Source organism: Pseudonocardia kujensis, assembly GCF_021283305.1.
GTDB lineage: Bacteria > Actinomycetota > Actinomycetes > Mycobacteriales > Pseudonocardiaceae > Pseudonocardia > Pseudonocardia kujensis.
The window spans coordinates 112,986-169,483 of the sequence record NZ_JAJSOK010000005.1 but is presented as its reverse complement, the minus strand read 5'-3'; the positions used below and the strand labels follow the sequence as shown (position 1 = coordinate 169,483).

54 protein-coding genes and 1 pseudogene (1 of these 55 only partly in view) are annotated in these 56,498 nt (G+C 71.5%); 29 read left to right on the top strand and 26 right to left on the bottom strand.

The genetic code is table 11. The features are described from left to right. Positions 1-283: 283 nt before the first annotated feature. Positions 284-580, top strand: coding sequence for a hypothetical protein (locus LWC35_RS06085; RefSeq protein ID WP_232868897.1), 297 nt, complete (start codon positions 284-286; stop codon positions 578-580). A 368-nt stretch (positions 581-948) separates the two neighbouring features. On the opposite strand, the gene LWC35_RS06080 is transcribed toward LWC35_RS06085, so the two are convergent. Further along, positions 949-1,458 carry a GreA/GreB family elongation factor gene (locus LWC35_RS06080; RefSeq protein WP_232868896.1) on the bottom strand — a complete coding sequence of 170 codons (510 nt, stop codon included), beginning with the start codon at positions 1,456-1,458 and terminating at the stop codon, positions 949-951. A gap of 495 nt (positions 1,459-1,953) precedes the next feature. Between LWC35_RS06080 and LWC35_RS06075 the strand changes: the two genes are divergently transcribed. From LWC35_RS06075 to LWC35_RS06060, 4 genes are all read left to right on the top strand, one after another. After that, complete coding sequence (locus tag LWC35_RS06075) at positions 1,954-2,301, top strand: universal stress protein (RefSeq protein WP_232868895.1); 348 nt, start codon at positions 1,954-1,956, stop codon at positions 2,299-2,301. Between the two features lie 373 nt (positions 2,302-2,674). After that, positions 2,675-2,992 (top strand): DUF3040 domain-containing protein, encoded by a 318-nt coding sequence (locus LWC35_RS06070; protein WP_232868894.1) that lies wholly within the window; start codon positions 2,675-2,677, stop codon positions 2,990-2,992. Next, complete coding sequence (locus LWC35_RS06065; RefSeq protein WP_308194471.1) at positions 2,989-4,356, top strand: NAD(P)/FAD-dependent oxidoreductase; 1,368 nt, start codon at positions 2,989-2,991, stop codon at positions 4,354-4,356. The genes LWC35_RS06070 and LWC35_RS06065 overlap by 4 nt, the downstream gene beginning before the upstream one ends. A gap of 139 nt (positions 4,357-4,495) precedes the next feature. Beyond that, positions 4,496-4,666, top strand: coding sequence for a hypothetical protein (locus LWC35_RS06060; RefSeq protein ID WP_232868893.1), 171 nt, complete (start codon positions 4,496-4,498; stop codon positions 4,664-4,666). A gap of 16 nt (positions 4,667-4,682) precedes the next feature. Here the strand turns inward: LWC35_RS06060 and gdhA are convergent, their stop codons facing one another. Both gdhA and LWC35_RS06050 read right to left on the bottom strand, forming a co-directional pair. After that, positions 4,683-6,020, bottom strand: a complete 1,338-nt coding sequence (gdhA, locus tag LWC35_RS06055; protein WP_232868892.1) for an NADP-specific glutamate dehydrogenase — start codon at positions 6,018-6,020, stop codon at positions 4,683-4,685. Positions 6,021-6,139: 119 nt separating this feature from the next. After that, on the bottom strand, positions 6,140-6,751 hold the full coding sequence (locus LWC35_RS06050; RefSeq protein WP_232868891.1) for a MarR family winged helix-turn-helix transcriptional regulator: 612 nt from the start codon (positions 6,749-6,751) through the stop codon (positions 6,140-6,142). A 403-nt stretch (positions 6,752-7,154) separates the two neighbouring features. Here LWC35_RS06050 and LWC35_RS06045 point away from each other — a divergent pair, with 403 nt between their 5' ends. Then, on the top strand, positions 7,155-7,835 hold the full coding sequence (locus LWC35_RS06045) for a trimeric intracellular cation channel family protein (protein ID WP_232868890.1): 681 nt from the start codon (positions 7,155-7,157) through the stop codon (positions 7,833-7,835). A gap of 1 nt (position 7,836) precedes the next feature. On the opposite strand, the gene LWC35_RS06040 is transcribed toward LWC35_RS06045, so the two are convergent. The 11 genes from LWC35_RS06040 to LWC35_RS05990 all read right to left on the bottom strand — a co-directional run bounded on the left by LWC35_RS06040 (position 7,837) and on the right by LWC35_RS05990 (position 20,609). Further along, complete coding sequence (locus tag LWC35_RS06040) at positions 7,837-9,087, bottom strand: amidohydrolase (RefSeq protein WP_232868889.1); 1,251 nt, start codon at positions 9,085-9,087, stop codon at positions 7,837-7,839. A 224-nt stretch (positions 9,088-9,311) separates the two neighbouring features. Next, positions 9,312-10,136 (bottom strand): alpha/beta fold hydrolase, encoded by an 825-nt coding sequence (locus tag LWC35_RS06035; protein ID WP_232868888.1) that lies wholly within the window; start codon positions 10,134-10,136, stop codon positions 9,312-9,314. Positions 10,137-10,190: 54 nt separating this feature from the next. Continuing rightward, positions 10,191-11,201, bottom strand: a complete 1,011-nt coding sequence (fgd, locus tag LWC35_RS06030) for a glucose-6-phosphate dehydrogenase (coenzyme-F420) (RefSeq protein WP_232868887.1) — start codon at positions 11,199-11,201, stop codon at positions 10,191-10,193. A gap of 10 nt (positions 11,202-11,211) precedes the next feature. Further along, complete coding sequence (locus LWC35_RS06025) at positions 11,212-12,204, bottom strand: LLM class flavin-dependent oxidoreductase (protein ID WP_232868886.1); 993 nt, start codon at positions 12,202-12,204, stop codon at positions 11,212-11,214. An 89-nt stretch (positions 12,205-12,293) separates the two neighbouring features. Further along, a complete protein-coding gene (locus LWC35_RS06020; protein ID WP_232868885.1) occupies positions 12,294-12,857 on the bottom strand; it encodes a YybH family protein in 564 nt (187 codons plus the stop codon). A gap of 117 nt (positions 12,858-12,974) precedes the next feature. Next, complete coding sequence (locus LWC35_RS06015) at positions 12,975-13,901, bottom strand: DUF1028 domain-containing protein (RefSeq protein WP_232868884.1); 927 nt, start codon at positions 13,899-13,901, stop codon at positions 12,975-12,977. A gap of 58 nt (positions 13,902-13,959) precedes the next feature. Next, positions 13,960-14,466, bottom strand: coding sequence for a (2Fe-2S)-binding protein (locus tag LWC35_RS06010; protein ID WP_232868883.1), 507 nt, complete (start codon positions 14,464-14,466; stop codon positions 13,960-13,962). Beyond that, complete coding sequence (locus LWC35_RS40160; protein ID WP_232868882.1) at positions 14,463-15,338, bottom strand: FAD binding domain-containing protein; 876 nt, start codon at positions 15,336-15,338, stop codon at positions 14,463-14,465. Before LWC35_RS40160 ends, LWC35_RS06010 begins: the two co-directional genes overlap by 4 nt. After that, on the bottom strand, positions 15,335-17,728 hold the full coding sequence (locus LWC35_RS06000; RefSeq protein WP_232868881.1) for a xanthine dehydrogenase family protein molybdopterin-binding subunit: 2,394 nt from the start codon (positions 17,726-17,728) through the stop codon (positions 15,335-15,337). Before LWC35_RS06000 ends, LWC35_RS40160 begins: the two co-directional genes overlap by 4 nt. Positions 17,729-17,992: 264 nt before the next feature. Beyond that, positions 17,993-19,549 (bottom strand): hydantoinase/oxoprolinase N-terminal domain-containing protein, encoded by a 1,557-nt coding sequence (locus tag LWC35_RS05995; protein WP_232868880.1) that lies wholly within the window; start codon positions 19,547-19,549, stop codon positions 17,993-17,995. Next, positions 19,542-20,609: an S-methyl thiohydantoin desulfurase family protein gene (locus LWC35_RS05990; RefSeq protein WP_232868879.1), complete on the bottom strand. Its 1,068-nt coding sequence runs from the start codon at positions 20,607-20,609 to the stop codon at positions 19,542-19,544. Before LWC35_RS05990 ends, LWC35_RS05995 begins: the two co-directional genes overlap by 8 nt. A gap of 158 nt (positions 20,610-20,767) precedes the next feature. Here LWC35_RS05990 and LWC35_RS05985 point away from each other — a divergent pair, with 158 nt between their 5' ends. From LWC35_RS05985 to LWC35_RS05955, 7 genes are all read left to right on the top strand, one after another. After that, entirely contained in the window at positions 20,768-22,324 is a 1,557-nt protein-coding gene (locus LWC35_RS05985; RefSeq protein ID WP_232868878.1) for a PucR family transcriptional regulator, read from the top strand. A gap of 145 nt (positions 22,325-22,469) precedes the next feature. Beyond that, positions 22,470-24,032: a hydantoinase/oxoprolinase N-terminal domain-containing protein gene (locus LWC35_RS05980; RefSeq protein WP_232868877.1), complete on the top strand. Its 1,563-nt coding sequence runs from the start codon at positions 22,470-22,472 to the stop codon at positions 24,030-24,032. Then, entirely contained in the window at positions 24,029-25,165 is a 1,137-nt protein-coding gene (locus LWC35_RS05975; RefSeq protein WP_232868876.1) for an S-methyl thiohydantoin desulfurase family protein, read from the top strand. Before LWC35_RS05980 ends, LWC35_RS05975 begins: the two co-directional genes overlap by 4 nt. Before the next feature lie 46 nt (positions 25,166-25,211). Beyond that, positions 25,212-26,150: an FAD binding domain-containing protein gene (locus LWC35_RS05970; protein WP_232868875.1), complete on the top strand. Its 939-nt coding sequence runs from the start codon at positions 25,212-25,214 to the stop codon at positions 26,148-26,150. Beyond that, entirely contained in the window at positions 26,147-26,614 is a 468-nt protein-coding gene (locus tag LWC35_RS05965; protein ID WP_232868874.1) for a (2Fe-2S)-binding protein, read from the top strand. Before LWC35_RS05970 ends, LWC35_RS05965 begins: the two co-directional genes overlap by 4 nt. Further along, the gene (locus tag LWC35_RS05960; protein WP_232868873.1) at positions 26,611-28,917 is read left to right on the top strand and encodes a xanthine dehydrogenase family protein molybdopterin-binding subunit; all 2,307 of its coding nucleotides are present in this window, start codon (positions 26,611-26,613) and stop codon (positions 28,915-28,917) included. Before LWC35_RS05965 ends, LWC35_RS05960 begins: the two co-directional genes overlap by 4 nt. A 199-nt stretch (positions 28,918-29,116) precedes the next feature. Continuing rightward, entirely contained in the window at positions 29,117-29,503 is a 387-nt protein-coding gene (locus tag LWC35_RS05955; protein ID WP_269803685.1) for a hydroxymethylglutaryl-CoA lyase-like TIM-barrel protein, read from the top strand. 50 nt (positions 29,504-29,553) lie between these two features. On the opposite strand, the gene LWC35_RS05950 is transcribed toward LWC35_RS05955, so the two are convergent. From LWC35_RS05950 to LWC35_RS40155, 7 genes are all read right to left on the bottom strand, one after another. Continuing rightward, positions 29,554-29,811 (bottom strand): hypothetical protein, encoded by a 258-nt coding sequence (locus LWC35_RS05950; RefSeq protein ID WP_232868871.1) that lies wholly within the window; start codon positions 29,809-29,811, stop codon positions 29,554-29,556. A gap of 19 nt (positions 29,812-29,830) precedes the next feature. Then, on the bottom strand, positions 29,831-30,961 hold the full coding sequence (locus LWC35_RS05945) for an alpha/beta hydrolase (protein WP_232868870.1): 1,131 nt from the start codon (positions 30,959-30,961) through the stop codon (positions 29,831-29,833). Between the two features lie 413 nt (positions 30,962-31,374). Then, positions 31,375-32,940, bottom strand: a complete 1,566-nt coding sequence (locus tag LWC35_RS05940; RefSeq protein WP_232868869.1) for an AMP-binding protein — start codon at positions 32,938-32,940, stop codon at positions 31,375-31,377. Between the two features lie 36 nt (positions 32,941-32,976). Next, positions 32,977-33,966 carry a TIGR03617 family F420-dependent LLM class oxidoreductase gene (locus tag LWC35_RS05935; protein ID WP_232868868.1) on the bottom strand — a complete coding sequence of 330 codons (990 nt, stop codon included), beginning with the start codon at positions 33,964-33,966 and terminating at the stop codon, positions 32,977-32,979. A 22-nt stretch (positions 33,967-33,988) separates the two neighbouring features. Continuing rightward, positions 33,989-34,792: an SDR family NAD(P)-dependent oxidoreductase gene (locus LWC35_RS05930; protein ID WP_232868867.1), complete on the bottom strand. Its 804-nt coding sequence runs from the start codon at positions 34,790-34,792 to the stop codon at positions 33,989-33,991. Then, complete coding sequence (locus LWC35_RS05925) at positions 34,789-35,610, bottom strand: enoyl-CoA hydratase/isomerase family protein (protein ID WP_232868866.1); 822 nt, start codon at positions 35,608-35,610, stop codon at positions 34,789-34,791. The genes LWC35_RS05930 and LWC35_RS05925 overlap by 4 nt, the downstream gene beginning before the upstream one ends. Before the next feature lie 2 nt (positions 35,611-35,612). Continuing rightward, the gene (locus tag LWC35_RS40155; RefSeq protein ID WP_232868865.1) at positions 35,613-36,812 is read right to left on the bottom strand and encodes a thiolase family protein; all 1,200 of its coding nucleotides are present in this window, start codon (positions 36,810-36,812) and stop codon (positions 35,613-35,615) included. A 120-nt stretch (positions 36,813-36,932) separates the two neighbouring features. On the opposite strand from LWC35_RS40155, the gene LWC35_RS05915 reads away from it, so the two are divergent. Beyond that, entirely contained in the window at positions 36,933-37,571 is a 639-nt protein-coding gene (locus LWC35_RS05915; RefSeq protein ID WP_232868864.1) for a TetR/AcrR family transcriptional regulator, read from the top strand. A gap of 32 nt (positions 37,572-37,603) precedes the next feature. Here the strand turns inward: LWC35_RS05915 and LWC35_RS05910 are convergent, their stop codons facing one another. The 3 genes from LWC35_RS05910 to LWC35_RS05900 all read right to left on the bottom strand — a co-directional run bounded on the left by LWC35_RS05910 (position 37,604) and on the right by LWC35_RS05900 (position 39,115). Then, positions 37,604-37,804, bottom strand: coding sequence for a hypothetical protein (locus tag LWC35_RS05910; protein WP_232868863.1), 201 nt, complete (start codon positions 37,802-37,804; stop codon positions 37,604-37,606). A gap of 404 nt (positions 37,805-38,208) precedes the next feature. Further along, on the bottom strand, positions 38,209-38,595 hold the full coding sequence (locus LWC35_RS05905; RefSeq protein WP_232868862.1) for a DUF1304 family protein: 387 nt from the start codon (positions 38,593-38,595) through the stop codon (positions 38,209-38,211). Between the two features lie 34 nt (positions 38,596-38,629). Continuing rightward, positions 38,630-39,115, bottom strand: a complete 486-nt coding sequence (locus LWC35_RS05900) for an SRPBCC family protein (RefSeq protein WP_232868861.1) — start codon at positions 39,113-39,115, stop codon at positions 38,630-38,632. An 87-nt stretch (positions 39,116-39,202) separates the two neighbouring features. Here LWC35_RS05900 and LWC35_RS05895 point away from each other — a divergent pair, with 87 nt between their 5' ends. The 3 genes from LWC35_RS05895 (at position 39,203) to LWC35_RS05885 (ending at position 41,058) form a co-directional block, all read left to right on the top strand. Next, positions 39,203-39,853, top strand: coding sequence for a TetR family transcriptional regulator (locus LWC35_RS05895; RefSeq protein WP_232868860.1), 651 nt, complete (start codon positions 39,203-39,205; stop codon positions 39,851-39,853). 705 nt (positions 39,854-40,558) lie between these two features. After that, entirely contained in the window at positions 40,559-40,804 is a 246-nt protein-coding gene (locus tag LWC35_RS05890; protein ID WP_232868934.1) for a type II toxin-antitoxin system Phd/YefM family antitoxin, read from the top strand. Further along, on the top strand, positions 40,801-41,058 hold the full coding sequence (locus tag LWC35_RS05885) for a Txe/YoeB family addiction module toxin (protein ID WP_232868859.1): 258 nt from the start codon (positions 40,801-40,803) through the stop codon (positions 41,056-41,058). The genes LWC35_RS05890 and LWC35_RS05885 overlap by 4 nt, the downstream gene beginning before the upstream one ends. Before the next feature lie 334 nt (positions 41,059-41,392). On the opposite strand, the gene LWC35_RS40835 is transcribed toward LWC35_RS05885, so the two are convergent. Continuing rightward, positions 41,393-41,884 carry a transposase gene (locus LWC35_RS40835; RefSeq protein ID WP_443690202.1) on the bottom strand — a complete coding sequence of 164 codons (492 nt, stop codon included), beginning with the start codon at positions 41,882-41,884 and terminating at the stop codon, positions 41,393-41,395. Positions 41,885-41,937: 53 nt separating this feature from the next. Here LWC35_RS40835 and LWC35_RS05880 point away from each other — a divergent pair, with 53 nt between their 5' ends. Further along, positions 41,938-42,327: a 4-hydroxy-2-oxovalerate aldolase family protein gene (locus LWC35_RS05880; RefSeq protein WP_232868858.1), complete on the top strand. Its 390-nt coding sequence runs from the start codon at positions 41,938-41,940 to the stop codon at positions 42,325-42,327. 451 nt (positions 42,328-42,778) lie between these two features. Here LWC35_RS05880 and LWC35_RS05875 read toward each other — a convergent pair whose 3' ends face one another. Next, complete coding sequence (locus LWC35_RS05875; RefSeq protein ID WP_232868857.1) at positions 42,779-43,624, bottom strand: LysR substrate-binding domain-containing protein; 846 nt, start codon at positions 43,622-43,624, stop codon at positions 42,779-42,781. A 345-nt stretch (positions 43,625-43,969) separates the two neighbouring features. Here LWC35_RS05875 and LWC35_RS05870 point away from each other — a divergent pair, with 345 nt between their 5' ends. The 11 genes and pseudogenes from LWC35_RS05870 to LWC35_RS05815 all read left to right on the top strand — a co-directional run. Next, positions 43,970-44,728 carry an alpha/beta fold hydrolase domain-containing protein gene (locus LWC35_RS05870; protein ID WP_232868856.1) on the top strand — a complete coding sequence of 253 codons (759 nt, stop codon included), beginning with the start codon at positions 43,970-43,972 and terminating at the stop codon, positions 44,726-44,728. Then, positions 44,725-45,633: pseudogene (locus LWC35_RS05865) on the top strand (ketopantoate reductase family protein); the annotation flags it as partial. The gene LWC35_RS05870 and the pseudogene LWC35_RS05865, both read left to right, overlap by 4 nt. Positions 45,634-45,723: 90 nt before the next feature. Next, on the top strand, positions 45,724-46,554 hold the full coding sequence (locus LWC35_RS05860; RefSeq protein WP_232868933.1) for a sulfurtransferase: 831 nt from the start codon (positions 45,724-45,726) through the stop codon (positions 46,552-46,554). Positions 46,555-46,973: 419 nt separating this feature from the next. Next, positions 46,974-48,320, top strand: coding sequence for an FAD-binding oxidoreductase (locus LWC35_RS05855; RefSeq protein ID WP_232868855.1), 1,347 nt, complete (start codon positions 46,974-46,976; stop codon positions 48,318-48,320). A gap of 131 nt (positions 48,321-48,451) precedes the next feature. Beyond that, complete coding sequence (locus tag LWC35_RS05850; protein ID WP_232868854.1) at positions 48,452-49,678, top strand: LLM class flavin-dependent oxidoreductase; 1,227 nt, start codon at positions 48,452-48,454, stop codon at positions 49,676-49,678. Further along, complete coding sequence (locus LWC35_RS05840) at positions 49,675-50,856, top strand: acyl-CoA dehydrogenase family protein (protein WP_269803647.1); 1,182 nt, start codon at positions 49,675-49,677, stop codon at positions 50,854-50,856. Before LWC35_RS05850 ends, LWC35_RS05840 begins: the two co-directional genes overlap by 4 nt. A gap of 34 nt (positions 50,857-50,890) precedes the next feature. Beyond that, on the top strand, positions 50,891-52,561 hold the full coding sequence (locus LWC35_RS05835; protein WP_232868853.1) for an ABC transporter substrate-binding protein: 1,671 nt from the start codon (positions 50,891-50,893) through the stop codon (positions 52,559-52,561). After that, positions 52,558-53,523, top strand: coding sequence for an ABC transporter permease (locus LWC35_RS05830; protein ID WP_232868852.1), 966 nt, complete (start codon positions 52,558-52,560; stop codon positions 53,521-53,523). Before LWC35_RS05835 ends, LWC35_RS05830 begins: the two co-directional genes overlap by 4 nt. Continuing rightward, a complete protein-coding gene (locus LWC35_RS05825; RefSeq protein WP_232868851.1) occupies positions 53,520-54,365 on the top strand; it encodes an ABC transporter permease in 846 nt (281 codons plus the stop codon). Before LWC35_RS05830 ends, LWC35_RS05825 begins: the two co-directional genes overlap by 4 nt. Then, the gene (locus LWC35_RS05820; protein ID WP_232868850.1) at positions 54,344-55,963 is read left to right on the top strand and encodes a dipeptide ABC transporter ATP-binding protein; all 1,620 of its coding nucleotides are present in this window, start codon (positions 54,344-54,346) and stop codon (positions 55,961-55,963) included. The genes LWC35_RS05825 and LWC35_RS05820 overlap by 22 nt, the downstream gene beginning before the upstream one ends. Beyond that, positions 55,960-56,498, top strand: the 5' portion of a protein-coding gene (locus LWC35_RS05815) for an LLM class flavin-dependent oxidoreductase (protein ID WP_232868849.1). It continues 517 nt past the right edge of the window; only the first 539 of its 1,056 coding nucleotides appear in the window; its start codon is at positions 55,960-55,962; the stop codon falls past the right edge of the window. The genes LWC35_RS05820 and LWC35_RS05815 overlap by 4 nt, the downstream gene beginning before the upstream one ends.

The window sequence follows — 56,498 nt, the reverse complement described above, 5'->3', positions numbered from 1 at the left end:
CGCGGCCATGGTCAGCACGGGCTTGCCCAGCACGGTGCCGGCGAGCCATTCCCGCTCGGGCTCGAGCGGTGGCCGTGTCATACGGCAGGCCTGTCGCGGGGTGCGGACCTGCAGTCGCTGTCGGTGCCAGCGCGTCACCGCCCCAGCTGGCAGCGCGAAGCACTGCCCATCGCCGTCGACCAGGATCGCCTCGACGATCGGGCCGCTGCGCGTCCGCCGCACGCCCACGTCCCGGAGGCGACCCAGATGCTCACCGCCTGACCCACTCACCGAGGCACCCACCATGCCGCTCAACCACAACATCGGCGGTCCCGTGGCTCGCCGCCACACCAGCCCCACGCCTTTCACACCCTTTTCCGGCACTTACCGAGTCGGCCCCTCTGGCTATTCAATGACCTTCGAGCAGTCGGGCATCCTTATCTACTCGGAAGCGGTACTCGAAAATCATTTCGTCCTCGTTCGCGCAGGGCTTTCAATACGCGTCGGACCCACCCTTCGCGGCATGCGCGGAAACTTGCACACTCGTTCGCTCGGGCACGTTGCCAATCGCAAACCCGGCATGGTCGTCACCGTATCCTGAGAAGTCGTCATACAACGGAGGCATGCAGACCGGCCCAAAAGGGAGGTCCGGCCTGCATGCCTCCTGCTCGCCGAGATGGCGTCCCCGACATGGCCAGGTTGCCCCGTCGCGATGGCTCCGCACAGGTGGCTGTGTCGGCGAAGTACTGCCGGGCATCGTTGCCGGAGCCTGGCAACGAGATGCGTAGCGGCGTCGATACCCCGGCGGCGACCAGCTATCGACTGCTCGAGACGCCGCACCTGGGGAGCATCGGCCATCGCCGCGGCAGGTTCGAGGGACGGCATGCCTCCCGCCGCAACCGACGCGGACGGCCACGCACGGCCACGCACGGCCACGGGCATCGCCCAGGCCCACGCTGGGGCGCGGGCCTAACCCGCCGCGGCCAGGCCTTCGGGGCGGTAGGGGACCGCCCGCAACAAGGTGACGTCCATGAGGTGTCCGTTCGGGAGAACGTACTGCAGTTTTTCGCCCTGCTTCTTCCCGGGCAACGCCTGCCCCAACGGGGAGTCGGGTGAGCAGAGCATCAGGTCGTCCGGGTACGCGCCCTCTTCGTGATGGGCGAGCAGAAACGTCTCGGTCTCCTGGTCGTCCTCGTAGCGGACGGTGAGCATCATTCCGGGTTCGGCCACGCCGTCGTCGGGTAGGTCCTGGCCGACCAGCGGGTTCTGCAGCAGTTCCTGCAGCTTCCGGATCCGGTTCTCGCGCTCCCGCCGGTCGGTCAGCAGCTGCTGGCCGGTGTTCTGGTCGGCGCTGTCGCCGATGAACTGCTCGGCTGCTGGTCCGCTGAGTCCCTCGGTCCGCTGCCGCAACAATGTCGTCAGCTCCGTTTTGAGACGGTCATAAGCGCTTTGTGCCAGCCAGACCTGCGTTTCGGTCATCTTCCTCACTCCTCACAGGAACATTTCGGTGAAAGCCGGCCCGGCCGCCGGGTGGCGTGGGCGTGGCTGCGGCAGCAGATGCGAAGGAGCACGGCCCGAGGCGCGTCGGGCCGTGCTCAGTGGCGGTCGAGCCTAGCGACGGGAAAAACGCGGCGTCGACCGTTTTCGCTGTTGTTTCCGGGCGTCGGCACCCCGCTTCTTCCCGGCGACCGTCGGGCGGTAGCGCCACATGTACCACAATCGCCGGAACGGGGTTCAACTTTGCCGGAACCCGGAAACGAGAGCAGCTGCGAGGTTGCGGGACCTCGCCCTGTCCCCGCCGGGTTCCCCTCGGCATGGTGGATGTCGGGCCTGCCGAGCTTCTCCGTGTGGCGCCACAGTCGGCAGGCCCACCAAGTCCTGATCAACCACGGCCTCGACGATCCGTCCGGGGCTACTGGATGGGCCATCTGATGCGAAGGGGTGCGTGCTGTGGAGTCGGCTGTGCGGCCACGGGTGATCGTGGGCGTGGGCGGGCGAGGCGCTCATCCACGGGTCGTCGACACCGCGATGTCGCTGGCCCGCGGAACCGGCGCGGCCCTGTACGCGGTCGACGTCCGCGACGACCGCGACGGCGCCACGGGCCCCCGCGGCGGCCCGCCGGCGCTGCAGGACGCCTACCACGCGCTCGCGCAGGCGTCGGTGCCCGCCGACGATGTCGACGTCCGCCTCGTCGTCACGCCGGGGGAGCCGGACGAAACGCTGCTTCGTCTGGCCGACCGCTCTGCTGACCTGCTCGTTCTCGGTCGCGCCAGGCGTCGTCCCGCGTGCAGGACAAGAAGTGCCCGCACTTTCCATCCGTGATGGCCACACGGTCGCCCGTGCGCCACTACCGCCGCAACTGCGGCGATCGAACCGGCCACCCTCCGGTGGCGTTGATCCTTGGAGCTACCGTGCCCGACAAATGTCATGCCTCTGGTTCGTCGCGTGCTCGCACCAATGGGCACGCGTCGGCTCCGCCGTGGGTTCTCGGCGCCACCACGCACGGACTCGGTATATCCGTCGCAATCGCCGTCGAGGCGATCGCCGTCGAACCGCACGAGGCCGAGGACAGCGTCCGAGACATTGTCCAGGAGTGGGGCGAGCATTCCTTCCCGGCCAGCGATCCACCGGCCAACTGGTAACCGACCGAACCCATTTCGGCCCTGACGAACGAGCACTGTTGAGGAGAAGTGCAATGTTGAACAACCACGAGCGGCACGTGCTCGACGAGGTCGAACGCCGGCTTCGCACGGACGACCCCGAGTTCGTCACTCGACTCGGTGATGGCCAGCAGCGGCTGCCCGTCCGCAGCCGTACCCGCAGCTGCCCTCGCCAGTTCCACTTCAGCCGGCCGGTTGCCGGCCTGCTCGTCCTGGTCGTCGGGCTGCTCGTCCTGGGACTCGCCGGCCCGGCCCTCCTCGTCGCCGCCCTGGCCGGCTTCCTGGGCTGGCTCAGCGGCGTCCACGTCGAGGCACCCGTCGAGGCCAAGGCGAACAAGGAGACCACACGGTGAACGACACCCATCGGCCCGACGACACCGACCAGCCCCTCGCTCCTGATCAGCTGGTTGGTGCGACCGAACCCGCCGAGCCCGGCGGGCGGTGGAGTTGCTCGCTCGAGGAGCTCCCCCCGGCGCCGGGGCGCACGGGGCGGGTCGCGGTCGTCGGCGCCGGGATGGTCGGGCTGGCCACCGCCTGGTTCCTCCAACAGCGCGGGGTCGACGTCGACGTCCTCGAGCGGAACGCGGTCGCCGCGGGCTCGTCGTGGGGCAACGCCGGGTGGCTCGCGCCCGCACTGACCACCCCGCTGCCCGAACCGACCGTGCTGCGCTACGGAATCCGCGCCGCGCTCGATCCCGCCTCGCCGGTCTACGTGCCGATCAGCCTCCAGGCGAGCCTGTGGCGGTTCCTGGCCGGGTTCGCCCGCAACTGCACCACCCACCGGTGGCGGCGCGGCATGGCCGCCTACCGGGGTGTCAACCGCCAGGCCCTCGACGCCTTCGACGAACTCGCCGCCGGCGGGGTCGAGGCCCTGACCCAGCCGGCGGACCCGTTCCTGGTCTGCTTCTCCCACGCCGACGAACGCGCGCGCCTGCTCGAGGAACTCGGTGAGCTGGAACGGATCGGGCAGAAGCTCGGCTTCGACGTCCTGACCGGGGAGCAGGCACGCGAGCGCGCCCCGATCCTCACCGAGCACGTCGCGGCCGCGGTGCAGCTGCACGAGCAGCGGTTCATCGACCCGCCGCGCTATCTCGCCGCGCTCGCCGACGCGGTCCGGGGGCGCGGGGCCGTCATCAGCGAGAACACCCGGGTCTCGGACGTCTTCGACGACGGGCAGCAGGTGTGGGTGCGCTCCCGCACAGGGGTGCACCGCTATGACGCGGCCGTGATCGCCACCGGCGCGTGGTTGCCCGAACTCGGCTACCGGTTCGGAGTACGGGTGCCCGTCCAGGCCGGGCGGGGCTACAGCTTCACCGTCGCCGCCGAACAGCTGCCCGACGGGCCGGTGTACCTGCCGGTCCAGCGCGTCGCCTGCACACCGCTGGGGGAGCGGCTGCGGATCGCCGGCATGATGGAGTTCCGCGACCCCGACGAGCCCCTCGACCAGCGGCGCGTGCAGGCGATCGTGAACGCCGCGAGGCCATTCCTGCGCGGCGTGGACCTCGACGAGCGCCAGGACGAATGGGTCGGCTCCCGCCCGTGCACCCCGGACGGGCTGCCCCTGGTCGGTCCGACGAGCTCGCCGCGAGTGTTCGCCGCCGGCGGGCACGGCATGTGGGGCATCGTGCTCGGCCCGCTCACCGGCCGCCTGCTCGCCGACGCCATCGTCACCGGGAACGTGCCGTACGAGCTGCAACCCTTCCGCCCGATCCGATGACCGAGCCCCGGGCGGTGTCGGGCGTCGACGCGCCGATCGCTGCGGCCTCACGAGCTCGGCACCGCTCCTGCACGAGGCCGGCCGCAGGTCGCACCTTCGGAAGTCCGCGACACGGCCCCCCACGACGAGTCGCGCTGAGATGACCCACGACGCCCTCAACAGCCCGGCTGCTCCCGGTCCCGGTACCCCGAGCGTTGTCGGCAAGGTGACCTCCGGCGAGCTCGACAGCGTCGTGGTCCCCGCGCTCGGGGCTGCTGTCGCCCACGAGCTCCTCGAGCCCGTCCCCGCGGGTCCGGCACGGGAGCGGTGATCGGAGGAGTCGGTGCTCAGATCAGGCCCAGGGCGAGCATCGCCTCGGCCACCCGGGCATAGCCGGCGATGTTCGCCCCGGCGACGTAGTTCCCGGGGGCTCCGTACTCCTCCGCGGTCCGATGGCACCGCGCGTGAATGTCGATCATGATCTCGCGCAGCCGGGCCTCGGAGTGCTCGAAGGTCCAGGAGTCCCGGGAGGCGTTCTGCTGCATCTCCAGTGCCGAGGCGGCCACCCCGCCGGCGTTGGCGGCCTTGCCCGGGCCGAACGCGACCCCGGCCTCCTGGAGCACCCGCACCGCGTCGGGCGTGGTGGGCATGTTGGCGCCCTCGCCGACGGCCAGGCAGCCGTTGCGCACCAGCGCGGCCGCCCCGGCGGCGTCGAGCTCGTTCTGGGTGGCCGAGGGCAGCGCCACCTGGCACGGCACCTCCCAGATCGAGCCGTCCCCGACGAAGGTGGCGCTCGACGCCTTGTCGGCGTAGGCGCTGATCCGCTCCCGGCGGATCTCCTTGACGTCCTTGAGCAGCTCCAGGTCGATGCCGTTCGGGTCGTGCACGAACCCGCCCGAGTCGGAACAGGCCACGACCCGTCCGCCGAGCTCGTGGACCTTCTCGATGGTGTAGATCGCGACGTTGCCCGAGCCGGACACCACGACGTCCTTGCCCTCGAACGACTGCCCGCGGACCCGCAGCATCTCCTCGACGAAGAACGCGCTGCCGTAGCCGGTGGCCTCGCGGCGCACCTGGGCGCCACCGTAGATCAGGCCCTTGCCCGTCAGCACCCCGGACTCGTAGCGGTTGGTGATGCGCTTGTACTGGCCGAACAGGTAGCCGAGCTCGCGCCCGCCCACGCCCATGTCGCCGGCCGGTACGTCGGTGTACTCGCCGATGTGGCGGTAGAGCTCGAGCATGAAGCTCTGGCAGAACCGCATGATCTCGCGGTCCGAGCGCCCGCGCGGGTCGAAGTCCGAGCCGCCCTTGCCGCCGCCGATCGGCAGCCCGGTCAGCGCGTTCTTGAACACCTGCTCGAAGCCGAGGAACTTCACCGTGCCCAGCAGCACCGACGGGTGGAACCGCAGCCCGCCCTTGTACGGGCCCAGCGCGCTGTTGAACTCCACCCGGAACCCGCGGTTGATGTGGATGCCGCCGTCGTCGTCCTCCCACGGCACCCGGAAGATGATCTGCCGCTCCGGCTCGCAGATGCGCTCGACGATCTTGGCGTCGGCGTACTCGGGGTGCTTGTCCACCGCCGGGCCGATGCTGTCGAGCACCTCGCGGACGGCCTGGTGGAACTCCGTCTCGCCCGGATTGCGGGACAGCACCCGCTCGTAGATCGGCTGCAGTGCCTCGTGCATGTCGTACCGTCCGTGCCCTTCCACCCGCTGTGCCGCGTTTGCCGGCTCCTGCATCCTGACCGGTGCCCCGGCCTGGGCCGTGCACCGGGGTGGGAACCCGACTGCCCGGGCGATCCGCGCTACTGCTCGTTCCGCCAGTTCGGAGCCGTGAGTACCGTGCCCATCCGGTCGAGCTCGAGCCGGTGCGGCCAGCTGAGCCGACCGAGGACGTCCTCGCCGACGCCGGTCAGTTCCACCCGCACCACGCGCGCGTCCTCGGGATCCTGGCTACGGCTCACCAGCTCCTGGGCCTGAGCGCGATTGATCAACTCGACCGTGCTGTGATGGCGCAGTGGCAGCCGCTCCGCCAGCTCGCCGACCGTGGCCCCCTCCCGCCCGGGAAAGCCCTCGAGGGCGAGCAGCAGTTGGTACTGCCGGGGCGTCAGTCCACGGTCGCGCACGGTCTCCTCGCGCAAGCGCAGGTACCGGCGGATGCCGAAGCGGAAGCGGGCCAGGGCTTCGAAGTCCTGCTTCGTCAGTCCGCTCGACGGGCCCCGTCCCCGCTGCCGCGGCAGCTCGGCCGGAGCGGAACCCTCGGCGTCGGGCGTCACCCCAGCATCTGAGCTGCCGTTGCTCCGCCGACCAGCGCGCCGCCCGTCAGGAATGGCGGCGAGCGCCTGGCGCTGCCCCGCGACCGTCGCGACGGCGGCTTCGCTGTCGGCCGGCTCGGCGAGTACGGCGTCGAGCTGCACCCGCCACGTCCATGACCTGCCTCGACTCGCGTTCGACGGAGACGATCCCTGGCACGGCGCGCGGTGTCGATCGCACGATCTTCGGTGCCCGCGTCGACGAGGACGACGGCCGACGAGACAGTGCCGCCGGGGAAGCGCCGGCTCAGAGACGGAAGGCGCCAGCGGCCGGCCCGAATCGCAGCAGGGCGGTGGGCAGGAACGTCAGGGAGGCGAGAACGGCCGCGAAACGGCGGACATCAGGTTCACCATCGAGATGTTCGATGGCGAGGCAGGTCTCCTGTCCCAGGCCCACCCCACAGGACCCGCGGCCGTGCCTACTCCGCGTCGCTGGGGGAGCCGGGGCCACGCTCGCGCGGTCGCGCGCGGGTCAGCGAGGGCGCCGACGTGCTGTTAGGAAGACGGCGTGACGCCGCCGGAGCCACCGCTGTTGCTCGCGCTGGATCTGACCGGCACGTTCGTGTTCGGCCTGAACGGCGCGCTGACCGCCGTGCGGGCGGCCAGGCTCGACATCGTCGGAGTCCTCGCGCTCGCAGTGATCACGGCACTGGGCGGGGGAATCACTCGTGACGTACTGATCGGAGCGGTCCCGCCGGCCGCCTTCAGGGACTGGCGCTACCTGGCCCTGGCCCTGGGCGGCGGGCTCGTCGCCTTCGCGCTGAGTCGGCGGCTGGAACGGCTGGAGACGCCGATCGTCGTGTTGGACGCGGTCGGGTTGAGCGTGTTCGCGGTGATCGGCGCCGCCAAGGCACTCGAGTTCGGCCTCGGGATCGGGCCGGCGATCCTGCTCGGTGCGATCACCGCGGTGGGCGGCGGCACGATCCGCGACACCCTGGTCCGGCAGATCCCCTCGGTGCTGCACTCGGACCTTTACGCGATCCCGGCGCTCCTCGCGGCCGCGCTCACCGCCGCTGCGGTGCGTACCGGGACCTACGGGCTGCCCACGGCGCTCGGCGCCGCCGCGATCTGCTTCGCCGTCCGGATGATCGGAGTCCGGTTCCGGCTCAACGCGCCCGGCCCGCCCGGCGGCGACCACCCCGACGGCCACCCCGACAGCCCTCGGGACGACGAGCGAGACGACGGGTGAGTCAGCGCCCCAGCCAGGCCATTGCGGCGACGACGAGGGCTTGGGTTCCGGTGTCGAGGGTGGGCTGGATGACCGGGGCGAAGCCGGGGGAGTGGTTCACCGGGATGTCCTGGGCGACGCGGCCCGCGTCCTGCGCCTGCCGGTAGGTCTGCGGGTCCACGCCCCCGATGCCCCAATAGGTGTAGGGCACGCCCAGGGCCGCCGGAATGTCGCTGAAGTCCTCGCTGGCCGTCTGCTGCTCCAGAGGTCCGGCGCGGTCGCCGAAGAACTCGGCGAACGCGGCGGCCGCCCGGTCTGTCACGGCCGCGTCGTTCGTGGTGAGCGGGAACCGGTCGAACAGCTCGAACTCCGGGTCGCGTGGGCAGTCCGAGGCTTGGCATTCGGCGGTCACGATGCGGCGTATCGCGTCCAGAATCGTGGCTCGGGTGGCGTCGCTGTAGGTGCGGACGTTGAGCTCGATCACGGCGCGGTCCGGGATGACGTTGCTCTTGCTGCCCGCCCGCAGGGAGCCCACGGTCAGCACCGCAGTCTCCCCGGGCGGGGTCTCCCGCGAGACGATGGTCTGCAGCCGGATCACGATCATGGCCGCGAGCACGACGGGATCGACCGCAGCGTGGGGCATCGACCCGTGCGCGCCGCGTCCGTGAACGGTGATCCGCATGCTGTCCGCGGCGGAGAGCACCGGGCCGGCCAGGGTGCCCACCTGCCCGGCCGGAAAGGGCAGTACGTGCTGGGCCAGCGCCACGTCCGGGGTCGGGATTCGCCCGGCGAGCCCGTCGGCGAGCATGCCGCGGGCCCCGTCGCCGGTCTCCTCGGCCGGCTGGAACAACGTCACCAGCGTTCCGTGCCAGGACCCGCGACCGTCGGCGAGCATCTGGGCGGCGCCGAGCAGGCAGCTCACGTGCACGTCGTGACCGCACGCGTGGGCAACAGGCACCTGGTCCCCCGCAGCGTCGGTCGTCATGACGGTGCTGGCGTAGGGCAGCCCGGTGTCCTCCCGCACCGGGAGCGCGTCCATGTCTGCGCGCACCAGCACTGTCGGGCCGGGGCCGTTGACGAGAACGCCCACTACTCCGGTGCCGCCCAGATCGCCGTGCACCTCGTACCCGGCCTGCCGCAGCCGCTTGCTCACCCGCTCCGCTGTGCGCCGTTCCTGATGGGACAACTCCGGATGGGCGTGCAGGTTCTTGTAGAACTCCTCCTGCCAGACGTGCACCTGATCCAGCCCGGACAGCACCGTCGACGTCGTCATGGCGGCATCGTGGCCCTCGTCGGCCGCGAGCGCCCGACATGACGGCCCGGGACGACCTTGGGACGACCTTGCCCAACGCCTCCGGCCTGCGTCACCAGATGCTGTCGAAGAGCGCAGCCGGAGGCGGACTTCCGTTGAGCTCCCGACGTCTGCGGCCTCGGGCAGGAGAACCCGGTGACGCTCGCAGAAGGCGACAACCGGACGGGCCGCCCCGGGGTAGCGCGTCAGTCGGGAACGGTCGTCAGGAAGGTGCGGATCTTCTCTGCCGTCCCTCGGGGGTCCTCCAGCATGGGCAGGTGGCCGATGCCCGGGATCGTGTGGACCTCACCATCCAGCAGGTTGGCCAGTTCTTGCGCCGACTCGACGGGGCAGGTCGGATCGTGCGAGCCGACGAACACCCGCGTCGGCGGCAATGGACGGCGCAGCGTCCGCGCGGTCGGGCGTGAGTCCGCGGCCCCGAAGGTGGCGCGCGTCGCCGCGACCACCACCTCGATGTCGCGGACTCCGTCCCCGCCGCTGGACGCGAGCTCAGCCAGCGCGTCGCCCGCCCCCGGCACGGCCGCGGGCCCGAGAATGTCGGTCGCGTGCGCCCGGAACCACGCCTCGACCCCGCGGTGCCTGAGGTCCTGCTCCACCTCGTCGAGCTGCGCCGGCGGCCAGCCGATGTGCAGCGCCGCACCGAACGCGGTGATGCTCGCGACGCGGTCCGGGGCCCTTGCGGTCAGCTCGACGGCCACGGCGCCGCCGATCGATCCGCACACGACATGGACCCGCCGCAGCCCCACGGCGTCGAGGACGGTGAGGGCGTCCGCCGCGTAATCGGACGGGAGGTATGGACCCGCGGCAACGGACCGGCCGTGCCCGCGGTAGTCCACCGCCACGGCCGGCCGTTCGCCGTCGAGGTGGCGAGCGACGTCGCCCCACAGGGCAGCGGCCGTGTTCACGGGGTGCAGGAACAGGACGGGTGTGCGCCCCGAGGCTCCGGGCCAGGCGAGGTGGGCGATCGGCCCCGACCTCCCCTCGACGGCTGCGGACACGTTCCGCGACATCGGTCTCCGCTCGCGTCGCTGTGGTATCGGCGTGGACATCCAATGGGCCCGCGATCAGTCCGTGCCGAGGGCGCGCAGCCGAGGCAGCACGTCCTCGGCCACCTGGTCGAGGAACCGGTCCTGGTCGTGGCCGGGGCCGTGCAGGACGAGATGGGTCAGGCCCGCGTCGAGATAGGGCTTGACCTGGGCGACGACCTCCTCGGGGTCCGAGGCCACGATCCACCGGCTGGCCACCTGGTCGATCGGCAGCTCGTCGGCCAGGCGCTCCATCTCCTCCGCCGAGGCGACGGAGTGCTTCTGCTCGGCCGTCAGCGCCAACGGCGCCCAGAACCGGGTGTTGTCCAGCGCCCGCCGACGGTTCCGGTCGTAGGACAGCTTGAGCTCGAGCATCTTGTCGACGCCGATCAGGTCACGTTCCGCCGCGGCGGCCCCGTCGACCACGGCGGGCATGAGCTTCTCGGTGTAGAGGTCCATGCCCTTGCCGGACGTGCAGATCACGCCGTCGGCCAGACGTCCGGCGTAGTTCGCCACGAGCGGACCGCCGGCGGCGACGTACACCGGGACCGGCCGGTCCGGCCGGTCGTAGATCCTCGCGTCGACCAGGGTGTAGTACTCGCCGCGGTGATCGACCGAGTCGCTCGTCCACAGGCCGCGCATCACGTCGACCGCCTCGCGCAGGCGGGCGAACCGCTCCTTGAACTCCGGCCACTCTCGCCCGGACACGGCGACCTCGTTGAGCGCCTCACCGGTGCCGACGCCGAGCACGACCCGGCCCTCGGTCAGCAGCGACATCGTCGCGAACGCCTGCGCGACGACGGCGGGGTTGTAGCGGAACGTGGGGGTGAGCACGCTGGTGCCGATGGTCACCCGGCGCGTGCGCTCGCCGACGGCGGCGATCCAGGCCAGTGCCGACGGCGCGTGGCCGCCGTGGTGCCGCCACGGCAGGAAGTGATCGGACACCCACACACTGTCGAGGCCGGCGTCCTCGGCGCGCACGGCGTACTCGACCAGGGCCCGCGGCCCGAACTGTTCCGCAGACGCCTTGTATCCGATGGTGATGCCCACTGCGCGCTCCCTAGGTCAGCTGGGGGAGGACGGTGGCGGCCGCGAGTTCCAGCTCGCGCTGCGCGTTCTCGGCGTCGACGGGGGAGAGCACCACCGTCGTGGCCCCCGCCGCCCGCAGCGCCGCGATGCGGGCGGCGACTTCGTCCGGATCCCCCGCGACCGTGAGCGTCTCGACCCATTCCGCGGGCAGCGCGTCGGGCAGGTCGGTGGGATCGGTCTCCTCGAGCATGGTCGCGATCTCGTCGTTGTACCCGAACGCGCCGGTGAGCGGGTTGTGCGGGCCGAGGGCCGCGATGTACATCGCGAGGGCGGGCCGCACCGCGGCCTTCGCCGCGTCCCCGTCGCGGTCGAGGCTGAACAACGCGAAGGTCGGGACCAGGTGCTCGGAGCGGCCGGCCTCGGCCATTCCCTCCCGGATGTGGGCGACGGCTGCCTCGAGGTAGCGGGTGCCGGCGACGACGCTCATCACGGTGCCGTCGGCGATCCGGCCGGACAGCCGCAGCGACTTGGGGCCGAGGACGCCGGTGAGGAGCGGGACGGGCTTGGTGGGGCGGTGCACCGCCGTCACGTCCTTGAAGGTGAACTGCTTGCCCTGGCGGTCGACGGTGGTGCCGGCGAGGAGCTCGCGAACGCCCTCGACGCACTCGGTCAGGGCGCTGAGCGGAGACTTGGCGGTGAGGCCCATCTGGTCGGTCCACACCGGCAGCCCGTGCCCGATGCCAGGGAGGAATCGGCCCGGGTATGCCCTGGCCAGGCTCGCGATCTCCATGGCCGTCACGGCGGGGTGGCGCGCGACGGCGGCCACGATGCCCAGCCCCACCGTGATGCGCTCGGTCGCGCCCAGCGCGAGCGCGGCGCCGGTGAACCCGCCGTAGCAGAAGTAGTCCTCGGCCACCCACACCTCGCCGAAGCCGAGTCGTTCGGCCGATGCGGCCAGCGGCCCGATCTGCTCGGGCGGGGTGGACGTCGCGACGAACACCCCGACGGGGAAGGTCTCGCTCATGGGCTCTCCTTGTGGGTCGTGGCGCGTCCGGGGCGCCGCGGTGGGCGGTTGCGCGGGCGGCCTGCGGGCTGAGGCCCGGGTGTGGGCAGTTAGGACCGCACTCCCCGGCTGGTCATGCGCAGCGGCGTGATGCCGGGCCCGCACCCGAGCCCACGCTCGTCGCGTGTGCCGCCGAGTCCGGCCCTCGGCTCGTCGGCAGCCGGCATCGGCGAGCAGTGGAAGTGCCACATCTTCCACACCGGCGCCCCGGTGCCGTCGTCGCGTTGGTAGATCTCCGTGGCGCGGATGCCGAAGGGGTCGTACTCGATCCCCTCATCGGTCCGCCAGGTGGCCGACCCCGTGCCGGACTCGCCGATCACGCGGAGGGGAAAGATGCCCTCGCAGGCAATCCAGGCCATGTCCCCGGAGATCGTCAGGCGCATGATCTCGATGTCGGGGAACTCGACGATGTCGAGCTCCTTGCGGTAGTGCTCCCAGAGCGCGACCTTCTCCTTGATCCCGAAGTACGGGTGCCCGTTGAGGTTGAACATGAGGTAGGCGTCCCCGGCGGGGAACACCGTCTCCATCAGCGGGATCACCAACTGGTGGTTGGCCTCCCACCAGTTCTTGTGCAGCTCGAGAATGGCGTCGCGGTCCTCGTCGATGCTCGGCACGTCATCGTCCTCACTGTCGTGACCGGGGCCCGACCCCGGGTCGATGCGATCATCGTCGCCTCCGGTCGGGCCGCCCGGTACCTCGGCCCGACCGTGGCGTCCTTCAGGGTCATGAGCTCATCCGGCCAGCAAGTTCCGCAGCTCGGCGGGTTCCAGCGTCCACATCCCCGCCGCGGCCAACCGGTCGAGCAGTTCTTCGATGTGGGGGACGGACGGGCGGGCCCGGGCGAAGCAGGCGCGCGCCTCCTCGGTCCGGCCCACCCGGGCGAGCAACAGACCCCGCCAGACGGCGGGCTCGCCGTTGCCCGGGCCGGCGAGGATCTCGGCCCGATGCAGCTCGGCGAGCGCCTCGGCGACCGACTCCACCGAGGCGGTGGGCTCGCCGACCAACAGCCCTTCGGTCTCGAGCAGGGCGACCAGCCCGTGCAGGGCGCTCGACCTGACGAGCAGCCGTTCGAGTTCGTCGAGCGGCCGGGGGGCGTCGTCGACCCGCAGGTCGACGACGACGTCCTCGTAGGCCCGGCCGGTTGGCTCGGTGCGGACGACGACCAGCGCGGCGGCCTGCTGGCCACGCAGGTCGCCGCCGCAGTCCTCGGCCGCCCGCAGCGCCGCGACAAGCCGTTCGGCCACCGAACCGGCGGCACGCTCGAAGGCATCCGTCATGGCCGCGGGCACCGCGGGTGATGCCACCAGGTTCGCCTGCGCACGCGCGTGCTCGGAGACGGCGTCGCCGGCGAACCCGATGCAGTCGCGGCCGGTGTGGGTGGCACCCTCGCCGTCGACGCCGAGGACGGCGACCTGGCGGGTCGAGGCCCGCGGGTCCCGCGCGAGCAGTTCCGCCAGCGCCTCGCGGGGGCCCACCCCTCGGGCCAGCAGGTCCAGCCCCCGCGGCCCGTAGCTCGGCTCGACGACGGACTGGGTCGCGACGACGCCGACGCCGGCACGCGCCCGCACGGTGCGGCTGCCGACCGCGAAGAAATGCGACTGCACCGCGACGCCGATCTGCCCCGCGGCCGGGTCGAGGCCGAGGATCGAGTAGGTCACCCGCCGTTCCTCCCGTTCCCTGTGCCGTGCGGGTTCCTGGTGCCGTCCGTTCGGGCCGTCAGCGGGCCCCCTCATCGGCGGCCATCCGGTCCGCGGCGTCCAGGACGGACTTGACGATCGAGGCGTAACCGGTGCACCGGCAGAGGTTGCCCGAGATGGCCTCGCGGACCTCCTCGCCCGTCGGCTTCGGGTTCTGCTCCAGGAACTCGGTGGCGCACATGAGCATCCCCGAGGTGCAGAACCCGCACTGCAGGCCGTGGTTGTCCCAGAAGGCCTGCTGCAGCGGGTTGAGCTCGCCGTTGCGGGCCAGGCCCTCGACGGTGGTGATCGTGCATCCGTCGACCTGGACCGCGAGCATCAAGCACGCGCGCGCCGTCCGGCCGTCGAGCATGATCGTGCACGCCCCGCAGACGCCGTGCTCGCAGCCGAGATGGGTCCCGGTCAGCCCGCACTCCTTGCGGAGGAAGTCCGCGAGGGTGACCCGCGGCGCGACCTCTGCGGTGTAGACGTGCCCGTTGATCGTCACCGACACGGTGCGCTTGTCGCTCACCTGCACGTCGCTCACGTGGTCACCTCGCTGCGTTCGCTCGCCGTCGTGATGGCTCGTCGGATGAGCAGCTCGGCCATCTCCCGCCGATAGCCGGCCGGGGCGTGGACGTCGCTGCTGGGGCGGATGGTGTTCGGGGCCGTTGCCGCCGCCGCGGTGATCGCCTCGGCCGTCGGCCGGGTCCCCAGCAGGGCGGCCTCCGCCTCGTGCAGCCGGCGCGGCACGGAGTCGACTCCGCTGAGGCCGAGCCGCACGAGATCGACAGTGCCGTCGGGACCGAGGTGGACGGCGGCGAACGCCGCGACGATGGCGAAGTCGCCGTGCCGGCGGGCGAGCTCCTCGACGGCGACGCCGGTGCCGGCCGGCAGCCGGGGGAACCGGACGGCGGTCAGCAGCTCGTCGTACTCGGTCGCCGTGGTGAAGGTGCCGGTGAAGTAGTCCTCGGCGGCGATCGTCCGGCGCCCTCGTGGTCCCTCGACGACGATCTCCCCACCCAGACAGGTGACGACCGTCGGCAGCTCGGCGGCGGAGTCGGCGTGGGCGACGCTTCCCCCGACCGTGCCCCGGTTGCGGTTGGTCACGTGCCCGACGTGCCGCAGCGCCTCGGGGAGCATCGGGACGGCCTCGGCCACCACCGGGCTCAGCTCGACGTCGCGCTGCCGGGTGGTCGCGCCGATGACCAGGGCGCCGTCGTCCTCCCGGATGTAGGCGAGATCCCCGATCGGGTTGACGTCGACGAGGACCGAGGGACGTGCCAGCCGGAAGCTCAGCAACGGGACCAGGCTCTGGCCGCCGGCGAGCACCTTCGAGTCCGTGCCGTGCTCGGCCAGCAGGCCGACGGCCTCCTGCACGTCCCCTGCTCTGGCGTACCCGACCGCAGGCGGCTTCACTGCGCGCCCTCCTTCCGCTGCTCGGCGTCGCGGATCAGCTCCACCAGTCTCGGTGGCGTCACCGGGAACCGAGTGACCGCGACACCGAGGTCGCTGAGCGCGTCGTCGATCGCGCTGGCCACCAGCGAGACACCGGCGATGGTGCCCGCCTCGCCCACGCCCTTGATCCCGCCGGGGATGTCCGGAGCGGGCGTCTCCTGGTGGACGAAGTGGAACGGGGGGATGTCGAGCGCGGTGGGGAGCAGGTAGTCCATGAAGCTCGCCGTCCGCAGCTGGGCCTCCTCGTCGTAGACGAGCTCCTCGAGGAGCGCGCCGCCCAGGGCCTGAGCGAGGCCGCCGGCGAGCTGACCGTCCACGAGCATCGGGTTGATGACGGTCCCGCAGTCGTGGGCCTGCACGCAGTCGAGCAGCGTCACCCGGCCGGTTCCCCGGTCGACCTCGACCAGCAGCGCGGTGCAGCCGTACGACGTCGCCATGTTCGGGGGGTCGAACACGTCGACCTCCTCCAGGGTCGGCATCTCGTTCTCGGGAAGCCGGTCCAGCAGGCGCCGGTAGGCGGCGTCGCCGACGTCGCGGGTGCTCACGGAATGTCCGGGCGCGCCCTTCACGCTGATCTTGCCGTTCTCGATCTCCAGGTCGTCGGCCGACGCCTCCAGCAGCTCGGCGGCGACCCGCAGGATCTTCGCCCGGAGCCGCCCGCTGGCCCGGAGGATCGCCGCGCCACCCAGGGGTGCCGCTCGGCTGCCGCCCGTTCCGTATCCGGTGTACGGGCAGGAGTCGGTGTCCCCGGTGACGACGACGATGTCGTCCATCGGGACGCCCAGCGTGTCGGCGGCGAGCTGGGCATAGATCGTGTGGGTGCCCTGACCCATGTTGATCTGCCCGGAGTAGATGGTGATCTTGCCGACGGAATCCATCCGCACGACCGCCTCGTCGAACCCCGAGTGCGCGAGACCGACGAGGTTCATGATCCGGCTGGGGCCGTACGCGCTCGGCTCGATGTGGAACGAGTAGCCGATGCCGACCGAACGGCCCTCGGCCCGGGCCCGCTCCTGCTGCTGCGGCCAGCCGAGCTCCTGCACCTTCGCCAGCGCCAGGTCGAGGCAGTCGGCGTAACGGCCGCTGTCGTAGGTGAACGCGGCGCCGCTGAAGTACGGGAACTCCTCCGGCGGGACGAAGTTCTTGCGCCGGATCTCGGTGCGGTCCATGCCGAGCTCGCGGGCGGCGAACTCGATCAGCCGCTCGTGCACGATGTTGCCCTTCGGCGCACCCCAGCCGCGGTAGGAGCCGTAGGGGGCGCGGTTGGTCAGCACCGGCGTCACGGTCAGGTCGAGGTTGGGGATCTTGTACGGCCCCATCGAGGTGAGCACGGACGCCCAGGGCGGCCCGGACCCGACGGTGCCGAACGCGCCGCCGAGCACCCCGTAGGACACGCCGCGCAGGCCGACGATCGTGCCGTCGCGCCGCAGCGCCATCTCGAAGTCGAGGCGCTGGTCGCGGGAGTGCGAGGTCGCGACGAAGCTGTCGGAGCGGTCCTCGATCAGCTTGACGGGTCGTCCCGTCCGGTGGGAGAGGACCGCCGCGATGACCTCCTCGCCGTAGAAGTCGAACTTGTTGCCGAACCCGCCCCCGAGGTTGGGCGTACGCACGCGGATCTTGTGCACCGGCACGCCGAAGACCTCGGAGAGCAGGTCGCGGGCCAGGTTGGGCGACTGCGTCGACAGCCACAGGTCGAGGGTGTTCTCGAAGGCGTCCCAGTTGACGATGCACCCGCGCGGCTCCAGCGGGCACCCGAAGGCTCGTCCGTGGGTGAAGCTGCCGCTGACGACGACGTCCGCGCTGTCGAACGCCTCCTCCGGCTCGCCGGCGCGGTAGGTCTGCGAGCCCGTGACGTTGTCGGGCCAGTCGTCGTAGAGCGTCGGCGCGTCGGGAGCGAGCGCGGCATCGAGGTCGGCCACGACGGGCAGTGGCTCGTAGTCGACCTCGATGAGCTCGAGTGCGTCCTCGGCCACGTACCGGTCGACCGCTGCGACCGCGGCGACCGCCTGCCCCACCCAGCGGACACGGTCCACGGCGAGCGCCCTCGTCCGGGCGATGCGCTGGTCGGTGATGGGAGTCCAGATGACCGGCTGCGGGCCGGCGACTGCCGCCAGCTCCTCGCCGACGAGGACGTCGAAGACCCCGGGCAGCTCCCGGGCACGGCTCACGTCGATGCCCGTGATGCGGGCGTGGGCCAAGGGGCTGCGCAGGACGGCGGCCTCGATCATCTTCGGCACCGTCACGTCATCGACGTACTGGCCGCGGCCGGCCAGCAAGCGCGGATCCTCCGTCCTGCGGATCGGGGAGCCGGTGTACCTGGACGGGTTCTGCACGGGTTCAGCGATGGTCATGAGGCAAGCTCCTCGTCGCTCCTCGTGGCGTCGGTTCGAGAGTGGGGACTGCAGGGGAGCGCCGCCGAGCTGCGCCTCCGCGTCTGCGGAGCCGCCCGGTACGTGTCGCTGGCCCGTGGGACGATCACGAATCTAGGAACAGCAGGCCCCCGGATCCATGTGCGGTCAACACGAGTCCGCCCACCGCCTTGTGCGCAAGGCACGAAAAGCTTCCGTGACGTAGCTCTCGTGTTTCGGGGGAGCAACGTGCGTGACGCCCCGGCCTCAGGGCATCCGCAGCGGGCCAGCCGCCTTGACCCGCAGCCGCGCCACCGGCTGGGTCAGGTACGCCAGCGGAATCTCCTCGACCTCCACCACGTCGACCAGACCGGGGTCGGCCCCGGCCCGGATGGCCTCGTCGCGGGCCAGCCGGACCGCCTCGGCGATCGCCTCCTCGCGGCCGTTGACGTAGGAGAAGACCCGGTCCACCGCCCCGGAGACCCCGGCCACGGCAGCACCGATCGCGTTGGCGACCTCGTGGTGCTCGGGCCGGTGCACGGTCAGCACCCCGGGCAGGTCCTGCGGCACGAGCGCGCTGCCGCCGCCGACCGCGATGAGCGGAACCTCCCGGGCGGAGGCCTTGACGCGGTCGACGGCCTCGGCCAGCCGCGTGTCGCAGGCCGCGACAGCGCGGTGCAGCAGCCGCGTGTGTCCCGTCGTCCGGCCGACGTCGCCTACCGCGGCGCGGCCGGCCGCCACGGCGGCGTCGATGAGGGTGGGAACGCCGCCGCCGAAGACGAGCGCCTCGGCCGATAGCCGGTTCCCGACGCTGCCTGCGTCGAGGATTCCCGTGCCCGGTGGTCCCACCATCGTCCCGCCGCCGAGGGACAGGGAGACCAGGTCGGGCATGCGGAAGTTCGTCCGAACCCCGCCGACGTCGACCGGTGCGGTCGACTCGCGGGGAAAGCCCTGGGTCAGCATGCCCATCACGGTCGTGGTCGCGCCGACATCGACGACCAGCGCGTCGCGCTCCCCGGTCAGGTGCCCCGCGCCGCGCATGCTGTTGGTCGGCCCACTGCCGATGGTCAGGATCGGGTATCGGCGCGCGTAGTCCAGGCTCATGACGGTGCCGTCATTCTGCGCGACGAACGTCTCCACCGAGATGCCGAGCGCGCTCAGCGCGTTCTGCAGGCCAGCCGTCACCTGCTCGGCGACCTCGACGAGGGCGGCGTTGAGGACGGTCGCGTTCTCCCGTTCGAGCAGCCCCAGCGACCCCACCTCGTGGCTGAGCGAGACCGGCCGCTCGCCGAGCACCTCGGCGACGAGTTCCTCCACGCGATACTCCTGGTCGGGCAGGACCGGGGAGAACACGCCCGCAACGGCGATGCCCTCGGCCTGCTCGGACACCGAGTCCAGGAACCGTCGCACCGCGTCCTCGTCCAGCGGGACCAGCGGTTCGCCGGTCATCTCGACGCCGCCGTCGACGATCGTCTCGCCGCAGGAGATCGACGCCCGCAGGTCGGCCGGCCAGCCGCGCAGCGGCGGGACCGCGTGCGTCGCCGGGCCGCCGAGGCGCACCGTCGCGACTCGCCTGAGGTTGCGGCGGTGCAGGATCGCGTTCGTCGCGTGGGTCGTGCCCACCATGACCCGGCCGACCCGGGCCGCAGCGTCGGGCTCCTGGCGCAGCACCTGCTGCAACGCGCTGAGCAGTCCTGTCGTCACGTCGGGAGTGGTCGGATGCTTGATCTTGGCCAGCAGCCGGTTGCGACCGTCGAGCAGCACCGCATCGGTGTTCGTGCCGCCGACGTCGACGCCGACGCGCAGTTCGTCGTGCTCAGCCACCGGATACCTGCACCGGGACGAAGTCGAAGTCGTAGCCGAATGCCCGGGGCCCGACGGCCGCCAGCCCCGCCGCGGACGTCCACGCGGCCGGGGCCGGGAACACCACGATCTCCACGCGCTGGCCGTAGCGGGTCTCCTCGGTCACCAGCCCGTGGCCGGTGTGCGCGTTGAGGAGCGTGATCACGTCCGGCACCGTCGCGAGCGGCGCACCGTCCTCCAGCAGCACGAGGTTCTCGTTCTGGAACTCGAGGCGGAACAGCCTGCCCGCGTCCACGCCGTGGCCCTCGATAAGCGTCGAGCCCTGGACGAACCTGCCGGTGGCGCGCCGCTCGATGTCGATGATCTTGCCCTGGCCGAGGCGGGCCAGGGGGGTCACGCGGGCGACCGCGGCCACCCGGTCCTCCCCGTCACGACGCAGGGCCTCCCCGATCCCCAATGCGCGGGTCACAGTCCCCTCGATGACCGGCCCGGCCGCCTCGGCCGCGGTCATGGTGTACAGCCCGCCACAGGCCGACCCGCCCAGCGCGGCGACGCAGTTGCGCACGAGCTTCTCCAGCCAGACGTTGTCACGCGCGTCGAACACGATGGTCTGCCTGCGCTCGTCGGTGATGACGGCGGGCGACCCCGACATCCCGGACAGGTGCGGGGTGAGCATGTGCAGTTCCGGGAAGGCCCGTCCCATCAGGTCCCCGTCGAGCAGGGGCAGCCCCGCGTGCGCGGCCCACGCAACGGGCAGGACGCCGTTGAGCCCCCCGAGCTCGAAAGGCATCAGCGCCGCGACGGGCAGGCCGAACTGTTTCTCGTAGGTCTCGCGGATGATCCGGCCCTCGGCGCCGTGCGGGATCTTCTCCATCATGACGGTGGGGGCACCGATCATCCCGCACGGCATGATGACCTCCGCCTCCCCGAACGAGCTCAGGGGACGGACCTCGACCGGGCCGCACCGCTCGATCGCCTCGGCCGCCATGAGCTCGCCGATCCGCGGATCGCCGCCACCGCCGCCGGCCGAGACCGTGCACCCCAGCGCCAGCGCAGCGAGGTTGCCCAGGTCGATCTGCATCCGCGGCCTCCGCTCCCGCCGCGTCCACCCGGCCGACGGCTCCACCCGGCGGGACCCGGGCGCCGTCGACCGTAGTGTGTCGGATCGGCACGCGCGTGGGTCGACGTGCATAAGTCCGGACGGTTGATTGGTGCACCGGCACAGGGTGAGATAGCGCGATGGACCGGCTGACCGTCGACGACGTACTAGCCGAGCTGGAGCTGCGCCGCCAGGGGCAGGCCGAGCTGCTGGTCGGGTCGGTGGACCGGGAGGTGCGGACGGTCTGGCTGGCGGAGGACGTGCGCGACGTCGGGGAGTGCCCGGCTCACGCGCTTGTCGTGCTCACGCGCACCGCGTCGCGCGAGGCCCACGGGTACAAGCTCGACGTGGTCCTGCGGCAGCTGGGCCCGGTCGCCGGGCTCGTCCTGCAGGACACCGCGGCCCGGCCGTCGCTGAGTGCGCTGGCGCTGGCCCGCCGCGAGGATCTGGCGTTGGTGCGGATGACGGTGCCCACGGACGTGACCGATCTGCTCACCACGATCGTCCGGATGCTCGACCGGCGGCTTCCCAGCCTGCTGGAGCGGGTGGACCGGGTGTGCCGGGAGGTCGACCGGCTGGAGGCCGAGGGTGTCGGGGACGAGGACCTGCTGCGGCGCAGCGGTGCCGCAGAGCTGGCTGGGCTGCGCTTGGGGGAGCGGGACCTGCAGCTGAGCGGTGTGCCCGCGGTCTCCACCGACCCCGACGGTCCCTGGCTGCAGCGCCGGGCCACCGGCGGGGCGGAGGACTCGCTGGCCCGGTTGCTGGCGTGGCGGCTCGCCGCCGCCATCACGAGACGGGCGGTGCAGACCGAGCGCGCCGAGCAGCTGTCGATGCTCTCGGCGAGCGACGTGCTCAACCAGCTCCTGGACGGTGGCCAGGAGGACCTCGCCCCGCTGGTGCGCCGGGCTGGTGCCATGGGCTTGCGGGTCGAAACCTGGAACCAGGTCGTCGACCTGGAGTTCGGCAACCTCCTCGCGCTCGCCGGGGACGATCAGGTGACGGCGTACCACTACGCCCAGACGTTGGCCCGCGTCGCCTCGCAGGTGGCGGTCCGGGAAGGCGGCTGCTGGACCGTGGCCCCCCGGTCCGGAGGCGTGATCCTGCTGCGCAGCAACACGCACCCCCGGGGGGCCACGCAGTTGCGGGAGCTGCGGTCGAGCATGCAGACGGTGCTGGACCGCATCGTGGAGGCCATCCCGGGGGTCGAGGTGCTGTGCGGCGTCGGCGGCACCCACGAGGGGGTGGAGGGTCTGCGGGCCTCGAAGGCGGAGGCCGAGGCGGCGCTGCAGAGCGCCCGGCTGCGCGGCGTCGTGGACGAGCCGGTCTTCTTCGACGCGCCCGGCCTCAGCCGCCTGCTCGTCGAGTGGTACTCGTCGCGATCGGTGCGGGAGAGCATCGACGACCTGCTGGCCCCGCTCGCGGCACTGGGGCCGAGCAAGCAGAAGGAGTACAGCACCACACTGCGTGTCTACCTGGAGACAAACCGCTCGGTGACCCGCACGGCGCAGCAGCTCTATCTGCATCGCAACACCGTTGCCTACCGCATCAACCGGGTGCTCGAGGTGCTGGAGGTGGACCTCGAGGACCCGCACCAGTTCCTGGCCCTCTACTTGGCCTGCTATGCGCAGTCGATGCCCGGCGTCACCCGGGCCGGGCGCCAGCCGGCTGCCTCCCGGGCCGGGCGACCGGGTGCCTAGTACCGCGCGCTCCGGTTCGTCCCGTCGCCCTCTTCGTGCCGTCTGCACAAGGTCGAGCCGAAACCCCGGCGCCGCGACCAGTGACGGGCGGTGCGGCCGCTCGTAGCGTTCCCCGGAGATCAGATTCCTCGACGTGAGGGGGCCCATGCGAATCGGGATCGACGTCGGCGGCACGAACACCGACGCGGTTCTGCTGGACGGCCAGCTCGTGCTCGCCGACACGAAGGCGGCCACCACCCAGGACGTCACCAGCGGGATCGTCGACGCGCTCGACGCGCTGCAGCGGCGCCGCGCGTTCGACCCCGCGGCGGTCACCGCCGTCATGGTCGGCACGACGCACTTCATCAACGCGATCGTCGAGGCCGACCGGCTCGCCCCGACGGCGGCGCTGCGCCTGGGGCTGCCCGCAACCCGCGGCGTGCCGCCGCTCGTCGACTGGCCGGACCCGCTGCTCAAGGCCGCGCGGGCCCAGCCGTACCTGTGCCACGGCGGCCACGAGTTCGACGGCCGGCTGATCGCGCCCCTGCACCACGACGAGCTTCGGCGCGCCGCCGAGGACATGGCGGTGCGCGGGATTCGCTCGGTCGGGATCACGTCGGTGTTCAGCCCCGTCAACGCCGAGCTGGAACGCGAGGCGGCTGCCACCCTGACCGAGGTGCTGCCGCACCTGCACGTCAGCCTCTCGCACGAGATCGGGCGGATGGGACTGCTGGAGCGGGAGAACGCGACGATCGTCAACGCCTGCCTGCGGGAGCTGGCCGACCACGTGTGCAGGGGTCTGACGCAGACCCTGCGCGAATTCGGGCTGACCGCACCGCTCTACCTGAGCCAGAACGACGGCACACTCATGGACATCGACCACGCGCGGCGTTATCCCGTCGCGACGTTCGCGTCCGGCCCGACCAACTCGATGCGGGGTGCCGCGTTCCTCTCCGGCCTCGAGACCTGCGCGGTCGTCGACGTCGGGGGCACCACCAGCGACGTGGGTATCGTCGCCGGCGGCTTTCCGCGCGAGGCCACCGCCGAGGTCAGCGTCAGCGGGGTTCGCACGAACTTCCGCATGCCCGACGTGCTCTCGGTCGGGATCGGCGGTGGCAGCCGGATTCGTGAGCGTGACGGGGAGGTCACCGTCGGCCCCGACAGCGTGGGCTACCGCCTGCGCGAACAGGCGCTCGTCTTCGGCGGGGACACGGTGACCGCCACCGACCTGGCCGTGGCCGGCGGGCTCGCCGAGGTGGGCGACCCGGCGCCGGTGCGCTCGCTGGACCGGCGGGTCGTGCGGGCCGGACTGGAGTTGATGGCGACCGAGGTGGCCGGACTCGTCGAGCGGATGCGCACGTCGCCGGCACCGCTGCCGGTCGTGCTCGTCGGGGGCGGCAGCATCCTGCTGCCCGACCGGCTGCCCGGCGCCGAGTCCGTGCACCGGCCCGACCACTTCGCCGTCGCGAACGCGATCGGCGCCGCCATCGCTCAGGTGGGCGGCGAGGTCGACCGCATCTTCGCCGTGGAGCCCGGCCGTCGCGACGCGGTCCTCGACTCTGCGAAGCAGGAGGCCACCGACCGGGTCGTCGCGGCCGGTGCGGCCCCGCACAGCGTGCAGATCGTGGAGGTCGACGAGGTGCCGATCGCCTACCTACCCGGCAACGCCACCCGGATCCGGGTGCGCGCGGTCGGCGACCTGGTCCTCGACACGGCAGGTGACCGGTGAGCTTCCAGCTCGAGCTGTCCGACCTGCCCGACCTCGTGCGCGGCGCCGCGCTGCTCGGCACCGGCGGCGGCGGCGACCCGACGATCGGGCGCACGCTCGTCGCGCATGCGCTGCGCCGCAGGGGCGACGACGGTGAGCCGGCCACGATCACCGTGCTCGACCCCGACGAGCTCACCGAGGACGACTTCGTCATCCCGACTGCCATGATGGGCGCACCGAGTGTGCTGGTGGAACGCCTGCCGAGCGGGGACGAACCAGCAGCCGCGCTGGCCGCCCTCGAGGCCCGGCTGGGCCGACGGGCGACCGCGACGATGCCGATCGAGTGCGGGGGGATCAACTCCACGATCCCGCTCCTGGTCGCCGCGCAGCGCGGCCTGCCCGTGGTCGACGCCGATGGCATGGGCCGTGCCTTCCCCGAGCTGCAGATGGAGACGTTCGCCGTCTACGGGGTCAACGGCTCCCCGCTCGCCATGGCCGACGAACGCGGCAGTACCGCGGTCGTCGACGCCGGGGCGGACAACCGTCGCATGGAGTGGATGGCGCGCGGCCTGGCGGTCCGCCTCGGTGGGGTCGCCTACATCGCCGAGTATGCGATGGACGGGCCGACTGTGCAGCGGACCGCCATCCCGCGGACGCTGTCGTTGGCCCTGCGTCTCGGGGCCACGCTCCGGGAGGCGCGCGAGACCCACCGCGAGCCCACCGCGGCCCTCCGCGAGGCACTTGCCGACACCCTGTACCGGCACGGCGAGGTGCTGTTCACCGGGAAGGTCGTCGATGTGGAGCGGCACACGACGGAGGGCTTCACCCGTGGCGCGGCGCGCGTCCAGGCCTTCGACTCCGACGCGGTCTGCCGGATCACCTTCCAGAACGAGTTCCTGGTCGCCACGGTCGACGACCGCGTCGTCGCGCTCGTGCCCGACCTGATCACTGTCCTGCACCTCGAGACCGGGGAGCCGATCACGTCCGAGACGCTGCGGTACGGCCATCGGGTCACCGTGTTCGCCATCGCGACCCCGGAGTTGATGCGCACCCCCGAGGCGCTGGCCACGTTCGGGCCCGCCGCCTTCGGGCTCGACGAGGAGTTCGTGCCCGTCGAACAGATCGAGAAACCGCAGGTCACGGTGCTCTCGTGACCCCTGCGCGCCGTCCCGTCCCTCCACCACACGTCCGGGAGCAGTCATGACATCGGCCGCGCCCACCTCGACGGCCGCACCCGAGGTCCGCGCCGTCAGCAGCCTGGAGGAGGCGAGCCAGGTCCTGGCCGAGCTCGGGCCCGACGGCGCGGCGCTGGCGGGCGGCACGTGGATCATGCGCCGCCCGTTGAGGTCCGAGCCCTGGCACCGGGTGTACGTTCCGGTGGCCGGGCTGCCCGGCCTGCGCGAGCTCGACGTGCGGCCCACCTCCTCGCAGGCGCAGCTCGGGGCGGGCCTCACCCACACCGAGCTCGTCGCGGAGCTGGCCGACGGTACGAGCGTGCCCGCCGCGCTCGCCGGGCTGGCAGCGGCGGCCCGCCTGTCCGCGTTCCCACAGGTTCGCAACGTCGCCACGCTCGGCGGGAACATCGCCGCCGCGCGCGTCGGCTTCCGGCAGGCCGACCTGGTACCCGCGTTGCTCGCCGCCGGCGCCCGACTGCAGCTCGGCTACCCCGACGGGCGTGCCGACCGCCCCGTCGCCGACTTCCTGGGCGAGGCGGGCCGCCCCGCGGGGGAGATCCTCGCCGGGGTCGCGGTCCCCACCCCGCCGGACCGGTTCGCCGGCTTCGGGCGACTCACGGTCCGCGGCGCGGGCGAGTACGCCGTGGTGAACGTGGCCGTCAGCGTCGACGTCGACCCGGACGGCACCGTGCGGTCGGCACGTGTCGCGGTCGGCGCCCTCGAGCCGGTTCCGCGGCTGATCCCCGAGGCGGCGGCGGTGCTGGTCGGCCGCCCGCTCGACGGTACGAGCGCACGGGAGGCCGGTAGCGCGGCCGCTGCGGCAGTGGACGCCCGGGACGACCGGCTCGCGCCGGGCTGGTACCGCCGCGCGGTCCTGCCCGCCCTGCTGGAGCGGGCCTGCGCGCAGGCGACGTCCACGACGGGCCCGGCGTGGACCGCGACCGACGAGGGGGAGCCCCGATGACGTACTCGTTCCACATCAACGGACACCCCGTCGAGATCGGCTCGGCCGCGATGACGGGGCTGCTCGAGGTGTTGCGCGACGAGCTGGGCCTGCGGGGCGCCAAGCCCGGTTGCGGAGAGGGACGCTGCGGCGCGTGCACGGTCCTCGTCGATGACGTGCCCGTGGCTTCCTGCCTCTACCCCGTCGCGCTGGCACAATCCAGGCACGTGCGCACGGTGGAGGGGCTCGCCGCTCCCGACGGGCCGCTGACCCCCGTGCAGGACGCCCTCCTCGAGCACGGCGGCGTGCAGTGCGGGGCCTGCATCCCGGGGGTCGTGATGACGCTGACCGCGTTGCTCGAGCGGACACTGCGTCCTACCCCGGACCAGATATGCGACGCCCTCGTCGGCAACCTCTGCCGCTGCACCGGATACCACAAGATCGTCGAGGCGGCGGTGGCCGTCGGGAGGGGGGAGGAGCGATGAGTCCCCGGCAGCTGCCCCCGGTCATCGGCGCCAGCGTGCGCCGCTCCGACGGCCAGGACAAGGTGCGCGGCGCGGCCGTCTACGGGATGGACCACGTCGAGCCAGGGATGCTCCACGCGAGGTTGCTGCGGTCGCCGTTGCCCGCCGGGCGGATCGTCCGCCTGGACACGTCCCGTGCCGCCACCATGCCCGGGGTGCGGGCCGTGGTCACCGCGGCCGACGCGCCACACCTGTCCGGTTGGGTCGTCAAGGACCAACGGCTGATGGCGGCGGACGAGGTGCGCTACGTGGGCGAGCCCGTCGCGGCCGTCGCCGCCGACACCGTCGAGCAGGCCGCGGCGGCCGTGGCCGCGATCGACCTCGAGATCGATCCGCTCCCGGCGATCCTGACCTTCGACGACGCGCTCGCGTCCGACGCCAGGCCGATCCATCCGGCCCGCGACACCTACACGGGCGCCGGCCCCGGCGGCGGCAACGTCGCGTGGGAGTCCGGTCTGGAGCGCGGTGCCGTCGAGGACGCGTTCGCCGCCGCGGACCTCGTCGTCACCGACGAGTTCAGCACACCTCGCCAGCACCAGTCGCCCATCGAGCCGCACGTGGCCGTCGGACGCTTCGAGCAGGGTCGGTACGTGGTGCACTCTCCCGCTCAGTACCCGTTCCTCGTGCGCGACCGGGTCGCGGAGTTCCTCGGAGTGCGCTCGTCGGCGGTCCGGGTGATCGTCTCGACGATCGGGGGCGGCTTCGGCGGCAAGCTCGACGCGATGCTGGAGCCGTTCGCCTGCCTGCTCGCCCGCCGCACGGGCCGCCCCGTCCGGGTCGCCAACACCCGCGCTGAGGAGCTGGCCACGGCCTCGCCGCGCGAGAACGCGGTGGTGCGGCTGCGCACCGCGGTCCGGGCCGACGGCACCCTCCTCGCACAGGAGGGGGAGGTGATCGGCGACAACGGCGCCTACAGCGGCGAGACCGTGTTCTGCGCCTCCATCCCGCCGGTCCTCCTCGGCGCGACCTACCGGATCCCGAACGTCCGCTATCGGAGCCGGGTCGTGTACACCAACACGACTCCCACGGCCGCCTTCCGCGGTGTCAACGCGCCCTACTGCGTCTTCGCCCAGGAGATGCACCTGGACCACATCGCGCGCGAGCTCGGCGTTGACCGCCGCGAGCTGCGGCTGCGTAACGTCTTGCGTGCGGGCGAGGAGATGGTCAACGGCCAGCCGCTGCCCGACGCCGCACTCGTCGACGCCTTCGACGCCGTCGAGAAGGTGGCGCCGTGGGCCGAGCTGACCGCCGCCCGTCGTCCCTACCGTGGGGTCGGGATCGCCGCAGTGACCTGGCTGAGCAACCCGGGGCCCGGCGGCGCCACCGTCAAGGTGAACGAGGACGGCACCGTCACCGTGGTCAGCGGCGGGGCCGAGATCGGCACCGGCGCGATGGCCACCTCGGTCCGCCAGATCGTCGCTGCCGAGCTGGGCGTGCCCGTCGAGGACGTTCTCCTCGCCCAGACCGACACCGACTCGGCGTCGTTCGACGGCGGCGCGCAGGGTAGCCGTACGGTCTTCGGCGTCGGTAATGCCGCCGCCGACGCGGCCGGGCAGGTCCGCGAGCAGCTCCTGAAGGCGGCCGCGGACATCCTCGAGGCTGCACCCGACGACCTCGAACTCGCCGAGGGGCACGTCGCGGTGCGAGGCGCTCCGCACAAGCGGGTCCCGATCGCGACGGTCGCTTCGACCGCCCTGTGGAGCACAGGACCGATCGCGGCGACCGGACGCCACATCGCCCCGCCGCTGCCCTTTGACTCCGCGTGCATGTCAGGAGCCGTCTTCACGCACTTCGTCGCCGCCACGTACCACGTGCACCTGGCCGAGGTCGAGGTCGATCCGGATACCGGCGCCGTGCGCGTCCTGCGCTACGTCGTGGCCCAGGACGTCGGCCGGGCGATCAACCCGCAGATGATCGAGGGGCAGATCGAGGGCGGTGTCCTACAGGGGCTGGGCTATGCATTGTTGGAAGATCTGCGAGTCGACGGCGGCAGGGTCGTCGACGACGACCTCGAGAGCTACCGGCTGCCGACCGCGCTGGACGCGCCTCCGCTCGAGATCTCCCTGCTTGAGAATCCCTGTTCTTACGGACCGTTCGGCGGCAAGGGGGTGGCGGAGCCGCCGATCATCCCGGTGGCGGCGGCCCTGGGAGCGGCCGTCGCCGACGCGATCGGCCGACCGGTCCACGAGCTGCCGTTGACGCCGTTCGCCGTCCTCGCGGCCCTGCGCGGCGAGCAGGACGGTGTCGGGAAGGAGCTTGCCTGACCGGGGCCTCCCGCGCGTGGTGCCCGGACCACCGGGTAACCCGAGAGTCGCTGAATTGGCCACGCATTACCTGCCCGCCTATGCGGGGAACCTCGACGTCACGACCTCGGCCGCCCTGCCGACAGCCGAGCTCCTCGCCACACGTGCTGCTACTCAGCCTGCGGAGGGCCCCCGATGACCGCGACCACCCCGCCCTGCCCTGTACATCCAGGACGTCACCCTGCGGGACGGCATGCACGCCATCCGGAACGCCTCGACCCCCGCCGACCTGTGCCGGATCACCGCGGCGCTCGACGCCGCCGGGGTGGACGCGATCGAGGTTGCCCACGGCGACGGCCTCGCCGGCGCGAGCCTGACCTTCGGCCCGGGCAGCAACACCGACGACGTCGTGCAGAACGCGGTGTTCACCACGCTGTTGCTCCCGGGGATCGGGACGCTGTACGAGCTCCAGAAGGCCTACGACCTCGGGGTGCGTTCGGTCCGAGTGGCCATGCACTCCACCGAGGCCGACATCGCGGTCCAGCACATCGGCAAGGCCCGAGAACTGGGCATGGACGTGTCCGGCTCCCTGATGGTGTCGCACTAGGGTGCGGCCACCTCGGGCGTGATGGCCGCACCCGCTGTCCTTGTTCCGTGTCAGGGCAGGGGCAGGGTCAGCTCGACTGTGTTGATCGCGTTACCCGCGAGGCCACCTGCGTTCTTGACGATATTGTCTGCCTCGGTACCGCCGTCGACGAGACCGAGCGGGTTCTCGTTTTCGAGGATCTCGACGGGAGTCGGTGGGCCGGCGGGCGGCGCGTACTGCGGGGTGGCGGCCGAGGCCGTCCCGGTGACTGTGGCTCCTGCGGCGAGGATGCCGGCAGTGAGTCCGATGATGCGAGTCATGCTGGCCATGGGTCGTCCTTTCACTGGGTCAGGGTGCGTGCTTGAGCTGCTGGTCGATCCAGGAGTTGGCCTTGGTGAACCAGTCCTTGGCGCCGAGATGCAGGTTGTTGTTGTGCCCGCTGCGGGGCTGGATGTAGAGGTCATAGCTCTTCGCCCTGGGGTAGTACTTGGCCTCGTCGTAGGCGTTGCTGCCCGGGGCGGCGCAGTCCGGGTTGAGGATGGTCGGCTTGAAGCAGGTGAACTTGTCGTGCTGGCCGAGAGCGAGCAGCACGGGTGCGGTGACCTGATCGCTCGGGGTCGGGCGGGTGAACACCACGGGCAGCCCGGCTGCTTCGCCGCCGGTGAAGGTGTCTTTGTATTGTTCGTCGACGTCGCAGACCTTCGGGTCGACGTCGGGTGCGTAGTAGAACGTGCGGCAGCGTGCCCCGGGGACGGTGGTCAGGTAGGTGTGCAGCGGTCCGACCTGGCCGGCGAACTTGGGGTCGAGGGAGGCCGGGTAGAAGCCGGCCTGTCCGAACAGCTCGACGTAGTTGACGTTGTGGATACCGCCGGAGATCACGAGTGCGTCGACGTCCTGATACCGGCCCGCTTCGGTAAAGGCGGTGCCGGAGCCGAGGGAGTGCCCGACGAGCGCCACCTGGTCGAAGCTCGCGCCGAGCCCGCCGGCGCGCAGGTACTGGATGACCTGGTGGGCGACCCAGGCGTTCGACTCGAAGTCGATGTCGGCATCGACAAGAGGGCGGTCGCTGTACCCGTAGCCGAGACGGTCGATGTCGAAGGTGACGTAGCCGGCCTCTGTGGCGTACTTGACGTAGTTGTAGTTCTCGGGCTGGTAGGGCCAGTCCCAGTAGGTGTGGTTGTAGGTGCCGCCGTGGAGCAGCAGCTGTACGGGGCGGTCGGTGAATCCGGACTTGCTGCACAGTCGTCCGAAGATCTGGTACCGCTCGGTGCGACCTGGCTTGAGGGTGACCGGCAACGAGTAGTCGGCGCAGGTGGCCCCGCTCGCTGTGCGGTCCTGCGCGATGTCGGTCCTGCTGGCGGTGCCAGTGGTGCCCTGCACCGCGACCGGCTCGGGGGTCGTGGGCGCGTCGGGCTCCTGCGCCGCCGCGCTGGGCGCCAGTAGGCCCGCTGCGAGAAATCCGGTCGCTGCGAGCAGCAACCATCGTCTGTGTCTGGTCAATTCACCCTCCACGTCGGGGGTGGGCCGAACCCTCGCTCCGTCGTCGAGGGGCAATGGGCCCGCGGTACGGGAAAGGCAAGGTCCGCGCGGCCGGGAGATGCCCTGGGCCGCTTCTCGGCGGTTGCTCATCCGGTACAACGAGTGCGTTGCGGACAAGATGTGCTTCGATTGGGTGATACGAATGATTCTGGCGAGCTCCGGGTGCGATTCCTGAACGCACTGCTTCGGCCGGGCCAGCAGGCGTCTGAGCAGGGAGCAGGCAGTGGCCTCGACGGTTACTTCTTTGGAATCGGCGAAGGAGCTCCTGCGGCTGAGAATGCATTGACATCGATGCCGGATGCTGGCTCGGAGCGACGGCGGAACGAGCCGTTCACTGAACGCTCGCGGGCGGCTCAGTGAACCTGTCGATCTCCGTCGGTCCAGTGGTGGCTGCGCAGAACTTTCTTGTCGATCTTTCCTGCGGGTGTACGAGGGAGATCGTCGACCACGTGGATGGCCTTTGGCGTTTGGTGGGCGCCCTTGCGTTCGCGCACGAGCAGGGCCAGCTTCTCCACGTCGAGCTCGACGCCGGGTCGTGGCGAGACGTAGGCGGTCACTGCCTCGCCCCACTTCTCGTCGGGTACTCCGATCACGGCAGCGGCAGAGACCCCCTCCGCTTCGGCGAGGACGTCCTCGATCTCGCGGGGGTACACGTTGAAGGCGCCGGTGACGACGATGTCCTTCTTGCGGTCTACGACGTGGTAGAAGCCTCGGTCGTCTCGCATAGCCATGTCTCCGGTGTGTAGCCAGCCGCTGGCCAGCGCCTCCGCGGTCTGCTCGGGCTGGTTGCGGTAGCCGGTCATCACGGCTGCGGAGCGGACGCACAGCTCTCCGACGTCCCCCTCCTGTACGGGCTCGTTGTACCTGTCGAGGATGGCTACCCGGGTGGCTGAGACCGGCCGCCCGCAGGAGGACAGCAGAGCCGGGTCGTTCCGCGGGTCGTGCTCGTCCTTGCGCAGGCTGGTCGCCATGCCGAGGCACTCGGTCTGGCCGTAGCCCTGCATGAGCACCGGACCGAGGGCCTCATAGGCTTCGGCGATCCGTGCTGGAGTCATGGGAGCTGCGCCGTAGAGCACCGTCTCCAACGACGACAGGTCCGCAGCGCCCACGCCGTGGTCGAGCAGGGTGTAGAGCATCGTCGGCACGGCGAAGGCGTAGGTGATGCGTTCCTGGGCGACGGTGTGCAGCCAGTGGTCGGGATCGAACCCCTGGTGCAGGACGACGGTGCCGCCTCGGCAGAGGGTCGGCAGGACCGGGAGCACCCCGGCGTGGGTGATCGGCGCCGAGATCAGGTAGCGCGGATTCTCCGGCAGCCCCCACGAGGTGGTGAGCATCGCCGTCTGGGCGACCAGAGCGCGGTGCGGCACTTCCACGCCTTTGGGCTGTCCGGTGGTCCCGCCGGTGTACTGCAGCCATGCGGTGTCCTCCGCGGTCGCGGGCCCGCTGTTCAGCGGTCGGGCCGGGACATCAGCGCACAGGGCGAGCAGATCCAGGCCCACCTCGGACGGCCCAAGGGTGAGCAGGTGCTGCATGGTGGCCGACCCGGCCCGGATCTTCGCGGCCGTGGCCGCGAACTCGGGATGAACGACGAGCAGCGTGATGCCCGCGTCCTCGCACAGCGTCAGGTGGTCGTCCGCGGAACCGAGCGGGTGCAGGCCTGTGTAGGTGGCGCCGAGCAGATAGGTGGCCGCCTGCAGCAGCCACACCTCGGGAGTGTTCGGGCTGAGCGCGCCGACTGCGCTGCCTCTTCCGATGCCGCGTGTGGCGAGGACCTGCATGATCTGGCTGGTCGTCGCCGCGGCCTGCGCGTAGGTGATTCGCTGGTCACCGAGCACGAAGGCCTCGCGGTTCGGGTAGCGGCCGAATGCTTCGACGATCAGGTCGCTCACGGTCAGGTCGGCCGCACTGGGGACGTTCATGGCTCCTCCTCGTCGAGGTGTTTGGCTCGGGCGTGCTCAGCCGACAGCACCCGCGGTGGGGTGCACGTGCACGTCGACCGGTGGGGCTGTCTGGAAGTTGATCCGGTCGACCACTCCGGTGTAGCGCTCGCGGGCCAGCTCGTAGGCGTGCGGCCAGTCGTCGGCGACGATGCAGAAGAAGTCCAGCACGTCGTCCGGGACGGAGCCCGCCATGATCTCCAGTTCGCCGCGGCGGACCCGGGCGCGCAGCTCGTCGCCTAGTTCTCCCCAGCCGTGCAGGTCGAGTACCGGTTTGTAGGCGGGTGTGGAGGCGTAGAAGGCGAACTGCTTGCGCACCGCCTCGCGGTGCTGCGCGCCGGGAATGGCGAACACCGTTGCCGAGAGGGTCACCTCGGCACGGTCCCGGCCGGTTTCGGCGAGCCCTTCGGCCAGTGCCGGCTCGGCGACTGTGCGCAGGTACTCGTGGGTGTGGATGGGGTGGATGAAGACGCCGTCGGCGACCGCTCCTGCGGCGCGGAACATCAGCGGCCCGAGCGCGGCGAGATAGATCGGCGGCGGCCCCCACGGAAGCGGGCCGGGGTTCATCGCGCTCGGGAGGTAGTCGTGGGTGTGGAACTCGCCCTGGAAGTTCAGCGCGTATTCGCCTTGGAACGCGCCCCAGATGTGGCGCACGGCGTTGACGTAGTCCCGCAGCCGCGCGGTGGGGCGGCTGAAGGGCATCGAGAACCGGCGCTCGATGTGCTTGCGGACTTGGGTGCCCAGTCCGAGCACGAACCGTCCGTGGCTGGCCCGCTGTAGGTCCCAAGCGGCGACCGCGGTCGTCATGGGGCTGCGCGGGAAGGCGAGCGAGACCGAGGTGCCCAGGGTGACGCGTTCGGTGTGCTGTGCGGCGACGGCTAACGACTGGTAGGGGTCGCCGATCGTCTCGGCGACGAACAGCCCGTCGAATCCTCCGTCCTCGACCTGGCGGGCACGGGCGGGGATCTCCTCGGCGGACTGGGTGTAGAGGTAGAGATCGGTCTTCATCTGTGGTTCCTCGCGTACGGCGTTACTGGTTGAGGGCGAAGCCGCCGTTGACGGGGTAGGTCTGCCCGGTGATCCACGAGGAGGCCTCCGAGGCGAGGAAGAGGATCATGTTGGCGGCGTCGCTGGGCTCGCCGAGTCGACGGATGACGTACTGCTTGAGCATCGCGGCGACCAGGGCCTCGTTCTCGGTCGCGGTGGCGACACCGCGGGTGCGGATGGCCGAGAGGGCCACGCAGTTGACGGTGATGCCGTGTCGACCGACAGCGCGGGCGAGTCCGCGGGAGAAGCCAGCGGCGCCCGCCTTGGCTCCGCTGTAGACGACGAGGTTGGGATCGCCGACCCGTCCGGCGTCAGAGATCACCGTGATCACGCGGCCATATTGGCGCTCGACCATCCCTGGCAGGACCGCGCGGGCCCCGTTGAGCACGCCGTAGAAGCTGGTGCCCATCCACGGGTCCCACTCCTTCGGCCCGGTCTCCCAGAACGGCGGGGCGGCGGCCATCGGGTCCTGCGCGGGGCCCGCGTTGCCGGCGTTGTTGACCAAGATGTCGATCCCGTCGAAGGTCGCCTGCGCCCGCTCGACCATGCCGGTGACCTCGTCCAGATCGGTGACGTCGCAGCGCAGCGCGACGGCGGTCCCGCCGGCCTCGGTGATCTCGCCGGCCACGGTCTCGGCCCGGTCGAGGTGGTAGTCGTTGACCACCACCTTCGCGCCGTGCGCTGCTGCCACCAGGGCCGTCTGCTTGCCCACGCCCTGACCCGCACCGGTGATCAACATGGTGCGTCCGGCGAGGCTGAGTAGATCGGTGGGGGAGGGGGTCGTCATGAGGAGCTCCTGTTCGAGGCGGGGAACACCGGCGCACGCTTCTCGGTGAAGGCGCGGATGCCCTCCTGGAAGTCGGCATTTCCGCGGTACTCGGCCACCGCACCCAGCTCGGCGGCCAGAGCCGCCTCCTGGGGGATGTCGAGGCCGTCGGCGACGAGCCGTTTCATCACGCTCAGCCCGGTCGGGCTCTTGCGAGCGATCACGGCGACCAGTTCGTCGACGGCCTGTTGGAGGTGGTCGTCGTCGACGATCGAGGTGATCAGATCTGTGCAGGCGAGCTCTTCGGCGGTGAACCTGCCGCCGGTGAACATCAGGTGCTTGGCCCGCGCGGGACCGACGCGTCGAGGTAGTCGCACCGAGCCGCCGCCCCCCGGAATCAGGCCGTAGTTGGCGTGCGCGTCGCCGAAAGTGGCCGAACGGGCCGCGACGACCAGGTCGCAGGCCAGAACCAGCTCGAGCCCGCCCGCGACGGCGAGGCCGTGCACCGCGGCGATCACCGGCTTGGGCAGCGTCTCGATCCGGCTGAAGACCCGGCCGACCCGACGCAGGAACGTGCCCTGCCGGTCGCCGCCGTCCTCGGCGTCTTCGCCACAGCGCGTGAGGGTCTCGACGAGGTCGGCGCCTGCGCAGAACACGCGACCCTGCGCGGCCACGACCACGAGCCGGACGTCGTCGTCGGCTTCGGCGACGTCAAGCCCGGCCTCGAGTGCGTCGAGGAGCTCGTCGTTGATGCCGTTGAGCGCCTTGGGTCGATCCAGGCGCAGCCAGAGCGCGGCGCCTCGCCGCTCGACCTGTAGGGCAGCGGTGGACGTGGTCACCCTCACCGCCGACCGAGGATCGTGACCGCGCACGCCGCGGCGTCCGGGTGCACATAGCCCCCCGCGTTCTCGGCCAGCGCGTGCCGCGCGCCCGGAACCTGGCGCTCGCCGGCGCGGCCTCGCAGCTGGGTGGCCAGCTCCACCAGCTGTGCGCAACCGGTCGCGCCGACCGGGTGGCCGCGCGAGACGAGGCCACCGTCCGGATTGAAGGGCACCCGCCCGCCCAACTTCGTGGCTCCGGTGGCGAGGAACTTCGGACCCTCCCCAGGGCCGCAGAGGCCGAGCTCCTCGTACATGATCAGCTCGTTGGGAGAGGCGGCGTCGTGTACCTCGACCACGTCGAGGTCCTCCGGGCCGATTCCGGCCTGGGCGTAGGCGAGCTTCGCGGTCCGTGCCTCGAGCAGCTCACCGGTGGTTCCGGGGATGCCGGACAGCAGGGCGGAAGCCAGGACCCGGACCCGTGCATGCTCGGCGTCCGCGTCCGGCAGTGGGCGGTCGGCTGCACGAACGACCAGGGCCGCGGCGCCGTCCGCGATCGGCGAGCACATCAGCATGGTCAGCGGGTCGGCAACGACCCGGCTGTCCAGGATCTCCTGGACGCTCAACGCCTTCTGGTACTGCGCGTTGGGGTTCAGCGCCCCGTGTGCCGAGTTCTTGGCGGCCACCTCGGCCAGGTCCTCGGCCGTCGCACCGGAGCGCTGCATGTACTGCCGGGTGATGCGGGCGTAGACCTCCATGTAGAAGGACTCGGCGGGGCCGTCGCGACCGGTGAGCTCGCGGGTGATGGCCGGGATACGCTCGATGTCGGTCCCCGTGGTCATCGCGTCGAGCACCTGACGGGTCGGCGGCCCGGTCATCTTCTCGGTGCCGCACACGACCACGGTGTCGTACATCCCGCCCCGCACGGCAGCCACGGCAATGTGTAAGGCGCTCGATGACGTCGCACAGGCGTTCTCGGTGTTGAGTACCGGCACCCCGACCAGCCCGGTTGCGGTCGCGACGATCTCGCCTCGGATCATCTCCTGGCCGGTGACCAAGCCGGCCATGGCGTTGCCGTGGACCACCAGGTCGATCTCGCCCGGGTCGAGCGCCGCGTCGGTGAGTGCCGCCCCGATCGCCGCCGAGCCGAGCGACGCGAGCGTGGCGTCCTTGTGCTTGCCGAACGGCGTGATCCCCACGCCGACGATGTCGACCTCCCGCACGGGGCCTCCTCATCGAGTTACCTTCCTTACTGGTAAAGAAACTAGGAGGTTCAGCGTTCGGGTGTCAAGGGTTTGCTTCCTGTTGGGTTAAGTTACTGTTGTCGCAGGAAGGAGGTCGAGATGGGCCGACCCCGCACAACCGACGTGCAGAGCCTGGTCGAGGCTGCGGCGCGGGTGTTCGAGCGCCACGGGTACGCCGATGCGACCCTGCAGGACGTCGCCGCCGAGGCGGGCGTGAGCAAGCCGACGGTCTACCAGTACGTCAAGTCCAAGCAGCGACTGCTGGAGATCATCGTCGAGCAGGTCATCTACCCGCTGCGTGAAGGTATCGAGCAGATCGTGGAGGGCCCGGACGACGCACGCTCGCGGATCGAGGCCTACGTCGACCTGCACGTGCGCTCTGCGACTCGGTACTCCGCCTACTACCAGGTCCTGATGGCTGATCAGCATCAGCTCTCTCCAGAGGGCCTCCGCCGCTACCAGGACTGGGCGCGCCAGGTCAACCGCTCCTTGGAGGGCCTGCTCGACGAAGGTGTCGCCCAGGGGGTCGTCCGCCCGGACATCGATGTGAAAGTGGCAGCGAACTTGCTCAACAGCATGCTCACCTCGATCGCACGCTGGTACCGGCCCCTCAACCGACTCGACCCGGGCGACATTCGGGCCGAGGTGATGAAGTTGCTCGAGGGCTTCCTCGTTTCGCTCGACGCCGGCGAGAGCGCTCATCCACCGAAGGATCGCTCCTTCCGGCCGGCGGAATGACCGCCGTGCCCGCTTCCGGCCGGACAACCGGGTCAGCGGCCCAGCTCCCGGGCGACCGCGGCGACGGTGGTCTTGTCGATCGCCAAGCGGCGCAGCACGTAGTCCGCACAGCGCCGGGTGGTCGAGGCCCGGGGCGGGCCAGGCGATCCGAGCGCCGCGGCGTGCGCGCGCTCGCCCTGCCCTCGACGACCCAGCTCGCCGCCGTCGACGCCTGGAGCCAAGCGGCCCGTCATGCCCTCTACGAGGCACGCTCCTCGGCTGCCGCCCGGTACTGGGCCTGGGTGCTTCGGACCATCGCAGCTGCTGAGATGTGACGTCCAGGAAGGTTGTACCGCCGGGATCGGTGAGTCTGTCTGGCAGACGAAGGCCTCCGGTTGTGAAGTGGAGCTGTCGAGGAACCGCTTCTCCGACCGGAGGCCTTCGTGTCCCACGCCAACGCCGCGCTGACCCCGCGCGCCCGTCTCGGGCTCGCTCAGCTCGTCGTCGACGGGGTACGGCAGGCGGCACCTGACCGAGGCGGTCGGCGAGCTCACGGGCGCGATGCACACCCACCTGGTGGACGCGTGCGAGTGGGTTCGGCCTGCCCCGAGGCACGACGCCTTCTTGAAGCACGGCGCGGGCGGTGTGTTCCCGCTGTCTACTGGAGGGGGGTCGTGACCACCGCGACGAGGGCGGGAAGGGCCTGTGCGAGCATCCCGGGTAGCCGTGCGAGTCGGGGGTCGAAGACGAACAGGGCCACGCCGGCGAGGAGCATACCGGCGCAAGCTGCCATCACCAGGATTCGACCCGGGCCGTCCCTCCCGAGCAACAGTGCGACGAGACCGGCAATCGCTGTCGTGGCGAGCACCAGGTTGTAGACCCCCTGATGGAAGGCCCACGGCCGCACGGCTCGCACGTGCTCTGCGCGTACCTCAAGCATTCGGTGCACCGTGGGCCTACCGAACAAGACGCTCTCCAAGATGAACATCCACAGGTGGAGGCCCGCGGCTGCAGTGATCGAGAGAGCGGCGACGACGATTATCACGCGGCCCGATCTCCGACCTCGTCCCCCTCGGCGGTCATGCGCGCCTCTTGGTCCGCAGTGCACTGTCGGTCCGGAGCTGACCATGCTCGTCCATGTCCGCGAGGACGCTGGGGAGGCCGTCCGTCAGCATCTTCCGGCGGACGGAGCCGAGGATCCGGGACATGGCGAAGCCGCCGACGCCGGTGAATCCGGTGTGGTAGTAGGTGAAACGGGTCCCACCTGCCTGCGGCTCCAGTCGGTAGGACACCAGCGTTGTCTCGCCACCCCCGCCGTCCACCCAGCTGAAGTGCAGCAGGGTGGGTGGCTGGCTGTCGAGGACCTCGCACTCGACCACACCGCTCCAGCCCGGCATGGGCGCGGCCACGAACTGGAAGTGCGTGCCGGGGGTGGGTGCGAACCCCACCGGTCGGGCGCCGCGGCCGGTCGCGGTCCAGTACGGGACAAGGTCCGGGTCGGTGACCGCCCGCCAGACCTGCTCGATCGGGTAGGGGTAGTCACGAACGATCGTGATGTCGGACATGAAACCCGTCCTCTCGTCAACCTCAGTGCAGTTGCTGTAAAAATACAGTAGCAGAAAAATATGAGGGACAGCAGTATGGTGCCGGTCGTGGCGACGACGGCGGAGCCGGGCGAGAGCCTGCGTGAACGGAAGAAGCGGCTGATGCGGCGGCAGCTGTCCGACACGGCGGCAGAAATGTTCTTGACGCACGGCTTTGACGCCGTCCGGGTAGCCGAGGTCGCCGAGGCTTGTGGCGTCTCAGAGAAGACGGTCTTCAACTATTTCCCGAGCAAGGAAGCGCTACTGCTGGACCGGCTGGAGCCGACCTCGGAGGCCCTCTCGACCGCGCTCGCCCGACCGGAGGTCACGCCGCTGGAGGCAACCCTCGGCCTCCTCGCAGACGAGCTGGCCGCCACTGTTGCAGGCTTCGCCGGACCGGATCGGGATGGCGCCGTGGCCGCCTACCTCCGCTTCGGCGACATGATCGACCGGACCCCGGCCCTGTATGCGTACAGCAGCGCGATGACAGACCGGTTCGTCATCGCCGCTTGCCAGGCTCTCGCCCGTCGCACGGGAGGTGCGCCGGATGACCCCGAGCTGCTCATCACCGCGGCAGCGCTGGTTGGTCTCTGGCGCGTCCAGGCGAGCAGTCTGCGGCGGCATCTCGCTGGCGACGGCGATGTCGTCGGGCTGACCGAGGCTGTGACCGCCGATGTCGAGCGGGCCGCACATGTCTTGGAGCGGGGACTCAACGGCTGAATCCCACGCTCGGGCGGCGCGGGTCGGACACGCCGGCCCACGCCGACCGAGACGACGCTGACGGACAGACAGGTCCGCAGCCGCCACCACGAGGCAGAATCGACCTGGGCTTGATCAAGAGGTAACGGGGGAGGGCTCGTCCTGGCTCGGGGTTGGTGGGGAGCCTGCGTGGTGGCGCAGGACCAGGCCCTGACCCCGGCTCATGGACACGGCGGCTGCTCTCTCAGCATGGCTCCATCCTCGTTTCCAAGGCTAGGAGCCTCCGCCGGACCCAGGGCGAGTCAGTGAAGCGCCCGGGATTCAGTGGACGCCGGGTCCTCCCGAGCGTTGCTCGTCTCGGACTTCTTGGTGAGCGGAGTAGTTGTTCTCGTACTTGACCGGTGGGTGTTGCCGATCATGGAGTGCAGCCGGTCGGTATCGAACCAGTGCACCCACGACGCGGTGGCCATCTCGAGGTCCTCGACGGTGTGCAGCGGGCCGTCGAGGCGGACGCACTCGGACTTGGAGAAGAGTCCGCCGCCCGGTACTGGACCTGGGTGCTCCGGACAATCGCAGCTGCTTATCCGGGCTGACCCGCTGAGGGTGAACCGTTCACTGTGACGATCCGCAGGCCCGCGGTAGCGGGACAGGGAATCCCGCTGGCGCTTCAGATCCAGAACGCGTACAGTTTTACGTACGTCAGGCGGAGGTGGGGCTGTGAGGACCATGTCGTACTCCGAGTCCAGGGCTCGGTACGCGGAGACCCTCAACTCGGTGACCGACGACCGTGAGGAGGTCGTCATCACCCGGGCCGGACACGAGCCGGTGGTGATGGTGGCGCTCGACGACTACGAGTCGTTGAAGGAGACCGCCTACCTGCTGCGCTCGCCCGCCAACGCTCGCAGGCTCCTGGCGTCGATCGAGGAGCTGGAGGGCGGCGGGGGGCAGGTTCAGGAGCTGCACGAGGCGTGAAGATCGTGTTCGCCACCAGGGCGTGGGAGGACTACGTGTGGTGGCAGGCTCAGGACCGCAAGGTCCTCAAGCGCATCAACAGCTTGATCCAGGACATCACCCGTAACGGCAACGAGGGCATCGGCAAGCCCGAACCACTCAAGCACGGCTTCCATGGCTACTGGTCGCGGCGCATCACCGATGAGCACCGCTTGGTCTACCGCGTCGAGGACGACGAAGTCCGGATCGCGGCCTGCCGATACCACTACGAGTGAGCCGACGCCGCCCGAGATGGCAGTCTCGCGAGCGACCGCAGGCGTTCCGACGCCGCTCAAGTAGTGGTTGTCCTGGCCGCCGTCAATGCCTGGAAAGGGCGACGAGCAGGGCAGATGTCATGATGATTATCGATCGTGGGTACCGCTTCGTGTCCGGAGTCCCGGCTGATGGTGGCGAGCGTGTCGGCGTTCGACGCGTTGTCAGTCTGATATTCGCGGGTTGAGTACCGCAGGACGGACTGTTCGGCGTGGGTAGGTGCCGCGGTCTAGGCGCGAGCGTGACCAGGGGTTTCTCCGCTCCCCGGCGATGGGTGGGGAGGAAGTTCCCGGTCGCTCATAGGTGTATCGAAGGTCTACTCACCGGCGCAGCCGTCACCACCACCAGGCTCGGGTCCGGACGATCAAGGGCCGCCGCTTCGGTCGAGGACGGCCAAGGACCAGCACCAGCCGGCGAGCTCACGAGCGATCGCGGTGTTCGCCACGACCGGGAGCTTGTGCGGGCGTCGAAGGCGACCCTACGGGCGTGCAGGCGTCGGTTGGCCCGCTCGCCCCGGTCTCGTGCCGCTGGGCCGGCGAGGTCCTGGTGGCGGCGCAACACCGCGCTGGGTCGGTTCGGGCGCCGGTGGTGCCACGCCGCCTCGATCAACAGTCGGCGGGCGTGCGCGTTGCCGGTCTCGGTGATCGACCCCTGCGAACGCGACGCGCCGGAAGAGGACTCGGTCGGGACCAGCCCGAGGTAGGCGCCGATCGTGCGGCCCGTGAGGCGCTGCCAGTCGCCGATCTCCACGGCGAGCCCGAACGCGGTCAACGTCGAGACCCCGTGCAGACACCCCAGCCGGGCCGCGACCGGGGCGTACTCGCCGTCACAGGTCCAGGGCGATGTCGGTGAAGGAGGGCGTCACCCGCTTCGACGCCTCGCCGGCCCGGACAGGGCGCCGGCGCGGGGGATTGCCCGATCGAGGCGGTCACCGTCGTGGCGAACTTGCACGGCTGGAAGCACGGGGCTGCGACCTGTTCGCCCAGCAGGACGCCGCCGAGGACCTCGTCCGCCCGTTGCAGGACCGCCCCGTCCCGGTGGAACGCGAGATTCTGACGCCGGGCTACGCGGGGGACTACTCCAGCTTCCTGCGCTACACCGAGCGGGCCGCGGCCGAGCACGGGCTCGAGACCCGCGACATCTTGGTCGAGGTCGGCGGCCTCGGGCTGGTCGGCGGCCAGGAGGACCTGATCGTCGACATCGCCCTGGACCTCGCGGCCACCAAGAAATAGGAGCGAGAGAATCGCCTCGACGCTGACAGGAGGTCGGAACGTCGAGACTGGCTCCGCGTCGGTTGAATGCGCTCGCGGCGTGACACCACTCATGACACGAAAATCCGTTGAAGGGCGCCGCCGGAGGGCTGGAGAGCGATCTCGCGGCAGCGTTGGCGCTGGTAGAAGGCTTGAGAGGGAAGTGTCGGTTACACCCGAGCGGTCGCAGGTTCGATCCCTGCCGCGGCCCACCCAGTTCAGCACGGCATTGATGTTCAGTTCTGTCGCGAGACGCCGGGTTCATGACAACCCAGTTGTGACACCACCTCCTTCCGACGCCCTTCAAGGGTGCGGTCTTGCCGAAATGAGGTTGTGTCACGACGCGCAATAGGATGTGGCGTGTCGGCGCGCAGGGTGCGGGCCGTGGTCAGGGAGAGGCCGGGGTTCTCCCGGGCCGACTCGGTTCGATCGGTCAGGGTTGGAGCACCGCGCTCAGTGCGTGGAGCGCCGCATCGAGGAGGCGGGGGTCCGAGCCCGATCGCACCCGCAGGTGCAGCCGTTCCGACGGGACTGGCGGGAGGTCGGTGCAAGGCTCGAGGCCTTCCGGAGCGGCGACGTCTGCGATGAGGGCGACGCCCAGCCCCCCGCGAGCGGCGTTGAGCACGCCGGCCAGATACGCCGCCTCGCCGACAACCGTGGCGCTGAGGCCGTTGTCCGCCAACGTCTGCAACGCGCGCCGCCGGATCGTGCACGGGCTGTCGATCACGACCAGGGGGATCGGCCCGTCGGTCGGGCGGCGCCATCCCGGGGCGGCGTACCAGGTCAGGGGAAGGGCGCCGGCCGAGACGCTCTCGCCGTCGACGACGTCGCCGATGTACATCGCGAGGTCGAGCGTGCCGCGGTCGATGGCGTCGTTGAGGCGGCTGGACCGGTCGAGCCGGAACCGGACGGCGGTGCCTGGGAAGACCTCCTGGAGCGCGCCCATGACGCGGGGCAGCAGCTCGTCCGCCGCGTGATCGGTGGAGCCGAGGACCAGGGAGTCGCGGGGATCGCCGACGCCGAGCCGGCCGAGCGCCGCGTCGTGTGCGGCGAGGATCCGCCGGGCCTCCCCGAGCAGAGCCTCGCCCTCGGGGGTGAACCGGCTGAGCCGGCCCTCGCGCTGGACCAGTGGGCGGCCGATGGTTTTCTCCAGCCGCCGGACGTGCTGGCTCACCGCCGACTGGGACAGCATCAGAGTCTCGGCCGCGCGGTGGAAGCCGCCACAGTCGGCCACCGCCACGACACTGCGCAGCGCGACGATGTCCAGGACAGCGGCCATGTCCGAGAAGCTAACACCACCGATCGCATTCGCTGATCGATTGTGATGCACATTCGTCGTTGGACAAGGTGCCGCTGCTCGGCTTGGCTCGGTGCGTGGCCAGCACGACGACTTCGCACCGGACGGGCGCTCTGCCCTCCGTGCCGACCGTCGTCCGTCGTGCGGATCGGCTGACGCAGCGCCGGGTCATCGACCACGGCACCGTTCACTCGGCGGCCTGTTCCCGCTGATCGCGGCTCCTGCCGCGCCCGGTCATTGCCGTGCCGGTCCGAGGTCGAACCTGTCCCACCCCTGTCGGCGCTCCGCCGATGCAGGAACCCTGAAGGAATCGTGAGGTGATCCCGCATGACCGTTGCGGGTGCAGTCCCCGTCGTCGCGTCCTGGGCCGAGCCGCAGGGCATCAAGGCCCGCGGCACTCTCGTCGTCGTGCCCGGGCGGGGCGAGCATGCCGGGGTGTACGAACGGTTCGGCCGGCGCGTTGCGGCCGACGGATACCGGGTGTGGGCGGTGTCGGACCCCACCGTTGAAGAGGCGCGGGCGCGGTCGCAGATCCGCGCGCTGCTGGAGAGCGTCCCCTCCGATGAGCCCGGGGAGACCGGGCCGCCGCCGCGGGTGCTGGTGGGCTCGGACACCGGCGCGCTGTTCGCCGCCGCGCTGGCTGCCGAGGGCACCGCCGGGATCGACGCGCTCGTGCTCGCCGGACTGCCTACGGCCGACGCCAGGTCCACCGCGGCCTGGGACGACGAGTTGGTCCTGCGGACCTCCTGCCCGACCCACCGCGGCCGGCTGGACGGCGACGATGCCGTGCGTCGAGGTGCGCTCGCCGGTGCGGTGCCGGGCGAGTGGCTCGACCGGGCGCGAGCCGCGGCGATCACGGTCCCGGTGTTGGGCCTGCACGGGGCGGCCGACGGGGTGAGCCCGCTCGACACCGTCCGCGCCTGGTATGCGGACCTGCCCCAGGGAGAGCTGGTCAGTATTGCCGGCGGTGTGCACGACGCCCTCAACGACCAGACCCACCGGACCGCTGCCGCGACCGCTGTGCTGTTCCTCGAGCGCCTGCGCCTCGGCGAGGGCCCCATCGCGCGTGTCGAGGACCTGGGATGAGCCGCTACGTCGTGATCGGGGCGGGTGCAGTCGGCGCCACTCTCGCCGCCGAGCTGCACACCGCGGAGCGGGCCGTCGTGCTGGTCGCGCGAGGCACCCACCTCACCGCCCTGCGGGACGGGCTGCGCTACCTGCGTCCGGACGGCGAACACCGGGTCCCCGTGCCGGTGGCGGCAGCCGACGAGGTGGACCTGCGGGCCGACGACGTCCTCGTGCTGGCCACGAAGGCCCAGGACGCGGAGGGCGCGGTCGCCGACTGGGCCTGGCGGCCGGTCAAGGACGCCGCCGGCCGGACCCGGTCGGCGGCCGAGGTGCTGCCCGTCGTGACCCTGCAGAACGGCCTCGACGCCGAGCGGGTCGCCCTGCGCCGCTTCGCGACGGTGTACGGCGCCGTCGTGTGGTCACCCTCGGCCTATCTGACGCCGGGGGAGATCGAGTCGCCCGCGGCCCCGGCGGTCGGGGTGGTGTGGATCGGTCGGTATCCGGCCGGCCGGGACGAGCGCGTCGAGCGGATCGCCGCGGACCTGCGTGCCGCCCGGCACCTGGCCGAGGTCGTCGACGACCTGCCGCGGTGGAAGGCGGGCAAGCTGCTGCCGATCCTGGGCAACGCCCTTGACGCGCTCTACCCGGCCGGACCGTTGCGCAACCGGGCGGCGGCCGCGCTGCGCGACGAGGCCCGCGCGGTCTACCGCGCCGCGGGCGAGTCGCCCGCGGACCTGCCCGGCGAGACCTCGCTCGACCTGAGCCTCTTCGCGTCGCAGCCGATCCCGGGGCGTTCGCCGACCGGGCGTTCGACCTGGCAGAGCTTGCGGCGCGGTGCGCCGCCCGAGACCGACTTCCTCAACGGCGAGATCGCGCTGCTCGCCCGCCTGCACGACACCGCGGCGCCGCGCAACGCCGCGATCCAGGCGCGGCTGCAGCGGGCCGTCACCGACGGTGTGCCGGTGGGGTCGCTCGACGAGTCCGACCTGCGGGCCGTCCTGCCCGAGCTCGACGTGCTCGTCGACGCCGACGGGCTGGCGGAGGAGCTGGCCGGGCCGCGGCCGCCGGTACTGCTCGACGTCAGGTGGGCGCTCGGTGACCCGCGGGGGCGTGAGCACCATCGCGAGGGTCACCTGCCGGGTGCGGTCTACGTCGACCTCGACACCGAACTCGCCGGGCACACCGGGAACCCGACCGACGGCCGGCACCCGCTGCCCGACCTCGCGGACCTGCAGGCCGCCGCACGGCGCTGGGGCGTGCGGGCCGACCGCCCCGTCGTCGCCTACGACGCCTCGGGGGGGCTGGCGGCGGCACGCGCGTGGTGGCTGCTGCGGTGGGCCGGGCACACCGACGTCCGGCTGCTCGACGGCGGCCTCGCGGCCTGGGCCGGCCCGCTCGAGACCGGAGACGTGCATCCGGAGCCCGGCGACGTCGTGCTGGAGGGCGGCCACCTGCCCGTCCTGGACGCCGACGAGGCCGCCGAGCTCGCCCGTACCGGCCTGCTCCTCGACGCCCGCGCCGCGGAGCGCTACCGGGGCGAGGTGGAACCGGTCGACCCCCGGGCCGGGCACGTCCCGGGCGCGGTGAGCGCCCCCACCGGCGACAACCTCGGGCCCGACGGGCGCTTCCGCCCGACCACCGAGCTGCGGGAACGCTTCGCCGGGCTCGGGGTGGGGGAGGAGACCGTCGGGGTCTACTGCGGGTCCGGAGTGACTGCGGCGCACCAGGTCGCGGCCCTCGCCGCGCTGGGCGTGCGGGCCGCGCTGTTCCCGGGCTCGTGGTCGGCGTGGTCCTCCGACCCGGACCGCCCCGTGGCGACCGGTGCCGAGCGGGGCGGGGCATGACGTCCGCGCCGACCGATCACGATCCGCGATCGATACCGATGCGGATTCGTCGCTGGACCTCACCATGGGTCATGGGTTTCACTCTTCGGGTGCGGAACTCGACGACACCTCGGCGCGCGGGGCAGTGCCCGCCCGTGGCATCGTCACGGTGCGTGGTCGTCGACGGTGGGTTGACCCAGCGTCGGGTGATCGACCACGGCACGGTGCACTCCGCCGGCTGTCGCTTCCTCTGAGCCCGGCGCGGCCCTCTCCGCGGGTCCGTCGCCCTCCGAGTCCGACCGTCGCGTGTCCCCACGGACTCGCCTCCTCCGACCCGCCCGCGGCGGGCCGCCGCCCCGCCGCGTCCGTCGACACGGCCGGGAGGCCGAATCCGGAAGCAGAACGATGAGCGATCCCACCGCCCCGACCGGGGCACGCCCGTGACCGGCACGCTGCCGGCCCCGTCGATCCAGGCCGCCCTGTCCTACCTCGCCGGCTGGACCACCCAGCCGGCAGTGCGAGACGCGCACCGGCTGGACCGGTCCGGGTACGACCCGGGCACCGGGCCTGACGCGGTCGTGTTCGCGGAGTCGGCCGCCGACGTCTCGGCCGTCCTCGCGCACGCCCATGCCACCCGCACGCCCGTCGTCGTCCGCGGGGCGGGTACCGGCCTCTCCGGCGGGGCCGTGGCCGGCGAGGGCAGCATCGTCCTCGACCTGACCCGGATGGACCGGATCGTGGAGATCTCGCCGGAGGACGAGCTCGCGGTCGTCGAGCCCGGGGTGATCACCGCGCACCTCGACGCCGCCGCGGCGGCGCACGGGCTGCGCTACGCCCCCGATCCCGCCAGCCTCGCGATCTCCACGATCGGCGGCAACATCGCCACCAACGCGGGCGGGCTCCGGTGCGCGAAGTACGGCGTGACCAGGGACTCCGTGCTCGGGCTCGACGTCGTGCTGGCCGACGGCCGCCGCCTCGCCACCGGGCGGCGCACGGTCAAGGGCGTGGCCGGCTACGACCTGACCAGCCTGTTCGTCGGCTCCGAGGGCACGCTCGGGGTGATCGTCGGGGCCACGGTGCGGCTGCGCCCCGTCCCCGTGCGGACCGCAACCCTCGCGGCCTGGTTCCCGGACTTCGAAGAGGCTGCCGCGGCTGCCGCCGCGATCACCGCGGCCCGGCTGCAGCCTGCCGTCGCCGAGCTGCTCGACGCCGCATGCCTGGAGGCCATCGGGGCCGATCGGGGCGGCGCGTTCCTGCTGGTCCAGACGGACGGGTTCGGGGCCGACGCGGAGATCGACGCCGTCCGGGAGGTCGTCGCGCCCCTCGCCGAACGGGTGGACCTCGCGACCGACCCGGACGAGGCCGAGGCCCTCCTCGCCACGCGCCGGGCGGCGCTGCCTGCCCTGGAGCGACTGGGCCGGGTGCTGGTGGAGGACGTCGCCGTGCCGCGGTCCCGGTTGCCCGAGGCCGTCAGGGCGATCACCGCGATCTCCCGGCGCAGCGGGATCCGGATCGCGACCATGGCCCACGCCGGCGACGGCAACCTGCACCCGATCCTCGTCCTCGACCCCGGTCGCGAGATCGACGAGCGCGTCTGGGCCACGGCCGGCGAGGTCTTCACCACCGCGCTGGAGCTGGGTGGCACGCTCACCGGCGAGCACGGCGTCGGCCTGCTCAAGCGCCGCTGGCTCCGCGACGAGCTGGGCGACGACGTGCTCGCCCTGCAGTACGCGGTGAAGGCCGTCTTCGACCCCCACCACGTCCTCAACCCGGGAAAGGCGCTGTGAGCGCGCCCGTGACCCCGCCCTGTCGCAGCTGACCGCCGCCCACCCGACCCACCCGTCCTCGCGGGGTGCCCGACGTCGTGCGCCCGGCCCCACCGTGCCGCACCCACCCGCGCCACCACAGGAGATCACCCATGAGCGTGCCGACCCAGACGCCCGGTTCCGATCGCGTCGTCCCACCCACCGCGGCTCGAAGGGTCGAGTTCATCAGCCTGTCGCACCTCAATCCGTCGACCGAGCTCGAACCGATCCCGACCCGCGGGATCGATCTCGCCTACTTCCGGCGATACGTCCGGACATTGGAGGAGGCGGGGTACGACTACACCCTGCTGCCGTACGGATCGTCGAGCGCGGACTCGTTCGTGGTCGCCTCCGCGGTGGGTCAGCTGACCGAGCGGATCCGCCCGATCGTCGCGGTCCGGCCGAACACGGCGTTCCCCCTCGTCGTGGCCCAGCAGCTGGCCACGCTCGACCAACTCACCGAAGGCCGCGCAGTCGTGCACCTGATCAGCGGCGGGAACGACGCGGAGCAGGCCCGCCAGGGCGACTACCTGCCCAAGGAGCGCCGGTACGCGCGGACCAGCGAGTTCATCGAGCTGCTGCGCCGGGCATGGACCGAGACCGCGTCCTTCAGCCACCGCGGCGAGTTCTACCGCTTCGACGGGTTCGGTCCCGGTTTCCGCCCCTACGGCGACACCATCCCGATCTCGATCGGCGGCCAGTCGGACGAGGCGTTCGAGATCGGCGGCCGGCAGGCGGACGTCTTCAGCTTCTGGGGTGAGCCGCTGGCGGACATCCGTGCCCAGATCGAGCGGGTGCACGCCATCGCGGACGCCGCGGACCGCCCCCGCCCGCGGATCTGGGTGACGTTCCGCCCGATCATCGACCGCACCGACCAGCTAGCCTGGCGCAAGGCCTACGACTACGCCGAGAAGATCGGTGCGACCTTCCAGAAGGGCGCCTACGGCCGGCAGCAGCTGATCGGCAAGGACGCCCCGCAGAACGTCGGGTCGCAGCGGGCGCTGGAGTTCGCCTCCCGCTCCGAGGTCTACGACCGGGCGCTGTGGACTCGCACCGCGGCCGTCACCAATGCCGGGGGTGCCTCGACCGCGCTGGTCGGGACGCCGGAGACGGTGGCGGCGGCGATCGTCGACTATATCGACGTGGGCGCCGACCTCGTCTCGATCCGCGGCTACGACACCCTCGCCGACGCCCGCGACTACGGCCGGTACGTCCTGCCGCTGGTCCGCCAGGAGCTCGCCCAACGCGAGGCCACCGGGCAGCGGGGCACGCTGCAGGCCGACCACCCGGGTGCCTTCGCTCCGGGCTTCGACGCCGACGCCCTGGCCGGTGCCCGATGACGGCGACGCTCCTGACACTGCCCGTCCCGGACCTGTCCGACGACGCTCTCGCCGCGGTCACCGCGGAGCTCGCCGCGACGGCCGAGGAGTACGACCGCAGCGGCGCCCTCCCGACGGCCGGGATCGAGGCCGCGCACCGGGCCGGGTTGCTCACCGCCACCGTCGCCGAGCGCCACGGCGGGCCGGGGGTGAGCCCGCTCGACGCGGTCCGCATCCTGGTCGCGCTCGGGGAGGGGGACCCGTCGGTCGCCCTGCTCGCCGCGAACACCCTGGCCGCGCACCAGGGCCAGGCCGTCGCGAACCACTGGCCCGCGCCCGCCTACGCGGACCTGCTGAGGCGCAGCGCCGCGGGGCCGGCCCTGGTCAACGCGATCCGTGCCGAGCCCGAGCTGGGCGCGCCCGCCCGCGGGGGTCTGCCGGCCACGGTCGCGCGACGCACCGCCGACGGATGGTCGCTCTCCGGCCACAAGGCCTACGCCACCGGCGGGACGGCGCTGGCCTATCACGTGGTCTGGGCGGTCGCGGACGAGCCCGACGGCGATCCGGCCGCCCCGCGCGTCGGGCACGTGATCGTGCCCGGTGACGCGGCCGGGATCACCTGGATCGACACCTGGGACCACCTCGGCCTGCGCGCCTCGAACACCCACGACGTGGTGTACGACGACGTCCGGCTGCCGGCCGGGGCGTTCGTCGAGATCCCGCGGGGAGCCGACGGCGTGTACCGCGACCCGGCAGCAGCCGCCGGGATCACGAGCTTCGGGCACCCCGCGCTCTACGTCGGCGTCGCCCGCGCGGCCCGTGCCGCCTTCGTCCGGTACGCCCGTGAGCGGATCCCGAGCGCGCTGGGCCGCCCGATCGCCGAGACCGAGCGGATCCAGGCCGTGGCCGGGGAGATCGACGCTCAGATCGCTCAGGCCGAGACGCTGCTCTACGGCACGCTGCTGCGCGCCGAGGCCGGACACACCGACCACCTGCCCCAGCTGTCGGTGCTCAAGGTCCAGATCGCGCGGACGGCGATCGCGGCGGTTCAGGCTGCCGTCGCCGCCCTCGGCAACCCCGCCCTGACCCGGCACCAGCCCTTCGAACGACACCTGCGCGACGTCCTCTGCGTGCGCGTGCATCCTCCGCAGGAGGACGCCGCGCTGCTCGCCGCCGGTCGCCGTCTGCTCACCCACTGACCTCCGCCGACAAACCCGAGAGAGAAGAACACTCATGACGACGTCCCGCACGGCGCGCCGCGTGCCGCGTGCCCGGCGCCTGGTCCAGGCAGCGATCGGCATCCTCACCACAGTGCTCGTCGCCACCGCCTGTGCCGGGGGTGGCGCGCAGTCCGCCGGGTCGGGCACGCCCCAGGACGGTGGCGACCTCACCTTCCTGATCGACTCCCTCGGTGACACCTGGATCCCGAACAACAGCGCGATCTCCAGCTTCCAGGGCCACATCTGGGGGCACGTCACCGACAAGCTCGTCTACGTCGACGAGAACGGCAAGACCTCCCCCTGGATCGCCACCAGCTGGGACCAGAACGCCGACGCCACCGAGTTCACGCTGCACCTGCGGTCGGGCGTGACCTTCTCCGACGGCACCCCGCTCGACGCCGCCGCGGTCGTCGCGAATCTCGACATGTGGTCGAAGGGCGACGCGAGCCGCGGCATCCAGCCGATCGGCCTGTTCCCCAAGACCTACAAGGCCGCCGAGGTCGTGGACCCGGCGACGGTCAAGGTCACCTTCACCTCACCCACGCTCGGCTTCATCCCGACGCTGGGCTACCACGGCTCGATCCTGATCTCGCCGAAGAGCCTGGCGCTGCCCGCGGACCAGCAGGCGGACCTGAAGAACGACATCGGCAGCGGCCCGTACGTCGTCGAGTCCTGGAAGGACTCCGACAGCGTGGTGCTCAAGAAGCGGCCCGACTACGACTGGGCACCGCCGGTGCTGTCGCACCAGGGGCCCGCGCGGATCGACACGATCACCTACAAGCAGGTCAGCGAGCAGCAGGTCCGCACCTCGTCGGTGCAGTCGGGACAGGCCGACGTCGCCTACAACCCCTCGCCCAAGGAGCTCGAGAGCTTCAAAACGCAGGGCTTCGGGGTCGCCGCACCGCGCTACCTCGGGTTCGTCAACGGCTTCGCGATCAACACCAAGGTCGCGCCGTTCGACGACGTGAAGGTCCGGCAGGCGCTGCAGCACGGCATCGACCGCCAGGAGATCCTGAACACCGTCTACACCCCGGACTGGCTCGCCGCGACCTCGTTCATCCAGAGCAACGTGCCCGGCGCGACCGACCACTCCGCGGATTTCGCGTTCGACGCCGCCAAGGCCGAGTCCCTGCTCGACGAGGCCGGTTGGGCCAAGGGCCCGGACGGTACCCGCGCCAAGAACGGCACCCCACTTGCGCTGACCCTCTACCCGAACCCGTACCTGGCCACCTCCAAGGCCGTCGACGAGCTGGTCGCCCAGCAGCTGCGCAAGATCGGCTTCAAGGTGGACCTGCAGGCCTTCGACGTCGTCACCTACGGCCAGCGGATCAAGGTCGGCAGCCCGACGGTGCCCGCCTACGAGATCACGCGCAGCTTCATCGACGCCGGCACCGTCGGCGGCGTGCTCACCGACGCCAACAAGGGCGAGAACTGGTTCGGCGTCGGCCAGAGCGACCAGAAGCTGACCCAACTCGCCACCGACGTCGCGGGCGCCAGCGACCCGAACGCGCGCAACACCCAGCTCGACGAGCTGCAGGGCTACGTGCTCGACCAGGGCTACTTCGTGCCGCTGACCCAGATCGTGCAGCGCCTCTACCTGCAGTCCCCGCGCGTGCACGACGTGACCTACAACGGGCTGGCCTACGCGAACTACTACACCGCCTGGATCGGGGACCAGCGGTGAGCCGGGGCTACCTGCCCTTCGCGCTGCGTCGCGCGGGACAGGCCGTGCTGGTGATCCTCCTGGCGTACGTGGCCACATTCGTGGTAATCAGCGTGCTGCCGGGGGACCCGGTGACCGCGACCCTGCGCAACCCGCAGAACGGGTTCACCGAGGAGCAGATCGCCCGGATCGTCTCCTACTACGGGCTGGACCGACCGGTGCTCGTGCAGCTCTGGGAGGCGTTGTCCCGCTTCGTGACCGGTGATCTCGGCGTCTCGCTGCGGTCCAACCGGCCGGTGGCGGACATGATCGGCGAGGTGGTGCCGTCCACGCTGGTCCTGGCGGGTGCCTCGCTGGGCCTCGCCCTGCTGCTGGCCTTCGGGATCGCGTTCGGCGTGCGGTACCTGCCGCGTCCCTTCGGCCCGGCCCTGCGTTCGGTGCCTTCGCTGTTCCTGTCCGTCCCGGGCTTCCTCGTCGGGTTACTGTTGATCCAGATCTTCTCGTTCGGGCTCGGCCTGTTCCGGGCCATCGATGCGGACAGCCCCTGGGCCACGTTCTTCGCGGCGCTCACCCTCGGCGTCTGGGTCTCCGCCCAGGTCGCCGAGGTGCTCATCGCGAACCTGGACCGCGAGGCGGAGCAGGACTACGCGGGGGTGGCCCGCGCCCGCGGACTGGGGCAGGCGCGGCTGCTGCTGCGGCACCTGCTCAAGCCGTCCGCGCTGCCGGTCGTCACGGTGCTCGCGGTGATGATCGGTGAGGTGCTCGGTGGCGCCGTGATCACCGAGGCGGTGTTCGGCCGGACCGGGCTGGGCAGCCTCGTGGAGAGCTCGGTGGCCAGCCAGGACCTGCCCGTCCTGCAGGCCGTGGTCTCGCTGGCCGCCGTGGTGTTCGTCCTCGTGAACCTGCTGGCCGACCTCGTGTACCCGTTGCTGGATCCGCGGGTGACGGTCGTGCGGCCCGAGGCGAGGGTGGCCGTGGCATGACCCTCACCGCCGTCACCACCACCGAGGCCCCTGCTCCGCCCACGCGCCCGGTCTGGCGGGTGCCGCCCACCGTGGTCGTGTCCTTCGTGGTCGTCGCGCTGGTCCTCGCCTGGTCGATCGCGCCGGGCGTGTTCAGCCACCAGAACCCGGTCGACGGGATTCCGTCCGAGCTGTTCCGGCCGCCCAGCGGTGCGCACTGGTTCGGTACCGACCATCTCGGGCGCGACGAGTTCGCCCGGGTCGTGCACGGCACCGCCTCCAGCGTGTCGAGCGCGCTGGTGGCCGTGCTGATCGGGCTCGTCGTCGGCGGGCTGTTCGGGCTGCTCTCGGGGTTCTTCGGTGGGCTGGTCGACACCACCCTGGCGCGGTTCGTCGACGTGCTGCTGGCCATCCCGAGCTTCCTGATGGCCGTCGTGATCGTCAGCGCGCTGGGCTTCCAGACGATCAACGCCGCCGTCGCCACCGGCGTCTCGGCGGTCGCGGTGTTCGCCCGGGTGCTCCGCTCGGAGGTGCTCAAGGCCCGCAGCGCGGTGTTCGTGGAGGCGTCGCTGCTGCTCGGCGGCTCGCGCGCCTCCGTGCTGTTCCGGCACGTGCTCCCGAACGCCTCGCGGTCAGTGCTGCAGCTCGCGGTGCTGCAGTTCGGGCTGTCCATCCTGACGATCGCGAGCCTCGCGTTCCTGGGCTACGGCGACCCGCCGCCCGCCTCGGACTGGGGGCTGCTGATCTCCTCGGGGCGGGAGTACCCGCTCGCGCCCTGGCTGGTGTGGGCCCCCGCCGTCGTCACGATCGTCACCGTCCTCTCCGTGAACAGGATCAGCCGATGGCTCCGCAAGACCGACTGACCAGCACGTTGGAACGCCCCGAGAGCACCGTCGCGCCGTTGCTGCAGGTCGAGGGGCTACGCGTCGCGTACGGCGGGCACGAGGTCGTCCGCGGCGTCGACCTCGAGCTGGGCGCCGGGCGGAGCCTCGCGCTCATCGGCGAGTCGGGCTCCGGCAAGTCGACGATCGCCAAGGCTCTGCTGCGCCTGCTGCCCACCGGCGGCAAGGCCTCCGGACGCGTCGAGCTGGCCGGCCGCGCGCTGCTCGAGCTGCCGGAACGGCACTTCCGTCGGCTTCGCGGCCGGACGATCGGCTTCGTCCCGCAGGACCCCGGGAACGCGCTGAACCCGGTGCGGACCATCGGCGCCCAAGCACTGGAGGCCGCAGAGCTCGTCGACGAGCTCGCCAAGCCGGACCGGCGGGCGGCCGTCCTGGAGACGTTCGCGCAGGTGGGCCTCGCGGATCCGGAGCGGGTGTTCCTCTCCTACCCGCACCAGCTCTCCGGGGGCATGCTGCAGCGCGTCCTGATCGGGCTCGCGGTGCTCCCGAGGCCGGCCCTCCTGGTGGCCGACGAGCCGACCTCCGCCCTGGACGTCACCATCCAGAAGCGGATCCTGGATCTGCTCTCCGAGCTGCGCGAGGGCCTCGGCATCAGCCTGCTGCTGATCACCCACGACCTCGCGATCGCCGCCGAGCGGGCGGACTCGTTGCTGGTCCTGAAGGACGGGGTGGCGCAGGAGACCGGGCCCACGGCGGAGGTGTTCGCTGCCCCGTCGTCGGACTACGCGCGGCGGCTGCACGCCGACGTCCCGGCCCTGAACCCGGACCGCTACGCGCAGTTGCGCGACCTGGGACGGGCGGGCGCGCCCAAGATCGAGGTCGTGGCCGTCACGAAGTCCTTCGGGTCGCTCACGGCCGTCGACGACGTCTCGTTCTCGGTGCCGGCGGGCACCACGCACGCCCTGGTCGGCGAGTCGGGGTCGGGCAAGACGACGGCGATCCGGTTGCTGTCGGGGCTCGAGCAGCCGGACTCGGGGCGGATCGCTGTGGCGGGGGAGGAGCTGCGCGGGCGCTCACACGCCTCGTTGCGCAGCGTGCGGCGACACCTTCAGCTCGTCTACCAGAACCCGTTCACCTCGCTCGATCCCCTGTGGAAGGTCGAGCGGCTGGTCCGCGAGCCGCTGGATCGCTACCGGATCGGGTCCCCGCGCGAGCGCGATGAGCTGGTGCGGGAGACGCTGACGGCGGTCGGGCTGGGCGAGCACCTGGTGTCCCGCAGACCCTCGGCCCTGTCCGGCGGGCAGCGGCAGCGGGTCGCGATCGCCCGGGCGCTCGTCCTGCGCCCGGACGTGCTCGTCCTCGACGAGCCCACCTCGGCGCTGGACGTCACCGTGCAGGCCGACATCGTGGAGACGCTGCTCCGGCTGCAGGCCGAGCAGGGCCTGACCTACGTGTTCGTCTCGCACGATCTCTCGCTGGTGCGCCAGCTCGCGCACACGGTGTCGGTGATGCGCCGCGGCCGGGTCGTCGAGCAGGGGACCGTCGCGCAGATCTTCGACTCGCCGCAGGAGGAGTACACCCGCACGCTGCTGGACTCCCTACCGGTGGGTGCGTCGTGACCACCACCGTGCAGACCCGGACACTCGGGTTCAACACCCGGGTCTCGTGGTCGGACTCCGAAGGCCCGGCGCAGGGCCTGCGGGACGGCATCGCGTTGTTCCGCGCCGCCGAGGAGCTCGGCTACCAAGCCGGCTGGGCCTACCAGCGGCACTTCGACCACTACCTGTCCTCGCCGCTGCCGTTCTTCGCCGCCGTCGGGCAGCACACCTCCCGGATCCGGCTCGGATCCGCGGTGATCCCCATGCGCTACCAGGACCCGATCCTCCTGGCCGAGGCCGCCGGGACGACCGACCTGCTCGTGGACGGGCGGCTGGACCTGGCGCTCGCCACCGGTTCGACGGCCTTGTGGGACCCGGTGTTCGGCGCCGTCTCCAGCGATCCGCGGACGGAGGCCAAGGCCAGGCTGGCCCGGTTCCTCGCCGCGGTGGCGGGGGAGCCGGTCCACACGGTCGACGGCCCGGGCCAGGGCGCGCCCGTCGGGACGCAGGTGCGGGTGACGCCGCACAGCCCCGGTCTGCGCGGCCGGCTCCGACG

Excerpts from the sequence above, each read along its gene's own strand:
- LWC35_RS05985 (WP_232868878.1), top strand. The coding sequence starts at position 20,768 with ATGGACCGGCTGACCGTCGACGACGTACTAGCCGAGCTGGAGCTGCGC.
- LWC35_RS06035 (WP_232868888.1), bottom strand. The coding sequence starts at position 10,136 with ATGTCGCGGAACGTGTCCGCAGCCGTCGAGGGGAGGTCGGGGCCGATC.
- gdhA (WP_232868892.1), bottom strand. The coding sequence starts at position 6,020 with ATGCACGAGGCACTGCAGCCGATCTACGAGCGGGTGCTGTCCCGCAAT.
- LWC35_RS05900 (WP_232868861.1), bottom strand. The coding sequence starts at position 39,115 with ATGTCCGACATCACGATCGTTCGTGACTACCCCTACCCGATCGAGCAG.
- LWC35_RS06025 (WP_232868886.1), bottom strand. The coding sequence starts at position 12,204 with ATGAGCGAGACCTTCCCCGTCGGGGTGTTCGTCGCGACGTCCACCCCG.
- LWC35_RS05835 (WP_232868853.1), top strand. The coding sequence starts at position 50,891 with ATGACGACGTCCCGCACGGCGCGCCGCGTGCCGCGTGCCCGGCGCCTG.
- LWC35_RS05960 (WP_232868873.1), top strand. The coding sequence starts at position 26,611 with ATGAGTCCCCGGCAGCTGCCCCCGGTCATCGGCGCCAGCGTGCGCCGC.
- LWC35_RS05935 (WP_232868868.1), bottom strand. The coding sequence starts at position 33,966 with ATGAAGACCGATCTCTACCTCTACACCCAGTCCGCCGAGGAGATCCCC.
- LWC35_RS06070 (WP_232868894.1), top strand. The coding sequence starts at position 2,675 with ATGTTGAACAACCACGAGCGGCACGTGCTCGACGAGGTCGAACGCCGG.
- LWC35_RS05870 (WP_232868856.1), top strand. The coding sequence starts at position 43,970 with ATGACCGTTGCGGGTGCAGTCCCCGTCGTCGCGTCCTGGGCCGAGCCG.
- LWC35_RS05880 (WP_232868858.1), top strand. The coding sequence starts at position 41,938 with ATGTCGGTGAAGGAGGGCGTCACCCGCTTCGACGCCTCGCCGGCCCGG.
- LWC35_RS05940 (WP_232868869.1), bottom strand. The coding sequence starts at position 32,940 with ATGAACGTCCCCAGTGCGGCCGACCTGACCGTGAGCGACCTGATCGTC.
- LWC35_RS06040 (WP_232868889.1), bottom strand. The coding sequence starts at position 9,087 with ATGACGACGTCGACGGTGCTGTCCGGGCTGGATCAGGTGCACGTCTGG.
- LWC35_RS05890 (WP_232868934.1), top strand. The coding sequence starts at position 40,559 with ATGTCGTACTCCGAGTCCAGGGCTCGGTACGCGGAGACCCTCAACTCG.
- LWC35_RS06060 (WP_232868893.1), top strand. The coding sequence starts at position 4,496 with ATGACCCACGACGCCCTCAACAGCCCGGCTGCTCCCGGTCCCGGTACC.
- LWC35_RS05910 (WP_232868863.1), bottom strand. The coding sequence starts at position 37,804 with ATGACGGGCCGCTTGGCTCCAGGCGTCGACGGCGGCGAGCTGGGTCGT.
- LWC35_RS05965 (WP_232868874.1), top strand. The coding sequence starts at position 26,147 with ATGACGTACTCGTTCCACATCAACGGACACCCCGTCGAGATCGGCTCG.
- LWC35_RS06000 (WP_232868881.1), bottom strand. The coding sequence starts at position 17,728 with ATGACCATCGCTGAACCCGTGCAGAACCCGTCCAGGTACACCGGCTCC.
- LWC35_RS05980 (WP_232868877.1), top strand. The coding sequence starts at position 22,470 with ATGCGAATCGGGATCGACGTCGGCGGCACGAACACCGACGCGGTTCTG.
- LWC35_RS05850 (WP_232868854.1), top strand. The coding sequence starts at position 48,452 with ATGAGCGTGCCGACCCAGACGCCCGGTTCCGATCGCGTCGTCCCACCC.
- LWC35_RS05840 (WP_269803647.1), top strand. The coding sequence starts at position 49,675 with ATGACGGCGACGCTCCTGACACTGCCCGTCCCGGACCTGTCCGACGAC.
- LWC35_RS05930 (WP_232868867.1), bottom strand. The coding sequence starts at position 34,792 with ATGACGACCCCCTCCCCCACCGATCTACTCAGCCTCGCCGGACGCACC.
- LWC35_RS05915 (WP_232868864.1), top strand. The coding sequence starts at position 36,933 with ATGGGCCGACCCCGCACAACCGACGTGCAGAGCCTGGTCGAGGCTGCG.
- LWC35_RS05875 (WP_232868857.1), bottom strand. The coding sequence starts at position 43,624 with ATGGCCGCTGTCCTGGACATCGTCGCGCTGCGCAGTGTCGTGGCGGTG.
- LWC35_RS05950 (WP_232868871.1), bottom strand. The coding sequence starts at position 29,811 with ATGGCCAGCATGACTCGCATCATCGGACTCACTGCCGGCATCCTCGCC.
- LWC35_RS05970 (WP_232868875.1), top strand. The coding sequence starts at position 25,212 with ATGACATCGGCCGCGCCCACCTCGACGGCCGCACCCGAGGTCCGCGCC.
- LWC35_RS06085 (WP_232868897.1), top strand. The coding sequence starts at position 284 with ATGCCGCTCAACCACAACATCGGCGGTCCCGTGGCTCGCCGCCACACC.
- LWC35_RS05990 (WP_232868879.1), bottom strand. The coding sequence starts at position 20,609 with ATGCAGATCGACCTGGGCAACCTCGCTGCGCTGGCGCTGGGGTGCACG.
- LWC35_RS06080 (WP_232868896.1), bottom strand. The coding sequence starts at position 1,458 with ATGACCGAAACGCAGGTCTGGCTGGCACAAAGCGCTTATGACCGTCTC.
- LWC35_RS05820 (WP_232868850.1), top strand. The coding sequence starts at position 54,344 with ATGGCTCCGCAAGACCGACTGACCAGCACGTTGGAACGCCCCGAGAGC.
- LWC35_RS05825 (WP_232868851.1), top strand. The coding sequence starts at position 53,520 with ATGACCCTCACCGCCGTCACCACCACCGAGGCCCCTGCTCCGCCCACG.